The sequence below is a fragment of the Flavobacterium sp. CYK-55 genome, assembly GCF_018413465.1.
Classification (GTDB): Bacteria; Bacteroidota; Bacteroidia; order Flavobacteriales; family Flavobacteriaceae; genus Flavobacterium.
Window position 1 is genome coordinate 1 of record NZ_JAHCDK010000012.1, and the last position, 57,671, is coordinate 57,671.

Here is a 57,671-nt window from a genome sequence, read left to right on the forward strand (position 1 = left end):
ACAGCGCAGCGGTCTGTAGGCGCAGCCGTGTCTATAGCGAAGCGTGTCTCAAAGCGCAGCGGTCTAAAAAAGTTTAAGAAGTTGAGCTGAAACAGCCGTGAAACAGAGAACCCACTACAGGTTTAAAAAGTGTAAAAGGTTTAAGAAGTTTAGTCTGAAACCTAATTCTTAATTCGTAATTCGTAATTCATAATTCATACAGCGCAGCGGTCTGTAGGCGCAGCCGTGTCTATAGCGAAGCGTGTCTCAAAGCGCAGCGGTCTAAAAAAGTTTAAGAAGTTGAGCTGAAACAGCCGTGAAACAGAGAACCCACTACAGGTTTAAATAGTGTAAAAGGTTTAAGAAGTTTAGTCTGAAACCTAATTCTTAATTCTTAATTCGTAATTCATAATTCATACAGCGCAGCGGTCTGTAGGCGCAGCCGTGTCTATAGCGAAGCGTGTCTCAAAGCGCAGCGGTCTAAAAAAGTTTAAGAAGTTGAGTCTGAAACCTAATTCGTAATTCATAATTCTTAATTCTTAATTCTTAATTCTTAATTCTTAATTCTTAATTCGTAATTCGTAATTCGTAATTCATAATTCATAATTCGTAATTCATACAGCGCAGCCGCCCTACAGTCAGTTTAGTTGCCCGCAATTATATTTAACCCAACAGCCGAATAGAAAATTTTTTTTCTAAATTTGAAGCATGATGCTAATTGACCATAATATTGAAGCCCTAAAAACGCTTTGTAACAATTACAATGTAGAGAAAATGTATCTTTTTGGTTCGGCATTAACCTCAAACTTTACAGAGAAAAGTGATTTAGATTTTTTAGTAAAATTCAAACCCATTGAACGATCTCAATACTTTGAGAATTATATTGGTTTTAAAGAAAACTTACAAGCTTTATTCGGGCGCGAAGTAGATTTACTTGAAGAACAAACTTTACGAAATCCAATCCTAATTCGATCCATTAATAAATCTAAAGAATTGATTTATGGATGAACGAATTTTAAAATGGTTATTTGACATCAAATTGTCTATAGAAGAAATTGACAGTTATGCAGAAAACCATGAAAACGATTTCTTTAAATATCGTCAAAACTTGATGATGAAACGAGCAGTCGAGAGAAATCTTGAGATCATCGGCGAAGCCATGAATAGAATTATTATTCGTGATGCAAGTTTTGAAGAAAAAATAACCAACGCCAAAGCAATTATTGGTTTAAGAAATCATGTTATTCACTCCTACGACAATGTTTCTGATGAAAACATTTGGGCCATTCTAACCAATCATCTTCCTAAACTAAAACTTGAAATTGATCATTTGACTCAAGAATAGCACCCGAGTACCTGAGACGCTGAGTACCTGAGCTGCTGCGCTCCACGAAAGTAGCGTATACCTTTGATGGTTGCGTTTTTCTGAATGATTAGCAAAACATGGTGTTACCACAGGTTTAAATAGTGTAAAAGGTTTAAGAAGTTGAGCTGAAACCTAATTCTTAATTCGTAATTCGTAATTCCTAATTCCTAATTCCTAATTCCTAATTCGTAATTCGTAATTAGCTGAGATACTGACTGCCTAAGCCCGATAGCACCAAATAGTATTAACACAGTTGGCAAATCCACGCTATCGGGTATGAGAGAACAGAAAGCTTGACGATTACACAATTCAAAAAATCAACAATCAAAAATCAACAATCGTTAATCGTTAATCTCTAAACGCTTCCGTAAAATCCCCTCCCGAATTAGGGAAAACCCTAATGTTTTTTGTACAAAAATTTGCTACTCTTGCTTTTTGCATCAAACGCAACTATGCCACATACCACAAAACTCTATATTGTTCAGGCGCACTGCTGGCGGTGTAGGCAACCCGCTGCGCTGGCCATGATCAAAAGCCCCAACACTTTTTATGGGCCCGAGGGCTTTAACCCACAGCAAACCTTGTTGGCCACCCGGCAAGGCGCGGTCATCCTACCGCAATACTCGCGCTATGCACAAACCACCTACCCCGCCAACAGCTGCGGGCACTGCAAAGCCTTTTTGGGCGAACACTATTTGTTTACCGAGTATTTTATAAGCGCTTTAGATGGGCACTACCCCTACCAAACCGTGGTGGTAGATGTGGTGAAAGCGCCCGAAAAATAAGGGTGCGAGTACTTGGGGGTGTGGGAGAAATTTGGTAGGTTTGAAGTGAAAATTAAATTTGAATGAGAAACGAAGCACATGCCCGAATAAAAATCAATCAACTTCTTTTAGAAGCAGGTTGGCGTTTCTTTGATGATGAAATTGGACAAGCAAATATTTTTCTAGAGAATCATGTAAAAATATCACAAAACGATATTGATGAATGGGGCAATGATTATGAGAAAGTTAAAAGCGGCTCTCTAGATTTTTTGTTAGTTGACGACCATAAAAAACCCATCTGTGTACTTGAAGCTAAAAAAGAAAGTATTCATCCTTTATCGGCTAAAGAGCAGGCAAGAAAGTACGCCAATTCAGTTGGAGCGCAATACATTATATTATCAAATGGTATTGTGCATTATTTGTGGGATTTAAAAAAAGGCAATCCCAAACCAATTTATAAATTTCCATCGCCCAATGAAATTGGAGCTATAAAACAATGGAATCCAGATAGAGATTCGCTGGCAAATGAAATAGTATCGAATGATTACATCGCCAAAATCCAAATGCCTGATTACAGCGAAAGAGCTGGCTGGAAAGGGACGATTGAAAATAGTGAAGACTTCATAAAGGACAACAAATTAAGGTTTCTGAGGTATTATCAATTAGATGCTGTAAAATCTATTCAAAAAGCTGTTCAACAAGGCAAAGACCGCTTTTTATTTGAAATGGCAACAGGAACCGGAAAAACACTTACCGCTGCTGCTGTTATTAAGTTATTTCTGAGAACCAGAAATGCTAGACGTGTTTTATTTTTGGTGGATAGACTTGAGCTAGAAGATCAAGCTGAAAAAGACTTTGTAGCCTATCTAAAACCAGACTACAAAACGCTCATTTATAAACAGAGTAAATCAGATTGGCAAAAAGCTGACATAGTGGTAACTACCATACAATCATTATTATTCAATAACAAATACCGAGATTTATTTTCACCGACAGATTTTGATTTAATTATTTCTGACGAATCACATCGTTCAGTGTCAGGGAATTCAAGAGCCGTTTTTGAATATTTCAATGGTTATAAATTAGGTTTAACAGCAACCCCAAAAGATTACTTGAAAGGGGTTGACATGAACCAAATTAAAACAAGTGACCCAAGAGAAGTTGAAAGGCGAATGCTCCGCGATACTTATACGACTTTCGGCTGTGAAAGTGGAGAACCCACTTTTAGATATACGTTATTGCAAGGAGTTGCTGATAATTTTTTACGAAACCCAGTTGTGGCTGATGCCAGAACCGAGATAACAACGCAACTACTTTCTGACGAAGGCTATTCTGTGGTTACTGCTTCGATTGAAGGTGAAGAACAAGAAGTGTTTGTGTCTCGTGACTTTGAAAAGAGATTTTTTTCAGAACCTACAAATTATGCTTTCTGCAAAACATTTATCGAAAACGCCAAATTAGACCCCATTACTCATGAAATAGGTAAAACCATCGTTTTTGCAGTAAGCCAAAACCATGCGGTAAAAATTACGCAAATCCTAAATGAACTCGTAGAAGAAAAGTACCCAAATAAATATAACTCAGACTTTGCGGTACAAGTGACCTCAAATGTTGCCGATGCGCAACAAATGACCATCAACTTCTCAAACAATAATTTAAACGGAAAAACCAATTTCCTTGAGGGTTATAAATCATCTAAAACACGCGTTTGTGTAACGGTCGGAATGATGACAACAGGTTATGATTGTCCGGACTTACTCAACATATGCTTAATGAGACCAATATTTAGCCCCTCAGACTTTATACAAATAAAAGGGCGTGGAACCAGAAAGCATTTTTTTAATTACAAGTATAAAAACGAACTCAACGAAGAAGAAGTCATCAACTTTGACAAAGATAACTTCAAACTATTTGACTTTTTTGCAAACTGCGAATACTTTGAAGAAAAATTTGATTACGATGAAGTACTAGAGCTTCCGAAAGAAAAAGAATCTGTTGTAAGCGGTAATGAACCTATAAAAATAAAAGAATACAAAAGTGAAATAGCCGACCCTCTGGCAAAATTAGAAGAGAAAGCAATAGGTCTTGAAGGGATGAAAATAGACCGCATGCTGTTTCAAAAATTTGAAGACCGAATTGTCATGGATGACATCATCAAGAAAAATGTTGAACTAGGCAATTGGGAAGTGGTTATTAGTCATATTCAAAATGAAATTCTAGATAAGCCTGAAGAATATTTCAACATTGAAAACCTTAGAAAAGCCGCCAAAATTGACCGTAAAATTTCTATCCGTGAAATTGTAGAAAAGATATTCGGAATCATTCCGAAATTTAAATCAAAAGATGAGTTACTCGATGAAGAATTTGATAAGTTCATTTCTATATATCCACCAGAAGAAGATGTTAACATCAGAGCTTTAAGATATTTCTTTAAAGCCTATATTGTGGATCAAGGCATCAGAAAAATAATTGAAGCTAAAGATTTTCAAGCTTTACAAACCCACCCAACTTTAACAATTGCGCAATTCAAAGAAGTAGCGAGTAAATACAGAGAAGTTATTCCTGTGTATATTAATGACTACATCAAACTTGACAATTTCGCAGCCTAACAAATTACTAAGTATAATAAATGCTTGACATTACCACCAAAAAAAGAATCGATGATTGCCGAGATATTCTCGTAGGCAAACTACCCGACCCAAAATCGCAAATAGAACAAATCACCATAGCGCTGATTTATAAATTCATGGACGACATGGATAAAGAAGCTATTGATTTAGGTGGCCGCGCCAAGTTCTTTGCAGACTATGAAATCCAAGACCCGAACGACCCTCACAAAAAAATAACCGTTCCCTTTGAAAAATACAGCTGGAACAATTTATTTGATCCTAAAATCAGTGCCTCTGAAATGCTTAAACTCTATTCAGAAGCCATTGAAGGAATGGTCAAAAACCCCAACATCCCCGAGTTATTCTCGAACATCTTCAAAAATGCCTACCTGCCCTATCGTGACCCCGAAACGCTTAAACTGTTTTTAAAAACCATCAGTGAATTTGAATATACCCACAGCGAAAAATTAGGCGATGCCTTTGAATATTTGCTCTCGGTGATGGGCTCTCAAGGCGATGCCGGACAATTCAGAACCCCACGTCATATTATTGATTTTTTGGTTAAAGCGGTAAACCCGAACAAAACCGATTCTATTTTGGACCCTGCATGTGGTACAGCGGGTTTTTTGATTTCTGCGTTTAAACACATTAAAGAGCAAAACAAAAATGTGTTAACGCCCGACGAACAAAAAAAGATCATTAAAAACTTTGTAGGCTATGACATCTCGCCCGATATGGTGCGTTTGAGTTTGGTAAACCTCTACTTACATGGTTTTTCTGACCCGCATATTTTTGAATATGACTCGCTAAGCAGCGAAGACCGTTGGAACGAAACTTTTGATGTCATATTGGCCAACCCACCGTTTATGAGCCCGAAAGGTGGCATCAGACCGCACAAAAAATTCTCGATTAGCAGTAACCGGAGCGAAGTATTGTTTGTTGATTACATAGCCGAGCATCTCAACCCCAAAGGGAAAGCCGGTATCATTGTACCCGAAGGTATTATTTTTCAAAGTGGCACAGCCTATAAAGACCTGCGCAAAATGTTGGTGGATAATTATTTGTATGCTGTGGTGAGTTTACCCGCTGGTGTTTTTAACCCGTACAGTGGTGTAAAAACCTCTATTTTATTAATGGATAAAACTGTTGCCCAAAAAACCAACGATATTTTATTTATAAAAATTGACAACGACGGTTACAACCTAGGTGCACAACGCAACCCTATCAAAGGCGGGCAATTAGAAGATGCGGTGCAATTGATACACGAGTTTGTTGCCTCGCCATTTAAAGAGATAACCAACCCAATGGCGCACTCAGTACCCAAAACCGAAATAAGTAAAAGCGGCGATTATAATTTGAGTGGTGAGCGGTATAAAACTAATACGACACTTCACCATACAAAATATAAAATAGAAAGTTTAGGGAATTTAGTTGAAATTTTAGATAGCTTAAGAGTACCTATAACCAAATCTGAAAGAATAAATGGCGATTATCCTTATTATGGTGCAACTGGAATTTTAGATTATGTATCTGAGTTTATTTTCAATGAAAAATTAGTTTTAATAGGCGAAGATGGTGCTAAGTGGTTACCAGGTGACAAAACCGCTTTTATTGCAGAAGGTAAATACTGGGTTAATAACCATGCTCATGTTCTTAGGCCGAAAAGAGAACTTCTATTAGATTTATTTTTAGTAGAAATGATTAATTACATGGATTTAACTCCATATATAACTGGAGTAACTGTACCAAAATTAAATCAGGGTAAGCTAAAAGAAATTAAAATCCCACTTCCACCACTTTCAGTTCAAGAAGAAATTGTAGCTGAAATAGCAAGCTATCAAAAAATAATTGATGGCGCTAAAATGGTGGTGGATCATTATAAACCCAGAATTGAAATTGACCCAAGTTGGGAAATGGTTGAGTTAAAAGAATTGACAACTAAAATTACAGATGGAACTCATAAAACTCCAAAATATACTGAATCTGGAATTCCTTTTTTAAGAGTAACAGATTTAACTCTATCAAATGATAGTAAAAAGTTTATTTCAGTTGAAGAACATCATGAACTAATAAAAAGATGTAATCCAGAAATTGGTGATATTTTATATACAAAAAATGGAACAGTAGGTGTTGCAAAAATGATTGATTGGGAATATGAATTTAGCATATTTGTTAGTTTGGCACTAATCAAACCCAAAAGAGAGCTCATAGAGTCCAAATATCTTGAAATAATGATGAATACAGATTTGGTATTTAATCAATCAACTGCACACTCTAAGTCAGGCACAATCACAAATTTACACTTAATTGAAATTAAGCAATTTAAAATTCCTTTACCAAACAAAGAAACCCAACAGCAAATCATTTCTCAAATAGAAAATGAGCAAAAGTTGGTGAATGCTAATAAGGAGTTGATTGCTATTTATGAGCAAAAGATAAAGGATAGAATTGGTAAGGTTTGGGGTGAAAAAGAACAAAAAGTTGTCTCTAAAAAAGTTAGCAACGATTTGTATTTAGCTATGATGCTCAAACAAATGGAAAAGAAAATCCAGCTCAATTATGGAGAGGTTGCTACCCAAAAAACGGTTTTTCATTTAAATACATTTACCAGTCAAAAATTAGATTATCAATTCATTAACTCGAATTACGGCACTTATTCATATCACCTCAAAGATGATTTATTAAAGAATCCGTATTTGTCAAAAATCAAAAAAGGCAATGGTGAAGTGTTTGTTGTAACTAATTCGAAAGAAAAAGAAATTGAACAAGCGCTGACCGATTCTGAAAACAAAGCCTTTGTTGACGCAATCAATGAGGTATTAAGAATTTATCAAACTCCACTAATCAATAAAGAAACTGAAAACATTGAATTACTCAATACCGTTTCAAAAGTAATTTTAGACAAACAATCTATAGATTTAGATGTTGTTTACAAAGCCATGCAAGAATGGGAAATCAACCAAAATGGCTTCAAAACCAAAGCAGATAAATTTAGTCTGCCAAAGACCAAGAGAATGATTGATTTGATTGAGAAGTTGGACTTAAAAAGTACGTTAATCAAAAAGCAATGACTTATTGAAAGTTAGGTTGGAGATGAGAAAAAAAACCTTTATTTTTTAATTTCATTAGAGATAATGAAATGTGATAGCTTGGAGCAAAGCATGAAAAAAGTCAAGGGTATAATGAAATGTTGTTGCAGCAGGTTTTGAGAGAGGCGTTGCAGGCAAAGGAGCAGGTTTAATTTAAAAATTAGAATTATGGATTTATCACAATTATATTCCTTAAGAACCGATTTCACAATCTTAGGACTTACTGGTAGAACTGGTTCAGGTTGCAGTATGATTGCAAATATGCTAAGTAATGATTTTGAAGATCTTAAAAAAAACGGTCTAAGAAATCCCTCTGATAATAGTAGTTTTGATGATCCAATTTTTCAAAATAAATACCGGATTAGTTATAATTTCCTTTATCATAAAAACAATTGGACAAAATTTGATTGTATTAATTATAAAGATGTCCTATTATTTATCATTCTAAAAAAAATAGGGAAAAATGCAGATAAACTAAAACCTGTATTGATTAAGCACTATAAAGAAAAGAAAGATGATAATAATCAGAATGTTGTCAATAAATTGATAGTTGTTTTACAAGAAATATTAGACGATAGCAAAAACAAACCTCTCATTAATAAATTTCTGTCTATTAACAAAACTAATATTGGTCGATTAAAATCTAAAAAAAGCTTATTATATCTGAATGATTTATTTTTTAGTGATGATTTTAGAAATTTAAGCGTTGCGTTTTTTCAAGCTCTAGAGAAATTTGGTTACTGTAGACGAACTAATTTTTTGCACCAAATTGCATGTAATTTAAGAGGGAATGGTCAGTTAAATGCTGGTAGCAAGTATGATATTAAAAACATTTACACCATTGCTGAAATAATCAATCGATTAATTAAGGCCAGGAAAATATACAACACTGAGAGAAAAATAAAAACAAAAATTGTCATTGACTCCTTAAGAAATTCGCTAGAAATTATGTTTTTTAAAGAGCGATATTCTGGTTTTTATCTAATAGCAACTAAAGACGTTTTAGGAAATTCTAAAGCAAGAGTTGCAGATAGATTGAAAGTAAAATATCATGAAGATGAAATAAATAAAATTATTAAATATCTCTTTAATCTAGATGCAATAGAGTATAAAACAAATGATTTTAATGATGGTGAATTTTCATCGCCAGATGTAGATAATTGTATTCAAAAGAGTGATTATCATATTATAAATTTAAAACTAGAAGATTTAAATAATCAAAGTTTTCAAAAGAATACATTCTTTTCGCGTGAGGAGCAATTAATGAAGTTATTATCCTTAATTATGCAGCCAGGAATCATTACTCCAAGTGCTGTTGAAAGGTGTATGCAAATTGCAAATACCGCTAAATTAAATTCTGGCTGTATATCGCGAAAAGTTGGAGCGGTAATTACAGATTCAAATTATGTAGTAAGGTCAATAGGTTGGAATGATGTTGCTAAAGGTCAAACCCCATGCAATTTAAGAAATGTACAAGATTTCCTTCCAGAAACAGAAAATCTTAATAACGAACATTATAGCAATTTTGAACGTAGTGAAGATCTATCTGAGATAATTGAATATAGTTATAAAGATAAAGAACCATTCACATTTAAGAATGCAATGTTAGACATGTATAAAGATTACGATGCTACAAAATTAAAAGGTAAAAACTGTTCATTTTGCTTCAAGACTGTTCATAATAAATATGAGAAACAAAAAAATCAAGTTCATACAAGATCTTTACATGCTGAAGAAAATGCAATGCTTCAAATTACAAAAAATGGAGGCATAGGTGTCAAAGACGGTATCCTTTTCACGACAGCTAGTCCATGTGAATTATGCTCAAAAAAAGCATATCAATTAGGCATTAGTAAAATCTATTACATTGATCCATATCCTGGTATTGCGGAAGATCAAATATTAAAAAGTGGAACTGGAAGCCCATCAGTATATATTTTCTCAGGTGCTGTTGGTTCAGTTTATAATCGACTTTATGAAACATTTTTATCTTACAAAGATGAGATGTCATTGATATTGAATAAATAATAATGAACAGACTCATCCTCATCGGCAACGGCTTTGATTTAGCACATGGGTTAAAAACCAGTTATAAAGATTTTATTGCATCTTATTTTTCTAATGCAATTAATCGTATTTATTTGAATAGACCGTATGAAGATGAGCTTATTCAAATAACCCTCAAAAGAGGTCAATATTATCAACCACTCCCCAATGATAGAATTTCAACTGAGAATTCATTAGAAAAATTCAGAGAAATACTTAATGGAACGGATATTTTTGACTTAATGTTTAAATCACTTGTTCTTAAAAATTCATTTCAACAAATTGAGTCCATGAATTGGGTTGATTTAGAAATTGAATATTTTAAAGTATTGCTGGCCACCAAATATGGGTATAAAAACAATGATCAATTAGAAGCCATACAGAAAGTAAACACCCAATTTGATTTTCTCAAAGAAAAACTCAAAGAGTACCTCCTCGAACAAGAAGCAAGTTTGAGCACTAGCTTTGATTTAAAACCATTGGTAGATTGTTTTACCGAACCCATCCAAGCGCAAGAAGTAGTAACTACGAATTTATCTGAGAACCAAAAGCCTGAAAATCTTTTCTTTCTGAACTTTAACTATACCCATACATTTGAGCCTTATTTTGATGCTTGCAGAGCAGAAATCCCCTCTGAGTTTGATTACATCCACGGTGATTTACAAGAACAGCACGGAAGCATGATTTTTGGTTTCGGAGACGAATTGGATAAAAACTACCTAGAATTTGAAGACGAAAAAAACAACGAACTGTTCAAACACATCAAATCATTTGAATACCTCAAAAACAAAAACTACTACCGCTTAATTCGATTCATCGAATCAGGTGATTTTCAAGTACAAATATACGGGCACTCGTGCGGGCTTTCAGACCGAACCATGCTCAACCAAATCTTTGAACACCAAAATTGTAAATCCATCAAAATGTTTTACCACCAAAAACCCGATGGAACCAATGACTACACCGAGAAAACCTATGAAATCTCTCGCCACTTTAAAGACAAAGGCATGATGCGCAAAAAAATCGTTCCGTTTGATTATTGTAGGCCGATGCCGCAACCGAAAATTGAATAGAAAGCCTCTTTATGAGGCTTTTTTTATACCCTTACATTCTCAACCCAACTCAAAACACACAATTAGGGAAAATCCCCTCATGTCCTTAGGGGAAACCCTAATATAAAAACTCCCAAAAATGCTTAACATTGAATCTATCTAAGATTCAATACAATAAACGTTTATAAAAGATTTCTATTTTATTTCTGTCATCAGTAGCATCACAACACCAAATACATACTTCAGATTTCAAAAAAGTAAATGCACCACTACATTGATTTTACTTTTCCCTTTATGAATTGGGCTAAGTACATCAACAAAAAAAATGAATAGAGCAAATTAATAACACAATTCTAAACAACAATGACTATGAAAAAAATCTATGTTGCTGTATTTACAGCCTTTTCAGCAGTTGGTTTTGCACAATGGCACCCATCCAATGATAGTAATTGGGCCCAAGTTTTTGCAGACGATTTTAACTACAACGTAACGCAACCGGTTATTCCCAACACCGATGTGGTCAACTATCTAAACACCAAATGGGTCATCCAACATGGCGAAAAAAGATACGGATGTGAAAATGCATTTGTCAAAGATCAACTAGCTCTTCAAGACGGGTCGCTCTTTCTATGTGCCGATGATTGCCCGTCAGGCGGATGCATGTATAATTATCAAGGGTCAAATTATGTGCTTAAAAACGGTAACGGAGTGACGGCTAATTTCAGAGCAAGTGAATTATACACCAAAAAGAAATTCATGTTTGGCTATTTTGAAGCACGGGTTAAACTACCTTCAGGTCGCGGAACATTTCCGGGATTTTGGTTGATGCCTATATTTATGGAGCGCAAAGATGAGTTTCTGACCACGCCTTTCAAATACGGTTATCCCGAAGAAATGGATATCATTGAGCAACGTTCGGTTTATGATGCAGATGATGTGGACCATAGGGTCAGACACGTCCAAGATTTTTGTTCGTTTTGGAACGGAAATTACCAATATGACGGAATCAATAGCAACCAACACTACATGCAAAACAAACTGGTTCCGTTTGAAGCATACGGCGGATCATGTAATAAAAGCCTAGCCGGTGAATGGCATACCTTGGCCCTTGAATGGGACATCTTTGGACAGAAATATTATATAGATGGACAACTCATTGATGAAAACAACCTTTGGAACCGCATTGTAAACACAGAATCTATGAATCTTGTTTTTACCAATGCCATACAAACGCATTTTACCGGTAGCTATGACAATACCTATTTTAATACCCCGTCGGGGGGCAATTATAAAGTGTATTATCCAGCACCCGGCGATCCGTATTTAAAAGAAGAAAAAGTAAAAGTTGATTGGGTAAAGGTTTTTCAGAAAAAGAAATTCAACAACCAGATTGTTTGGGCTTCAGGCAAAACTGATAAAATAGGAAACGAAAAACTCAACAACAATCATTCACTTCCGATGACCAATGTAGTATTGGTGGGCGATTTTGTTCCTGAGTCAACCAATCAGTCTGATGAAGTTTTCGTGATGAATGACAACGGACAACACAGCACTTTGCAGCGTTTTGTTGATAATATGTCATTTGATACTTATCATCCTGTTGATGGTTGGATGGACGGGCCGTACCACAACGAAACCGAAGTATGGCAATCAAAAGAACTTTGGGAAGAAGAATCCAATTCAGAATATGGCTTTAACCGTTGGAATGACCCAACTTTAACGCAAAAAACCAAATGGGTGGTCGGTAATTTTGACGGAGCCACCGGTGACGAAATTTTTACCTGCAATACCCAAAGTCAGTGGTCGGCCATTCGCAAATTTAATATTACAGCCACTTTACCTACCGAAATCGGGGGCTGGGGCGGTCCGTCGGCACCCAATATTTTGCCGTTTTACTACTACAACACCACCACAAGCTCTTGGGCGGGTTCGTCAAGAACCAACGCGCCCGAAGACAGATTCATAGCCGGAAATTTTGATTTAGAAAATAGCACCAACACCGACGAATTATTGTGCTTCAACACCAGCACCAACAATGCTACCGTGTTGGCTCCTAACGCCAATACAGTATCGGGCGTCAGTTACTTCTGGAAAAAATTAAATGCTTCAGGCGTAACCACCATCGGAACCGGTGGAACACTCTGGACCCCTGATGCAAGTGATGTTTATATAGTAGGAAATTTTGATACGACCAATGATGTTGGCGGGCAAGAAAAAGAAGAATTATTGTGCATCAGGAAATCTACGGGATTTGCCGCAATGTACAAATATGTTAAAACTTCTAACACCACAGGGTCTTGGAGTAGAATCTGGGTTTCCCCATTGTACAATCCTGCTCTAGCATATTCTATCACGAATCCGTATTGCATTAATCTAGCTTCAAATGCTTCTACAACCACGGGCAGTTGGTGGCTCAATCCGGGTGAGCAAGCCCAGTTTACCTCCGGAAAATACCTCAATGATGGTCGTGTACTGTTGTTGTGTATGTCTGAAAAACAAAAATATACTAATCTATATCAATTTAACCCTATCACCGGCTATTGGATCATAGCCCAAGGCAACGAAACAACCAATAATACTGCCTTAACCAATGGTTTTGTGAGCTTCCCGTACAAATTCAGTACAAGTACCTATGCCAATCAAGACAGCACTACCGCACCGGTCTACAACACCCAGACAAGAGTACTTACCATTGAAAAATATTACAACGCAAATTGCGCTAGTCTAACCCCTCCGCAATACCCCAATAGCGTTGACAATGCGCCTTATACACCTGATCTGAATGATTGTGTAAAATATTTCACTTCTTTGGTCTCATTCAACAATCCTACTTACAGACAAACCCTAGAGCCCTCAGAATCAGAAAGCCCAAAGAGTCTTGAAAAACCAGCCATCCAACCTGAATCAGAATTAACCATTACTCCTAACCCATCACAAGAAAGAATTAATCTATCCATTCTTGGGGCAGTCTCTATCTTTGACATGAATGGCAGATTAATCAGTACAGATTTAGAAAACGCCGGAACCGTTTCTATCCATCATTTACCCGATGGTGTTTACATCGTTAAAGTCAGTAACCCCGATGGTGAATATTCGGCACAATTAATCAAAAAATAATACAGTTAATTTCCGTAAAACCATTATGACCACTGCCGTTTATCGAGTGTAAATCATCTTTGGCTTTATACATAGAAAAAAGCGAAGGTGATAGCCTTCGCTTTTTTTATAAACTCTATACAATGTATTTCCCCCCCCGCTCCCGCGCGAATCTTTCGCGTGGTTTAGGTCGAGCAGCATGAACAATAACATAGTTACTTTATATAAAATTTAGATAAACATAAACCACCCACGCGAAAGATTCGCGCGGGAGCAATGGGACAACGGCATTGAATCAGTCAAAAGCAACGCACCAAGCGCCACCGTATCTGATGAAAGCTAAACCATTAGTTCTATTCAAATAAAAAGCGAAGATTTAACCCTTCGCTTTTTTTATGCACCCGCTGGCGCAACCGTCCCACTCTACCCAACCAAAACATACGCAATCAATAATAACCAGATGGACACAAAGAGGATCAAAAAAATCTACTTTTTTATAAACCAATTTAAAGCAAGGCACGAGCGAGAAGATTCCTCCTACGTCGGAATGACAAAAACGAAGCATAAAAGAAAACAACCACTTCACTATAGAATAGAAGGGATTGGTGCATAAATGAATGTTCTGCTACACGCCCCAAAAAACATTCAGCAACTCAATAACCCCAATAGTTACACGCCTTACTCATCAAGCGCAGCCGCTCAGGCACTCTCCTTCTCAGGCACTCAGGCACTCAACAAAAAAACTCCCAACAGCCTTAACCGTCAGGAGTTTTCAACACAAACTTAATTAAAACCTATACCAGCACTGTAGCCCCCAAATAAACGCTACTGGCGCATTTCTTGCCTTCGGCATCAGCCACACTTATCCAAGTGTGCACCGTATCGCCTACCCAAGTGTCGGGCAAGTCATACACATAAGCGTTTTCAGAACGCAGGGCTGCCTGGGTTTGGTAGGCAAACAACTCACGCGTTGGGTTATACACCACCACAAGCAGCGCATCATTAGGCTTGGCCTCGCCCTCGCCCGAGTTGTCAACCCAACCCAATCTGAGCACCGCACCGGCCTGCGCTTCAAGCAAGGGTTGTTGTAGCCCGAGTAAATCACCTTTGGCAATGATCACTTTTTGAAAATCAATTTCATAATCCGGATACGTGCCAACAACAGCTTCGCGGTTGTGGTAGGCAAAAGCCAAATTATACCGCGACTTATCGCCCGAGGGTTGCCCAAAAAAATCAGAAATTAAGGGTTTAATGGGTGATAAAAAATGCGCGGTGAGCGTAAAAATAGCTTGCACCTCAAGTTGTCTAGCACTAGCTATACGATTTGTTTTTTTCGGAAGGCTGCGCATCACGTCTAAGCCTCTCCAGCTGGCACCTACTACGGTACCCACTTTCCCTGAGAATCCGCCTAGGATTCCTTTGTTGAATGTTGCCATAACTTTAATTTTTAAATGGTTAAAAAATATTGGTCTGCAGCCCAATCTGAAAACGAAGGTATCAGGGTCATTTGACAACAACAAAAAAACGACCGAAAATGACCGAAAATGACTGAAAATGACCGAAAACGACCGAAAACGACCGAAAATGACCGAAAATGACCGAAAATGACTGAAAATGACCGAAAATGACTGCTTTTGACCCCAACCCTAAAAAAGCATTTAAGGCACTCTTAAGGCACCTTGGTAGCAGAAAACCGTTGCGAAAGCCCATTTTTAGGCATCAGACTGCCTTGAAACTGCCTTGAAACTGCCTTAAAAAAGTTGCGGTTGGGCACACGCGATGCTGTGCGTAAAAGAATGCTGTTTTTGTAAGAATTACGAATTACGAATTACGAATGATGAATTATGAATTATGAATTGAGCGTCGTGCTTGAAAAGCAACAATCGTTCATCGAAAAAGAGCTGCTGAGTGCTTGAGAAGCTGAAAACGGTCTGCGTATAGGCAAACGTCGCTAAATAGCGAATCACGTTCGCTTGGCTAAGATATTTTTTTTCGTAAAAACCAAATATAAAGCTGATAAAATCAAGCGATGGCGTTTAACCGCTGTTATGCTTTATCATTTAGTTCAAGATTTAATTGACCATGGAGTAAACCCACAAAAGATCATATTCATAACAATAGAGAATCCAATCTACAACAACATACTATTAGAACAGCTTTTCTCTTATGCTAAAGAAGCTACAGGGTTAAAAGATCGAGATGGTTGGTATATAATTTTTGATGAAATTCAATATTACAAAAACTGGGAAGTTGATTTAAAGTCGTTAGTTGATGGCTACAGGAATGACAAATTCATTGTATCTGGTTCTGCTGCTGCTGCTTTAAAGTTCGCTAGTAATGAAAGTGGCGCAGGGCGTTTTACGGATTTTCTTTTACCTCCATTGACTTTTCATGAGTATGTTTCTATGAAAAAATTAGATCATATTATTAAGCCCACAGAAATCACCTGGCGTGATGAGAAGATCGTATTTTATACTTCAATCAATATTGTAGAATTAAATCGTCACTTTATAAAGTACATTAATTTTGGAGGTTATCCCGAGGTAATCTTTTCTGAAAAAATTCAAGAAAACCCGGGTAGATATATTAGTCAAGATATTGTTGATAAGGTTCTTTTGAGGGATTTACCGAGCTTATATGGAATTAGTGATACTAGAGAGTTGAATTCTTTATTTACGACGATTGCCTACAATACTGGAGAAGAGTTTTCTCTCGAAACATTGAGTAGAGAATCCCAAGTAAATAAAAATACACTTAAAAAATATATTGAGTATTTAGAAGCGGCATTCCTGATTAAAAAAGTTCAAAGAATCGACCAAGCAGGAAAGCAATTTAAACGAGACCATTTTTTTAAAATATATCTTACCAATCCATCACTTCGTAGCGCCTTATTCTCGCCAATCACACCTGACGATGATGTAATGGGACGAATGGTAGAAACTGCAATTTTTGCTCAGTGGATTCACAGAGATTGGTTTAATTTCTGGTATTCTCGATGGAATGGTGGCGAGGTGGATATGGTTGGGCTTAACGACAAACTTAAGCCTAATTGGGCTTTAGAAATAAAGTGGTCAAATCGGTATTTTAATAGCCCTTTAGAATTAAAAAGTTTACTGAAGTTTTGTTCTGAAAATAATATTGATCATCCTATAGTTACAACTATAGATAAAGAAGGAAGTCAGTTGTGCAGAGATTTAACGCTTCAATATTTTCCGGCAGCTGCTTATGCCTATACTGTCGGAAAAAAAACGCTCGAAATGAAGAAAAACAGATAAGATTTATTCTTTCACGCCAATGTGCTTAATCTATGTCTGGTCACATGAGAACCTGAGTGCTTGAGATTGCTCCTGCAGCGGAAGAATATGATACGGTGATTACCTATAGACACGCTGCGCTTGAGACACGGCTGCACCTATTGACCGCTTCGCTGTAGAACAGTAGGCATGGCTATATTTAGCATCATTTGAAACTTTAGGTAGGCAAATACCGCAAGCAAAAAAATATGAAAGTATGAGTTGGTTGAATAATTTAGCTAAAATCTTTTTATTTTAGCTTGGGCTTCATTGAGTCATAGATTTTAAAACAAAACATAGCATTTAAACCAACCTGAATTATGAAAAAACTTTTATTACCTAAGCTCTCTCTAGCACTACTTGGATTTTTGGTGTTATCTATGAGCAGCTGTACCTCAAGCGAATCATCTTCATCGCAAAGCGGACCGGTAGCCAAAACCTACAAAGCTGTGGCTGCCGGAGATAAGCATATGTTGGCCATTACAAGTTCTGGTGAACTATACACCTGGGGCAATAGTGATGCAGGACAAACCGGGCTCAACCTTATGGGAACCGATTATAATTTACCTCAAAAACTAGGAGCCGATACCGATTGGAAATCTGTATACGCCAACGCAAATCAATCATTTGCCATCAAAAATGACGGAACCCTATGGGCTTGGGGCGATAACCAAAGTAAACAATTGGGCATCAACGGAGTAAACCATTTAATGATTCCTACCAAAATCAACAACGATACGGATTGGATCTTAGTAGCACCGGGGGTTGATTTTACATTGGCCATCAAACAAAACGGAACCCTTTGGGCCTGGGGAAACAATGCCAATGGTCAATTGGGTATTGGGAACTTTACCGCACAAGATACGCCAACACAAGTAGGTACCGATACTGATTGGAAATTCGTATCGGCAGGAACCACCCATACCATGGCCATCAAAAACAACAATACCCTCTGGGCTTGGGGCGATAATAGTGTTAATGCATTTGGCAACGGAAATGCTTTTAGTTCTGAAGTACCCGGACAGGTCGGAACCGATACCTGGAAAACCGTGGCGGCGGGTAATTCGTTTTCAATGGGAATCAAAACCGATGGCACCCTATGGGGAACCGGTAAAAATAATTATGGTCAATGCGGCAATCAAAATGCGTTAGTCTTGTATACTTTTTTTCAAATTGGTACCGATACATGGAAAGACGTACGTTCGTGTGACTTTCACTCAATGGGTATTTCCGCAGCAGGCTTTTGCTATACTTGGGGAAACAATACTTTTGGATGCTTGGGCAACAACACTACCAACGTAACCTATAGACCAACGGCCATTTACACTGGTTTTCCGGCAGACCAAGCTTGGTTTGCAGGAGTCTCAAAAAACAGCTCTTTTTATGTTACTTTAAACAGCGGGCATTATTTACTGGTGGCCGGCTCAAATGACAAAGGGCAACTTGGAACCGGAAACAACAACGATACAAGCAAATTTGTCAGAACAGCAAATTAGTGAAGTGGTGGGCGCAATAAGCCACCAACATGAATCAAAAAAGCCGATCTGATTAGATGGGCTTTTTTGTTGTCAAATAGTTAATGGTTCATTAAAAGAATAGCTGCTGAGCACCTGAGATTCCTCCTGCTTCGGAATGACAAGGCACGGCTGCGCCTACAGACACGCTGCGCTAGAGACACGGCTGCGCCTTTAGACACGCTACGCTACTGACCGCTGCGCTTTAAGACTGAAGGGATGTTTATTCAATTACTTCAAAAATCAAAATTTATTCCCCGCTCCCGCGCGAATCTTTCGCGTGGTTTAAGTCGAGCAGCATGAACAATAACATAGTTACTTTATATAAAATTTAGATAAACATAAACCAACCACGCGAAAGATTCGCGCGGGAGCAATGGACAGCTGCTCAGTTTCTCACGCGCTCAGAGAGTAGCCCCTCGACTGCGCTCGGGGTGACAAACATTGAGTAACACGAATGCTTCAATAAAACTTTTTTCAATATTTTATTTCAAAATATACCAAACGGTACATTTATTTATATATTTGTAAACTCATTGCGCCCAAAAATGCAAAAATGAGCCTTAAAGTATGTCTAAAGCAGAACGCACCAAACAGTTCATCATCGAGAAAACGGCACCCATTTTCAATGCAAAAGGTTATGCCGGAACTTCGCTGTCTGACCTTACCGAGGCTACGGGCTTGACCAAAGGGAGCATTTACGGCAACTTTGAGAATAAAGACCAGGTGGCGCTGGCTGCTTTTGACCACAACTACAGTTTGATTGTGGCCTATCTGCGCAAGCAAATTGAAGCGCGCCCCAACATGATTGACCGCTTGTTGGTGTATCCGGAAACCTACCGCAATTTTTTGAATTTACCGATACTCAAAGCCGGTTGCCCTATTTTGAATACCGCTACTGAAGCTGATGATACACATCCGTTGCTCAGAAAAAAAGCCATCGCAGCCTTAGGTTTTTGGAAAAAAACCATTGAAAAATCAATCACAATAGGCATAGAACGAAATGAAATTAAAGCAACCACCCAAGCAGAAGAATTTGCCACCATCATGATGTCATTAATTGAAGGCGCTGTCATGCAAGCCAAACTAACGGGTAGTTCACAGGCCTTGCATATCACCATGGATCATTTAGAGTACATGATTAAAAATTTAAGAAACTAAAAAATTTTATTCTTTAATATACCGATTGGTATTATTTAAAACAACACATCATGGAAATCAAAACAATACAAAGATTTTTGTCGTATTACGAAAACATCCGCTCGGGCACTAAAGTCATTATTCAGACTATTCCACGCGATAAAATCAATTGGACCTACAAACCCGGAAAGTTTACCATGGCCGATATCATCAGACATATTGCTGCCATTGAACGATATCTATTTGCTGAAATAGTCTTAGGAAAACCGCCGGCCTACATGGGTTGTGGCCCAGATCTCGCCGATGGTTATGAACAAATCTTGACTTATTTTGATCAAATGCATGCAGAGTCTGTGGACATTTTTAAGGCCTTAAATGACCAAGACCTAAGCCGTAAAATCAACACCGTAAATGGAACACAAACCAGCCTGTCCAACTTTTTAAGGGCTTTGGTAGTGCACGAAATACACCACCGAGCTGCTTTGTGTATTTATTTGAATTTGCTCGATATTCAAACGCCACCCCTATTGGGGCTCACTGCCGAACAAATCATTCAAAAATCAACACACCTCAAAAATCAAAGTCATGAATAATGTATACATCATCGAGGCCAAAAGAACACCCATTGGTAGCTTTTTAGGAAACCTCTCAGGGCTGTCAGCCACACAATTAGGGGCCACTGCCATTGGCGAAATAATACATACGGTAGGCATTGAACCGGCTCAAATTGACTCGGTCTATATGGGCAATGTGCTTTCGGCCAACTTGGGGCAAGCACCCGCCAGGCAAGCCTCTATTGGGGCCGGTATTCCCAACCAAACAGATTGCACCACCATCAACAAAGTATGTGCATCAGGACTCAAAGCAACCATCATAGGCGCACAACAAATTCAATTGGGGTTCGAAGATTTGGTGATTACCGGCGGTATGGAAAGCATGAGCCATGTACCGCATTATCAGCCCTTAAGGCAACCCTTTAAATTGGGAGACCGTTCTGTAGTAGACGGTTTGCTCAAAGATGGTTTGACCGATGCTTTTGATCATTTTCATATGGGCCATGCGGCCGAATTCTGTGCCAGCCAATACCAAATTAGCCGAGAGCAACAAGACCAATACGCCTTGTCTTCATATGCCAAAGCAGCAAAAGCAACACAAGAACAAAAATTCAAACGAGAAATTATTCCCATCACCATAAAAAACAAAAACACCGAGTTGTGTATTGACACTGATGAGGATATTGATAAATTGATTCCTGAAAAGGTTTCAAAGCTACCCCCTGCCTTTATTGAAAACGGAACCATTACTGCCGCCAATGCCAGCAATCTCAATGATGGTGCAGCAGCTATTTTATTAGCCTCTGACCAGGCCGTAGCAAGACACAACTTAAAACCGCTGGCCAGAATCATCTCGTATGCCGATGCTGCCCAAGACCCAAAATGGTTTACCACGGCTCCGTCGGTAGCCATTCAAAAAGCACTACAAAAAGCAAAATTATCCATTGATGAAATTGATTTTTTTGAAATCAACGAAGCCTATGCCGTAGTGGTTATGGCCCATCAAAAAATCCTCAACATTCCCGCCTCTAAAATAAACCCATACGGGGGCGCTGTGGCCATGGGGCATCCATTGGGGGCTTCGGGTGCCAGAATACTTTGCACCTTGATTTCGGTTTTAAAACAAGAAAATCAAAAATATGGTCTTGCCGCTATTTGCAATGGCGGCGGCGGTGCAACAGCCATGATTATAGAAAACATTAAATCCGTAAAATAATGACCAAACCTGAAATCAACCACCAACTCATCGCTGCCCATCAGGGCTTATACAGCAGTGCAGCCGCCTCTTTACAACCGCATTACGCAAAGCCCGAAAAATGGTCAGTGGCGCAAAACCTGGTGCATATCAATATTTCATTAGAGCGACTAAACCACTATTTGATGCTGCCTAAATCAGTCATAGAATCGCGTTTTGGTCGGTCAGAAAAAGCGGCAATCAGCTATAATGAAATGGCTGATATAATCAGAGCAATCTATGAAAAAGGAGTCAAAACCACTACTCCGTTTGAACCACCTCAAGAGCTAAAAACGCCTATTTCTGTATTTATTGATCAGGGGCATCAGCTTTTAGAAACCTACACCCATCATCTTAAAAACTGGTCTGAAGAAGAACTAAATCAATACCATTGCCCACATCCGCTTTTGGGAACTGTCTCGGCTAGAGAAATACTTTATTTCACCATTTATCACGTACGACATCACCAACAAACCATTGAAAATTTAAACAGAGATGAAGTTAACTAAATCATCAACATACACCATTCAAAACACTGAAAAACAAGACTTAGACTTGATTTATTTGCTTTTTGAAAAAGCCATTGAATACATGCAAAAAAAACAGTTTGTGGGTTGGACAACTTATGACAAAACTTTCATTAATCGCGACCAAGAAAATAAACTGCAATTTAAAATTGTGCAAAATCATCGATTGGTCTGTGTGTTTAGTATTTGCTTTTCAGACGCATTAATTTGGCGAGAAAAAGAGCAAGGCGATGCCATTTATCTACACCGAATTGTAGTAAACCCTCTGTTTAAAGGGCAACAGCAATTGGCCAAAATACTCAACTGGGTACGTGAATGGGCCATCAAGCATGAGTTAAAATACATCCGTATGGATACCTGGGCCGAGAATCAAAACATCATTGATTACTACAAAAGTTTCGGGTTCAAGCATATTGAAGATTACACAACCCCCAACACGCCTCTATTACCCGAACAACACCGTGATTTAAAAGTGGCTTTATTAGAAATGAAAATAGAATTATAAAATGTTCAGGCTATGAAATTAGAAAATTGGTTTGACCGAAAATTCAATTTTGAAAACCCTCAATGTATCTTTCCTGCCATCATAGAGCGGCTTGAGGGCACTTCGGCTCGGTTAGAAGAAAAACTAAACAACAGGACAGACCGGATTTTAAAATACAAACCCAACAACACTTGGTCTATTCAAGAAAACTTAGGGCATCTGATAGATTTAGAGCTCCTTTGGCAAGAACGATTAGACGATATTTTGAATCATAAACCTGAAATGCGTCCGGCCGATTTGCGCAACCAAGCCACCCATTTGGCCAACCACAATCAAAGAACCATTGAAACGCTGCTGAGCGAGTTTAGAGCACTCAGAAAACAAACCGTTTCAAGGTTGGTATTGTTGCGTGATGACGAGGTCTTAAAATCTGCGTTACATCCGAGGTTAAAAACCCCGATGCGCACCACCGATTTATTTTGGTTTGTAGCAGAGCATGATGATCATCATTTGGCGTGCATGACCAAACTGCTTCAAGAAGCCCATCAGTTATTTTCGGCTGATACCTTTTCAACCCCTAAAAACCAAAAACGCGTCAAGTTTGATTTTGAAATATCCTTCAGCAACAGCGGAAGTTTAATTGGTCATGATTTTAGACTTGACTTGCACCAAGAGGACATTTCAGAAGATGCATTGGCCAGCCATCTCATTCATGAATTGAGGTTATTGATGGTTCAAAACATTACAATATCAAACAAGGAAATCATCAACGAAGCACACAAACGAATTTAAAAAACAAAATCATGTTCCAAAACAAAAAAACTAAAATCGCCATAGCCGGAATGGGTGGAATTGGCGGTTACATCGGGGGCAAACTGGCTCATTATTATGCCGACCAAGACCTAATTGACATTATTTTTATCACCCGAGGCGAAACACTCAAACAGATTGAGCAAAGCGGATTAGAACTCACCTCAAAGGAGGTCCATTACCGTACAATCCCTACCATGGTCTCTAACGATCCTGATGAAATCGGAACCATTGACCTGCTTATTATCTGTACCAAAACATTTTCAACCAACGAGCTGCTCGTAGAATATCAAAAATGCTTGTCGTCAAAAACAACGGTGATTACCTTGCAGAACACCATCAACGGCAAAGAGCGCATCACACCGATTTTGCCCGAGGGCGCTAGCTTAATGGAAGGTTGTATTTACATTGCTTCGAACAAAACTGCACCCAATAAAGTGTTGCACAGCAGCGGGCCGGCAACGGTATTTTTTGGTACTGACAAAGTACTCAACCCACAAGGTGCTGCCATAGCCAAACTCCTGAATTATGCCGGTATAGAAGCCCATTACACCCGTGATATTACTACGCTGTTGTGGAAAAAATTCTTGTTTGTATCACCGGCAGCCATTGTAACCGCCTTGCACCAAATAACTTTCACCGAAATACTGGAAAGCCGAGAAACAGAATATTTATACATTCATTTAATGTCTGAATTAATGGAACTAGGCAAAGCACAAAAAATATTTATTGACCCGCTCACCGTTCTAAACAATATTCAGTTATTAAGCAAGTTCAAAGGCAGCGTAAAATCGTCTTTTCAGATTGACCTCGAACAACATCGACCCACAGAAATATACTCATTGGTGGCATACCCCATAGAGCAAGGCCAAGAATTTGATTTGGTCATGCCTTACTATCAAAAAGCATGGGTTGACCTTCAATCAAAATACAACCTTTAAAAACAACACTTATCAATCAAAATATCAAAACATGAAAAATATATTTAAAATCATCGTTCTCATTACTTTTTGTAGCAGCATCAATATTCAGGCACAAAAAATAAAAACCATTACCGGGTTCAACCACATCGAAAGCGTGGCTACCGATGGCAAATTTTTATATGCAGCCGACATTGGTAAAGCACTCAATCCAAGCGCCAAAGATGGCGACGGAAGCATTATAAAACTGGATAAAAAAGGGAATGTAATAGCTCTTTCATGGGCACTAGACCAACTCAATGCGCCCAAAGGATTGACCATTGACAAGGGAATTCTTTTTGCCAATGACATTGATCGACTAGTGGCTTTTGACCTTAAATCAGGAGCTAAACTTTATGAAATCAACTTTGAAAAAGAAACCTCTTTTTTAAATGACATCGCAGTATGGGATCATCAAACCTTGTACGTTTCTGCCACCGATAAAAACAAGTTATTTCAAGTGAATCTAATTGATAAATCATATACCGAAGTCAAAACAGAAAAGCCTATATGGGGCATCAACGGCCTGTTTTGTTACAAAAAAGCAAATCGCCTATATGTGAATGGCCTAGGCGAAAACAATCAGTCAAACGGAGTGGTGGGCTACATCAATTTAAAAGACAAAACATTTACACAGCTCACAACCTTACAAGGTCTTTATGACGGTATTTTTATCAGCGATGACGTTTTATATGTGAGCAATTGGGTTGCTTTTGAAAAAAAGGGAATCATACAAGGAATCGGCATTTACGGAGCCAGAAAAATAGAAACCGTCAATACAACGCAACCCATTGCCGGTCCGGCCGATTTTATCATTCTGAACAATACGCTCATCATTCCGGCCATGATCAGTGGAGAAATTCTTTTGATAGAATTAGACCGAGATTTGAAACTCAGGTTGTAAACGGTTTCTCAGAACTATTGTGCCTGAGTTGCTAAGTACCTGAGATTCCTCCTGCGTCGGAATGACAAGACACGCTAGAGACACGCTGTGCTAGAGACACGGCTGCGCCTACGGACACGCTGCACTAGAGACACGGCTGTGTCTTTAGACACGCTACGCTACTGACCGCTACGCTGTGAGAATTACGAATTAGGAATTACGAATTAAGAATTAGGTTTCAGACTAAACTTCTTAAACCTTTTACACTTTTTTAAACCTGTAGTGGGTTGTTGGTTACACTAATGCTTCAAAAATCATTTAGGAAAACATTACATCAAATTGACATGCATCATTCATCAAGCGCAGCTGCTCAGGCACTCAGGTTCTCAGGTTCTCAGACACTCAACTTCTTAAACCTTTTACACTTTTTTAAACCTGTAGTGGGTTGTTGGAATTTGTAGCTGTCTGATGGTGAGCAACAAGCCAAAAAAAAGCAACGGTAAACGATTGCTAAAAATTCATACCTTAGCAAAATGAATTTGAAAGATTCTATACAAGCCAACTCAAACGAGTTTTTATCATTGTGCAAAAGTCACGATGTAAAAACGCTATATGCTTTTGGTTCATCAACAAATGATCAATTTAAAGAAGAATCTAGTGATATTGATTTACTTGTTGAACTAGACACAAAAGATCCGATCAAGCGCGGTGAAAATCTACTTGACCTATGGGATAAATTTGAAAAATTCTTTCAAAGAAAAGTTGACTTATTGACCAATGGTTCAATAAGAAATCCAATACTTAGAAAAAGTATCGATTCATCAAAAGTATTAATATATGACGCAAAAGAGCAAAAAGTATCTTTCTGATATTTTGATGGCGATAGAATTAATCGAAGAATTTACACTCGATTACAAGGATTTCAATTTATACGATCAAGATCGCAAAACGCAAAGTGCTGTTGAGCGTCAATTAGCCATTATTGGTGAGGCATTAAATCAATTCAAAAAACTAGAACCGAAAATCATAATCAAAAACGACAAACAAATTATCAGTTTTAGAAATAGATTGGTTCATGCATACGACAGCTTGGATAATTCAATGATTTGGGTAATAATCAATAGGCATTTAAACCCGTTAAAAATTGAAATTCAAAACCTGATGACCGCTACGCTGTGAGAATTACGAATTAGGAATTACGAATTAAGAATTAGGTTTCAGACTAAACTTCTTAAACCTTTTACACTTTTTTAAACCTGTAGTGGGTTGTTGGTTACACCAAAGCTTCAAAAATCATTTAGGAAAACATTACATCAAATTGACATACATCATTCATCAAGCGCAGCTGCTCAGGCACTCAGGTTCTCAGGTTCTCAGACACTCAACTTCTTAAACCTTTTACACTTTTTTAAACCTATAGTGGATTCTCTGTTTCACGGCTGTTTCAGCTCAACTTCTTAAACCTTCTACACTTTTTTAAACCTGTAGTGGATTCTCAATTACACCAATGCTTCAAAAATCATTTAGGAAAACATTACATCAAATTGACATGCATCATTCATCAAGCGCAGCTGCTCAGGCACTCAGGTTCTCAGGCTCTCAGACACTCAGCATCACCAACAAAAAAAGCCAGTCTTTTCAGACCGGCTTTTGGGTTGTCGTAAAAATATATCTTAGATAACGTTTACATTTACTGCCATGAGACCTTTTTTTCCGTTTTCAACAGAATAAGTCACTGTGTCATTTTCACGTACAGGCCCGTTTAAACCACTAGCGTGTACAAACACATCACTTTCGCCATTGTTTGGAGTGATGAATCCGAAGCCTTTTGCTTCATTGAAAAACTTAATTGTTCCTTCGTTCATAATAAAATATTGTATTAATAAAGGCGTAAAGATATACTTTATTCCTTATAAAGTTATTAAATATCAAATATTTAAATGAGTTGCTGAGCAACTGAGTGTCTGAGATGCTGAGATTCCTCCTGCCCCGCTCCCGCGCGAATCTTTCGCGTGGTTTAAGTCTAGCAGCATGAACAATAATATAGTTACCGCTGCTCAGTTTCTCAGGCACTCAGAGAGGCATTTACCAATCCGCTAGCCCGAAGCCTTACTTTTTAGTGGTATGCTCTTTTTTATATGCGTTGAACTCTTCTTGGGTCATAAAGTTGGTGCCTTGCCCCAAAACATAATACCATTTACCATGGTCTTTGATGTAGGTTTCGGCTCTGATTACTTTAAAGTGTAAATCGCCCTCGGGGGTATCAAACACCACATCGGCCACCTTGGTTTTGATGGCGGTCTGGCCGTTGAATATGCGTACGAGTTCGGTGCCCGGTACTGATTCAACTGATTTGAAAGTCATGCCGTTGCGGGCAAACTTCTGAAATTCTTCTTCAAGTCCGTAGGCAATAGAACCATCGGCCCCTATACTGATGGAATTGTCATTGAGTGAAAGCGCCGGGTCAAAAATATTCGAAATCGCATTGATGATTTTTCGGTCTTCAGGGTAATCGGTTGTATTGTATTTACCCGGTGGTGGTGCCTGCCCCAGTAGCGCTAGAGTGTGTAGTGTTATCAAAGCTAAAGTCAGGAGGTTTGTTGTGGTTTTGTTGGTTGATTTCATGGTTGGTTTTGTTGTTTTTATTAAGAGGTTTATATACCCATATCTAAAGCCATTATTCTAATCCGGGTTACTGTAAAAGTGACCGATACATTGATTTGTTTAAACAATGTGATTTATTTAAGAATAGCATATTAAATTCAATCTTCTTGACTACTACCTACTTTAATTTCAAAATCATAATAGCCCGAATTATTGACATAATCAATATCGTTAACAGCAATAGTTATGTAACCATCAAAAGGTACTTTAACTGTATTTTGACTACCAATCATAAACCAACCCGAATCAGCAATTCTAATCAAAAAAGCACCATGAGGATAATCGGTTTCAATATTGTAGCTTTTGAAATTGTCAGAATATTTACTTATATCATTAAACAAGCCTGTTTTAGCCAAACCTTCAGGCAAACCATCTGGCGTTCTGTTTCCGGCCATCATTCCAAAATTCATCAATCCTTGGGCTTTAAATTCTAATATCTGATCTTCTTTGACATGCAGATTGGTTTGGGCAGATGAAGAAACCGTGCCGGCATAAATATCTTGGTTATCAACTCTATCAATAAATTCTATTCCATTAATAAACTCTTGCTTTTGAATTCTACTTTGTGCATAAGTTTGCATGATAGAGTCAAAACCTAATTCAAGCGGTGATGGTCCTTCTGTGTAACGTTCAACTTCAGCACCATACTGATTGGTAACAACGATTTCTCTTCGAGGGCTGAAATCAAGGTTAGAAAAGAAATTATTTATACTAAAAGAATTGATTAACTTTCCGCTTTTATCAACCTTTTCACCAAGGTTACCGGCTTTAGTCAACCAATAACGATATTTGATTAGGCTTTTTTCACCAGCTAATCCCGAATAATACATTTTGGCTAATTGAATCATAGCTTTAGAATGGTCTTTTTTTGCCGCTCTTTTTAAGTAAACATTTGCAGTAACTATGTCTGCCCATTTTGGTCCGAGATAACTACCATCGATTAATATCGAACCTAACTGATACATAGATTCACGAATTCCGTGATCAGCAGCAATTTTTAAAAGTGCTAATCCTTTTTTTACTGAAGCTTCTTTGTAATGGTCGGTTAAGAGCAACTTACCCGCAACATAATTGTATGCATTGTATTTGCCCAATTCAGAAGCTTTGTTCAAATTTAACTCTGCCATGGTAACATCTGTATCGGTTTGTTTAAAATCAATATAATATCTAGCCAAACCTTCATAATATTCAGCACCCGCTTCAACACCAACTTTTTGATACCATTCTAAAGCTTTTTGTTTATCTGGCTGTGTTGATTTTCCGTTAGAGAAATAATCCCCTAAAACTAGTGCTGCTCTCTTATATCCTTGGCTAAATAACTGGCTAAGTTTAGTTACAGCTGACTTTTTTTGATTTTCATCCACTAACTGTAATTGTAAAGTTAAATAATCAAAAAATGCAGGAGTGTATTGAGCCTCAGCACAAGCTCGCAAAATCGATTGTCCTTGAAAGATTTGCTCATCATCTCCAGACAGCAATTTGGCCATAGCGAGTACATAAGCAATTTCAGCATTGCCCTCTCTGGCCAATTGGTTGTACTTTTTTATGGTCCAAGTATTTATTTTTAGTCCTTGTTGATCGTTTTTATCATAACCTCCACGACCGGTAGCCATCAAAACTCCTCTCCAAGCATATGCTAAACTATCCTTGTTTTTAACTTGACCTTCAATGATATCTTTTACTGATTGTCCTTTTTTAAACATGAATAAATGATTGATAAAAGTATCATGACCAGAAGGTTTGATTAAAATTGGGCCTTCAAAAAACTGCTCGATAGGCAATTTCCTATTTATTTTTTCTACAATCTCATTGCCCATTTCAATATCTATAATAGAAACTTCAACATTGATTGAATCAGCATAAACGTTAAACGGAAACTGATAATTAAATCCAATATATTCCTTTTGACCCGGCCTAAGCGTTAGCGGGTAAATTCCCTCATATGAAAAAGTCTTGAAATTGCTTTTGTCAGTTGGTAATGAAAATTCATACCTCGCATTGAGTCTTTTTTCAATTGTGTTTATATTCTCTATCTGAAAACGAACCAAGTTTTCTTGATCAAACTTTAGCTTTTTAAACTCATTTACATTGTTTTTAGATGAGATATAAAAATCTCCATAATTAAACTTTGCATCTTTATACCCCGCAAACATCTGTGATGATTCAACCGATATATTTGCCGATTCTTTGCTGAGTTCAATGCGACCACCTTGTAAGATTACATGAGTTCCAAAAGCAAAATTGCAGCCTTGATATGTTCCAACCATTTCATTGGCTCCTTCATCAATCTTGAAATTCGGTTTGATTTCGCACCATGTAATTTGTGAATCATTATTAGAAAGTGTTTTAGTGATTGAAAGATTTAATTGATTTTTATCAACAAATCCTTGAACCAAAAAAGTTCCAATAAAATTGTGTTTAGGCATTTTGGGATTGCCTAAGTTGCCTTGAACTTTTAATAAAGGTGATAATTTACGTTCAATTTTTAAAAAACCAATATAATTGTTGTTTCCAAATTTTTCCAACTCTAAATCAACATCATACTTGATTGTAAAATTGATGGTATTGTCGTGTATTTTTCCGGTCCAAGTGCCAGATAAATCAAATTCAACTTGACTGAAGCAAGCAAAAGAACTAAGCAAAAAACCAATCCGTAAAACACTAAAAAAAAATTGACGCATAAATTAATTTTTAATAATTTTTTGGTGAGACTTAAAACCATTACCTTCTAATTGAATCAAATAAACTCCTGAGGCTAGACTTTCAACGTTGATTTGTCCATTTACCGGTGTGGTTTGAATGAGGATTTTGCCGGTGAGGTCGGTGATGGTGATTTGATTCAACTGAGTATTATCGGGTATTTGTAAATTTAAAAAATGGGACACGGGATTTGGGCTTAGAATCGGTATATCACTTGAAAAGTTATTAAGAGCTAAAGCACAATTCAAACCTAATTGACCATTGGCACATATATTCTGAGCAAAAATGTTTACGCTATTTGTAGTGGTTGAAAAAAAGGCAATTCCACCTCCGATATTATTACTCACTAAACTAATTGAAGCTTGATTACTGGTTGCTGTTGATAATGCTATACCATTATTTTGCCATGCAAAACTACCATCTGAATTGACTCTTTGAATATAAATATCGCCATTGCCTGCGCGATCGTCTTCCCATGCAACCAGAAAACCATTTTGCATACTATGAACTATTCTAGGTATTAGTTGACCTGAACTTCCTGTGGCGACTCCTATTCCATCAACTGGCCATTGAATATTACCTTGGGGGTTTATTTTTTGCAAGTAGACATCTCCTTCCGTTCCATTACGCTCATCTTCCCAAAGAACCAGTAAATTATTTTGTGAATCAACTACTGATTGTACTGCATATACATCGCCAATACTTGAACAAACAGGTATGCCATTTTCTGCCCATTGAACCAATCCGTTCTGATTAATTCTTTGAGCATAAATATTAAAATCATTTCCGTTGCGATTATCAACCCAAGTTATAAAAGCCCCACTATCTTGGTCAGCTGATAATACAACATTTTCAGGATTAGTTGTTACGTTTCTTATTAATACATCGTTTATGTCCCATATTATTAAGCCATTTGAATTCATTCTCTGCGCGTACAAATTAAAATTAGATAGATTCCTGTAGTCAATCCAAGTAGCTATAATTCCTCCTTGATTGTCATCAACTATTCTTGCGCCTCCTTGAAAAATGGAATTTGATAAAACATTGCCTCCGGATGTCCACATTATTGAACCATTTGAATTAACTTTTTGGACATAGTTTTTATAATTTCCTAAATTATTCCATGTAATAATGTACTCGTTGTTGGTATTTTTAATTAGTTCAATATCTCGATCATCATCCATTGAATTTGAAATTTGAATCCCTGCAGATGACCATACTAAATTTCCATTTAGGTCAATTTTTTGCATAAATACATCCCAATTTGCATTTCTTTTATCAGTCCAAGCAACAACAGCACCACCTGAACCATCTGAGGTTACAACACATGAATAAACATCAAAATCGTTTGAATTGTCAAAATCATATATCAAAACTCCATCACCCCATAATCGGTAACCATTTACATCTAACTTCTGTGCATATAATTTCCATGGATTTGTATTGGTTCGAGATTTAAAAAAAACAATAGAGTTTCCTTGATCGTCAGTTACAGCAGTTGGAAAGAAATCATTTGTTGTTAAAAAAGAAACTACTGTATTTACTGACGCATCACTAGTCCATTGAGCATAAGTGGTTAGTGTACACATCAAAGCGAGTATAATTTTAGATAAGTTTTTCATAGTTTAATCTTAAAATATTATTTTTTTGATGAAAAGTAAGGTAGCGACTTTTCGTTTAATTGGTTTGATTAATTTAAGTTAGGAATAACACCAAAAAACAGTGAGTAGTAAAAAGCAAAATCGAAAATATTGATAGATAAGGATTTACAAATAAATGCATAAATTTTCAATAATTATACAGGCCTTTGGTTACATTTTAAAAAATGGCTGAGCCATTCTGTGAAAACTTAAAACCAAATTTCTTTACCTACTTTGTAGCTTACAGCATAGATTCAGATATTATAAATTCAAATGCTACTTTGTATAAGGGCCAATATGCATTCAACCCGAATGTGGGGCAATACGGAGGCTATATCCTAAAAATTAAAATCACCAAATAAACTCTAAAAGGTGGAATTTATATATATTCTACCTTTTTTTGTAACAACACAAACCGCAAAACATGAAGTTCTGTTTATTATTATTAGCCTTAACCCTAAATTCATGCGCCATCAAAGGAAATTTTGCCGGGCTCTACAGCTACTACCATAAAATGCAAGTACAAAAGCCTGATTTATACGTAGCCTACAGCCCCAATACATCTGTTTGTGATTTAACCCCTACCAACCAAGCCAAAGTATATCTCACGCGTGGACTTGATTTAAAAAAGTGTTTGAATAGCGCTCAAAAAGCAGTAGTCTATATTTGGGGGGCAAAATGCAAAAGCAAAATGTGTATTCCCCTTGAACTACTGCAACAAAAATGCCGTGCCCAAAACATTGATTTATATGTGGTAGCCGAGTATTATGACAATCAAGAGATGGATTACAACTACCCACTCACCCACCCTGTTTTTGGCATAGATACAGAGTACTATCAATCTGATCGCACCGCAAAATACCTTTCAGGCTTTATCTTTGACCTAACCGGGTCTGTAACCCCCCAAATGAGGTATCTTTACTTTAAAAACGGTGAATTTGTAGGAGCTTATGCCTTTATTGATGACATAAAGAGTGACTGAGCTAAGGTTCGTTTTGCGTCGGAAGTAGACGGTAAAGACACGCTGTGCTAGAGACACGCTGCGCTGTATGAATTATGAATTACGAATTACGAATTATGAATTAATAAATTTTGAGTAATGCCTCAAAATCAACTTCTTAAACCTTTTAAACAGACCGCTGCGCTGTATGAATTACGAATTAGGAATTACGAATTATGAGTAGTGCTTCAAACTCAACTTCTTAAACCTTTTAAACAGACCACTGCGCTGTATGAATTACCCCCGCTCCCGCGCGAATCTTTCGCGTGGTTTAAGTCTAGCAGCATAACAATAATATAGTTACTTTATATAAAATTTAGATAAACATAAACCAACCACGCGAAAGATTCGCGCGGGAACAATGGGCTTAGGTACTCAGCCTCTCAGGCACTCATACACTCATCAACTCATTAAAAATAAATATTTTATACTAAATAAGTAATCTATACCTTACATGCGTTAGGGAAAATCCCCTGACGAATTAGGGTTTTCCCTAATGTTATTTTATACAAGAATACCCATCTTCGCATTACCGATTTGAACGTCGGTTGAACGTCTCTTTCATATTAAAAAATTACACGCCTTTAAGAAAGAATCACGGCTCTGGGGAGGCCTACTCCCCGGTCGAGGTTCTGAAGATGGTCAGAAAACCTAATTTTTTAGGATTTAAATTTTGGTTTAATACTTCTGACAGGTTTTCGGTTAACAAGTTATGATGCAGTGACTGTGGTGGGTTCACATATTAAACTCTGAAGAACGCCTGTCAAGAATTTAAAAATCCCTAGCTGATGTTATGCACTAGGGATTTTTTATTGAGGGTTATTAAGATGCATTTTCAAATACCTCTGCAGCATCGGGAAAAACAAAATCGTTATCAGAAAAATCTAAAACCTCGGCCGTTGGAATACTTTTGAATACTTCATCAACTCCTTTGCCCATGAGCAATTCTGTAGTGTATTTTCGGCTGTTGGCCAAAACAAATCCGTCTTTGCTGAGTCTAAAAAAGTATTTACCCGAAGCATTTTTGACCTTGGTAAAAGCAAACATATCAATTTGTGCTTTGAGTGCATCAATCATTTGCTCACAATCTTGCTTGTGTTTGCAAACAATACTGGTAAAAATAGTTTTGCCTTTTCGGGATGAGAAGGTAAACTTATAATCGCGCTGCTCGTGCTTTTTGATAACGAAGGTTCCCAAGGGTGATATGATTTTGAGCAAAAATAGCCATTTGACCAGACCGAAAAAGGGCAACTTTTATAGCTTTTCAAGAAATTGTCAACAAATCAAAGCAGTAATGACTTGGGTAAAATCCCCTCGCTTTTGAGGAAAAACCCTAATGTGTTTCATTAAAGTTTTTCAGACCTTTAATCAACTCATTTAAAACACAATAAGATGCCGATTACAACAACTCAAAAAAAGAAAATCCTACAAGTGGTTAATGTTTTTGAAACCGGAACCCCAGCGGGCAAATACGACAACATTTCAGTTTATGCCGACGGGCCGGTAGTCAATGGGGCAAAAATCAAACAAATCACCTATGGCCGAAGCCAGACTACCGAGTTTGGCGTGCTCAAAATTCTGGTGCAACAATACATAGCCAACCACGGAAAATATGCAGCGGCTTTACAACCTTATGCCCAACGCATTGGCAAAATGCCTAGCCTGCATACTGATGCCGTATTAAAAAGCACACTCAAAAAAGCAGGGGCTGACCCCATGATGAAAACCACACAAGACCGCTTTTTTGACCAACTTTATTATCAACCGGCTTATGCTTGGTATGCAGCCATGAAGTTTACTTTGCCTTTGAGTATGCTGGTTATTTATGACAGTTTTATCCACAGCGGAAGTATCCTGCCTTTTTTAAGAAACAGCTTTCCGGAATCGGTGCCTAAAAATGGTGGAGATGAAAAAACCTGGATCAAACAATATGTTGCCGCTCGTGACAATTGGTTGCGTCACCACAGCAATGCCGTATTGCGCAACACTGTTTATCGCACCGAATGCTTTCAAGATGCAATCAATAAAAACAATTGGGATTTAGCCAAAAGCATCAATGCCAACGGAACGCTGGTTTAAATACAACAGCAAACAAACTAAAAAGCCTCCGAGTTGGAGGCTTTCTTTATTTGATCATCAATTTCTGCAATATGCTCTGACCATCCACCTGCAACTTGACCAGATACATACCGGTAGGTAATGAAAGCGGTAAGGCTTCTTGAAGTTGTAGGTTGGTTTGCAACAAACGGGCTCCTGCTAGGTTGTAGATTTCGACCTCAGCTTTGCTAAATGAACCTGAAAAAGTAATTTGGTCTTGGGCCGGATTCGGGTGCATCACAATCTGTGTTTGGTGAAATGTAGGGTTGGATAAGGCCGCAAACCAAGCTTCACCGGCATGGGTTCCCCAGATGTAATCGGCCAAAGCCGGCATATCAATAAACGGGTTGCGGTTCATTTGCCAAGTGTAGATGTAGTTATTGCGGTTCATCTCAAAATCATCCGACGGATCGGTATGATTCCATTGCAAGAGCGTGGCTAAATCGCCAATTTGACCTACAATGTTTTCATTCGGATTGCCGTCAACTACATTGAGACCATTGTAACGAACGGCCATATAAAATACGGCACGCGATACATCGCCTTTCCAGCTGCTGGTGGGGTTGGCCAACGGCCCGTTGTAATCAACCCCGTAATTGCGGTTGTTGCGCGAGGTGTTCTCTTGACCATCTACCGCGCGCAAATGATGCGCATCTGAAAGCCCTGCTCCGATATCATCCGGGCCACTGGCTAACCAATTGTTGATTCCGTCAGGCGGTAAGTTGTATAAATCGCCAAAGTTTCCGCGTGATTGGCAGTAAATATGCTCGCGGTTCCATTTGCCGATGATGCTGCTTCCGGTTTGATAATCTATTTTTGAACGCGGTTGCTCGGTATAAATAAGCCAAACTTGGTTGTTGTTGAGCGGGTTTTGATCGGCTGTTTTCAGGATGTTGATCACATCGCCATAGGTATGCGCTCGTACCACCGCCGGATTAGCAATAATGTCTTGTAGGGCTTGTTTGAGCGCTGCTCCTGATTTGCCTTCAAGCGAATCGTAATAACCCGTGGGTTTGTTGTTAGATACTTGCCCATAGGTTGGACTGGCCGGTGTTCCGAAATTCAGGGTGGTAAAGTTGACGTCATTGACCCGAACTATTGTATTGTTGTTTAGGATAATGTAATCAGACGGTACGCTGCCAATGGCCACCTCCATTTCTTCATCGCCGTCGTTGATTCCATCATTGCGCAAAACTACATTGACCGTAGCCGAGCTCATTCCGGTAGGAATCACCACATTCAAGGTTCCGGTATAATCTGATGAATTAAAAGAGCCATTGTTGAGCGTAAAGCTAAAACTCAAAGCCGAGGTTACCGGCGTATCTGTGGTAAACGTAAAAGCCACTGCCTGCCCTTCGGTTAAAACACCACTTGGGCTAATGGTCGTGGTAATGCCATTGTATATAATTCCTGAACCATCATTGTTAGTGCGTGGTGTTGGGGTTTTGACCTCATAGGTTCCGTCGTTCTTGCGCTGAATTGATTCATTGGCCGCTTGTCCGTTGGCATTTTCATTATAACTCACCGTTAACCCCCATGCCGTCATGAGCGCTGTAGCTGATGTAGTGGCACTGTTGCTGTACACCAAAGCATCAATAAGGTTGGTGTTGGTTCCGACTGTATTGATCGGAAAATCAGTAGCATCGCCTTGATAAATAGCTACGCCATCAGGGCCATTTTGAATGCTGCCGGCTGCTATAGTATAAGAGGCTGCCGGGTTCACGAGCGGGTTACCCAGCAAGATGATTCCGTTGCCATCGGTGACCAAGCCATCTAGGTCAATGGCCAAATAGCTGACATTGGTGGTCCCTGACGAACTGGCATTAAAAAACACCAACACATAACCATCAAGGAGCATAAAAGGTGTTGCGGTTTTGAGTTCGATAAATTCTTTGACATCGGTTGAGGGTGTATCGGCATCAATTTCATTAATGACCACTTGGGCCTGTACCGATAAAGCAGCTAAGAAAACAAACGCCGCAATGATTCTTCTAAACATACTAACTGGTTTAACCGAGCAAAGATAGCGGTTTATATGAGATTTGATAGGGCATGCAATATAATTAACACCAGAGCATGTAACATTCAGAACATTTAGATACTTTCTAGTAAACTAAAAATCAAATCATGAACAAAAAAACAAAATTCACGCTCACAGCCCTTTGGATTTTACTTACCCGAAGTTATGATGCTTACTGTACTTATCAATTTACGCCAAATCTGGACAAAGAAGCCAATCCGTTGGTGACTGTTTTGGGTATGAGCTGGACGCCTTTATTGTTGACTGTCTTTTCATTGACACTCTATGGCATTTGGTGTTTGTATCAATCTACTTTTAAGCCCATAAATTTGCTTCCGACAGAATCAGGCTATAGTTTGAGTGAAGTAAGCGGTTACATATACTTGGGTAAACGCGCACCATGGTATGCTATTTTTTATGCTTTTCCTAAAAGCCTGCGCAGATTCAATCAGTACCTCGGGCATACTTTAAGTCGTTGTTTGGTGTATGCCGGATTTATATCAACCCTCATGTGGTTATTCATTCAAAATTGTGAATGGTACCGAAGCATCCACAGCGGAGCATTGATTTATAGCTTATTGCTTTTAGGTTGCAGTTTGATACTATATCAATGGCATAGCCAACAAAACTTTGAATACCTAAAAAATACAGCACATAAATGAATAAAAAAGTCCCGATTATTATACTCGGGACTTTTTTATAAACGGCTATACCCCATTAAGCTTGAATGTTACAAAACAATAATTGTCTCAATCAAAGCAAAGGTCGTTGCGTTATTCTTTTACTATTTTTTGTAAAAAAACACCTTGACTTGTATGCAATTCAACTAAGTACAAACCTTTGGCTAAAGCTGATAAATTGAGTGATTGTGCTACTTCTTGACCTAAAATATCTAGCACACGTACTGAGTTGAGCTGGTTGTTGACCGGGAGCTCTATATGTAATACACCTTTAGTTGGATTAGGATATAAACGCGGTTGCGAAAACTCATGATGACTCGTGCTTAAAGTTGGAAAATCATAGCAATCAGATACTGAGCTACAATTGCCTGTAGTTAGTGCTACAGCATATTGACCCGGCCCGGCAGGAACATAGATTTGCCCGACTGCTCCGGCTATTGGTGCATTGTTCATATTACAATCAAGCCATTGATATGTTGTACCGGGATTAGTTCTTTCAGCTGTTAATTCGGTATTGGTTACTACTACCGCATTGCTCAAAACATTTTGCGAATCAGTCACCACCACATTTAAACTCATTTGCTCGGTGACCGACGGCACACAAAAAGTATTGATGGCTGATAGCGTTACGGTGTAAACGCCCGGACATTGATAAGTGTGTGTTGGATTTTGACTCGTAGAAGTTCCGCCATCGCCAAAGTTCCATTGCAAGAGCGTGGCTAAATCGTCAATTTGACCTACAATGTTTTCATTCGGATTACCGTCAACTACAGTGAGACCATTATAACGAACGGCCATATAAAATGCGGCACGTGATACATCGCCTTTCCTACTGTTGGCGGGGTTGCCAACGGACCATTGTAATCAACGTCGTAATTGCGGTTGTTGCGCGAGGTTGTATAATTAAAAGCAATAGCATTATTTTAATATCCATTTTTACATAAATATTTAAACTATACGACTAATTTTCAAGTTTATTTTAGATACAAATAAATACTTAGTTTTAATAAAAAAACCTTCCTGAATTATGGGTTCAAGAAGGTTTAGTATCAGACTTAAATGAGTTTATTTTATTCGTAGTAAAAATAGTATTTAACAAGTAACGATCCGAAAAAGTAGTGATTTGCAGCAACAGGATAGTTGTCAGAATTATACGTATATTCATATTCCGCATTATTTACAAAATTATGTGAAATACCTCCTAAAATAGAATCAACCAATGTTTTACTACCTTGTTTACCAATAATATGCGTAAACATTAATTTATCATATCCCAATACATTTTTAAACAAACTATTTTTGGTATCATAAGTATAATTATCGGTATATGAATCAAATTCTTTAACCACTTGTAATCTAACAATTTCACCATTTTGTAAGGTAATAGTTCCTGATTTTAGCAGTTCTGGAGTATTCCCTGGGTAATATTCATATTGCTGAAAAGTAACAATGTTGTTGTTGTAAGTATAAGTGGTTTCTCTTTCAATACTTGAATTCGGTTTAGTTGTTTTAAATTTAATTAATTGATTATTAGTATTATACTCGAAAATATCTGTTGATCGAAGTTCTGCATCCTCTGTTGGAGTTGCGGTGTAGGGACCGCTATAATGTTGAATTTTTGTAATTAAATTCCCCGTGTAAGTGTATATATCATATTCTTCACCGTTACGATTAATACCTGTGAGCTTGTTGCCGTTATAATAATAATAAGTGGTTGTTGAGCCTAAACCGAGATTATCTTCAACGGTTCTTTGGAGTAAGAGATTTTGAGAAGGTGGATTGTCAGACGATGAGCTACTATCACTTGAACAAGAAGAAAGAAACAGTACAGAAACGCTCAATAGGCATAGGATTTTTTTCATTTTTTATGGATTTTAGTGAAAGTTATTATGTAAACATAAAACAAATTAAATTATAATCGTATTAACCAACAACATTATTCCTTAAGTACTTTTAAAGTAAAAGTTCCTTGGTTGGTATGCAATTCAACTAAGTACAAACCTTTGGCTAAAGCTGATAAATTGAGTGATTGTGCTACTTCTTGACCTAAAATATCTAGCACACGTACTGAGTTGAGCTGGTTGTTGACCGGGAGCTCTATATGTAATACACCTTTAGTTGGATTAGGATATAAACGCGGTTGCGAAAACTCATGATGACTCGTGCTTAAAGTTGGAAAATCATAGCAATCAGATACTGAGCTACAATTGCCTGTAGTTAGTGCTACAGCATATTGACCCGGCCCGGCAGGAACATAGATTTGCCCGACTGCTCCGGCTATTGGTGCATTGTTCATATTACAATCAAGCCATTGATATGTTGTACCGGGATTAGTTCTTTCAGCTGTTAATTCGGTATTGGTTACTACTACCGCATTGCTCAAAACATTTTGCGAATCAGTCACCACCACATTTAAACTCATTTGCTCGGTGACCGACGGCACACAAAAAGTATTGATGGCTGATAGCGTTACGGTGTAAACGCCCGGACATTGATAAGTGTGTGTTGGATTTTGACTCGTAGAAGTTCCGCCATCGCCAAAGTTCCATTGCAATTGCTGATAATTCTGAGCGCTGGTGATAAACGATACCGGAGCCGAAAGCGTTGCCGGGTCATAATCAGGCAATACCGGAACATAACCAAACATAGCTGTGGGCTGCAAACATCTTTGTATATCAACATAAGTAATTTGTGCAGGCACCCAAAGACCGTTGATCTCATTGCCCGTAACTTCGAGCACCGGAACGCGGTATTGCTGGTCAAACCATTTGTAACTAATGGTGGTCTGCACCGAACTCGTAGGTCCGGCATCACCGGTAATGGTCACATTTGACACAATAGTGGTTTTCATTTTCAAGGTATTGGCAAAAGTTCCGTAGGGCGTAACCAAACTCCCCCAGCCTTCTACCACATTGGTTCTTTGATTGTCGGTTTGATAAATAACCGGAATACCCAAGCTGTTCAAATCAATCGTAAACGAACTCGGGTTGGTATAATTGTCATTGTATTGAATCGGAAAGTTGTATTCTTGGTCAGGCACAGTGTAGCTCACGGTAACAGGAATGATATTTCCGCCGGCTGTCATTTGAGCGCCAAACATTTTGTTGGTGAGTGCAGCGTTGGTTTTTTGGTAATGACTAACGATATTGGTCAATCCGTATCCGCCCAAAATAGCTCCGTCGCGCTGAGCCAAGGCCAGATTAAATTGGCTGTTGAAGTTTGAATTACAGTTAAAGATATAACCGTTGGTAAAACACCACGAAGTTTTGTAACCCGAATTGTTGGGGTCTGACCAAACTTGCGTGTCTTGCGAAGTGACATCAAGCAGCGGATAATTCCAGGCATAATTGGTTCCTGTTTGTGTAAAATCATAAGCAGCGGTATTGAGTTGGGTTGAACTCAAAATAGTCGTAGCCCCGATGCCCGCAAAATTACTGCTGGTATAGGTGATTTGCCCAAAAACTGAAGTTAGCCCCAAACAAGCCAAAAAAAGGTATAAGTGTTTCATCTTGTTGCATTTTGAAGCGTAAAGATAGAAAGTTTGCGCAAGAAAGCAAATGAGTGTCTGAGACTGTGAGTGCCTGAGCAACTGAGCATCAGAACTTCTCATATCTAAAGTCCGAAGGGCGCGTCCTAAAGCGCAGCGGTCTATAGCGCAGCGTGTCTAAAAATCACTATATTTACCCCACTAACGCACATCTTATGGATTCAACTGTACAGGCACTTTTTCCGGGATTTTCAAAAGATTTACTCGAAGAAATGAATCATCAGGCGGTTTTTCAAACCGTTGAAAGCGGCACGACCATTATGCGTACCGGACAATACATCAAAAGCACGGTTTTGGTTTTGGCCGGACAGATCAAAATATACCGACAAGACGACGACGGCGGTGAGTTTTTTATGTACTATTTACAACCCGGACAAGCTTGCGCTATTTCAATGATTTGTGCTACCCGCAACCAAAAAAGTCAAATCATGGCCAAGGTAACTGAAGATGCCGAACTCATGATGATTCCATTACCACTCATGGACCAATGGATGATGAAGCACCGCAGTTGGTATGAATTTGTAATTGAAACCTACCGCAGCCGTTTTGAAGAAGTTTTAGAAGTGATTGACAGCATTGCCTTTCGCGCCATGGATGAACGCTTGGAGTTTTACCTCAACCGTCACCGCGAAGCCTGCGGATGCAACGAGCTCAAACTTTCGCATCAAGAAATTGCCAATGATTTGAGCACTTCGCGCGAAGTAATTTCAAGATTGCTCAAAAAAATGGAACAACGCGGACTAGTTAAACTGCACCGCAACCAAATTGAACTCATTAAATAAACTGGTGATAAAAGTTACAGTACACATCTGGCCAACCCTGCATATTTGCCAACAAAAAACCTTATGGAAATTCTAGGTTATTTAGCATCGGTACTCATTGGCATCAGCCTTGGGCTCATTGGCGGCGGCGGAAGCATTTTGACTGTGCCTATTTTGGTGTATTTGTTTGGTATCGGAGCTGAACATGCCACAAGCTATTCATTGTTTATTGTAGGCATTACAGCTATGACCGGTGCGTATCGTCATTACAAACTGGGCAATTTAGAGATCAAATCAGGTTTGGCCTTTGCACTGCCTTCTGTGATTAGTTTGCTGTTGGTGCGCAAAATTTTACTCCCGGCTTTACCTGATGTTTTATGTACGGTTGGCTCAACAAACGTGACTAAAAACGCACTGATTATGGTAGTTTTTGCGTTGCTGATGTTGGCCGCTTCTATCGCCATGATCAGACCTTCGGCGGAACCAACACAAGACAGCAGCCCTCAATATAAATCACTGGCCATCATGGGTTTTTTGATTGGATTAATCATCGGATTTTTAGGAGCCGGCGGCGGATTTTTAATCATTCCTGCCCTACTCTTTTTTGCCGGTATCCCGATGAAACAAGCCGTGGGAACCTCATTGCTGATCATCAGCATCAACTCGGCCATTGGCTTTGCGGGTGATGCCCTAGGCGGAGCACCGATCAACTATACCCTCTTACTCACCATCAGCGGCATTGCGATTGTCGGGATGCTCATCGGCACCCAACTTTCAAAAAAAATCAACGGAGCGCAACTCAAACCTGCCTTTGGGTGGTTTGTTTTATTGATGGGCGTTTATATTCTGTTGAAGGAAGTGGTTTTCTGAGTGCTTGAGATGCTGAGCTTTTTAATAGCAATTTAATATTGTACGACAATTTTTTTGCGCGCAAGCAACTGTTGACCACTTGTTATTTGTACAAGATAAACCCCAGCCTGCCATTGATTATTGTTGATGACTATTTCACGGCCTTGAAGTTGATTCATCTCTTGGATTAATTGTCCGATTGAATTAAATATTTCAATCGTAACATCTTGAAAATCAAAATCCGTAGTCAAAGTACATGAACGGCTAAACGGATTCGGCACAAAACTAAGTTCAGTATAGTTAAAATCGCCTGTGCTCAACATAGAACAATCGGTGGCAGTTGGCTGCCCATTGGCTAGTGCAAAATTATAAACATTGATGCCATTTTGAGCGCTACAAGTCAAATAAACATAAGGATCAGACGGTAATTCATAAGTAGGCTTAAGTGGATGACGACTGTTACCAACCCCTTCCACCCAAGTCTCACTAGGCGCTATATCATTATAGAGATAGATAGACTTTCGGGTTCCGCCATTCACAGGAATTGTATTCACAGTTACTGAATAGGTAAATCCGTTGACCAAAGTTATAGATGAACCATTGGTTAGGCTAAAATCATACAGCAATTGATCTGTATTGTTCACGCGTCTGTATACTTTTTTAGCCGATACATCTTCGCGCAAATACACATCGGTATTGCTGTATGTATCAGTTATTTTTTTGTACGTAAATGATCCAATGGTAACATCAACACCGGAGTTGATCACTCTGTTTTGCTGTCCGCCAAAAGTAGCAATAGCAATGTTCCATGACGGGTTGTTGTTGAGCATCGAAACATACGGTTGCCCCATAAGACTTTGCGCAAATAAACACAGCACAATGGCTTGTTTGAATAGATTGGTTTTCATAGTAATTTGTTTAGTTGTTTATCGTAAATATAATTATTGTTTTTTGAGCAGCAAACAATTGTACCACAATACTCAGTCTCCATGCACTCAACCACTCCCCAATGTGACAAAAGTCATAGTTTACCCAAAATCAAGGTTTTAGTTTTGGCCTATAATTCAAAAAACACCAACCATGAAAATAGAACAAATTTATACCGGCTGTATCGCACATGCGGCTTATTATATTGAATGCAACGGCGAGGCTGCGATTGTAGATCCGCTCAGAGAAGTGGAACCTTATCTCAACAGAGCGCAAAAAGACAAGGCCCAAATTAAGTATGTTTTTGAAACACATTTTCATGCTGATTTTGTGTCGGGTCATTTAGATTTAGCCAAAAAAACAGGGGCACAAATTGTTTATGGCCCAACGGCCCAACCGGGTTTTGATGCTTTGGTAGCAACCGATGGTCAAGAATTTAAAGTGGGTAATTGCACCATTAAAGCCATACACACTCCGGGTCATACTTTAGAAAGCACTTGCTATTTGGTAACCGATGCACAGGGAACGCCGCAAGGATTAATCACCGGAGACACTTTGTTTATTGGTGATGTGGGCCGACCTGATTTGGCGCAACACGTCATTGCCGATCTAACCCAAGACAAACTCGCGCGCATGTTGTACCATTCATTGAGAGATAAAATTATGCCGCTTTCAGATGACATCATCGTTTATCCGAACCACGGAGCCGGCAGTGCTTGCGGCAAAATGATGAGCAAAGAAACCACCGATACTTTGGGCAATCAAAAGAAAACCAATTATGCTTTGAATCCAGAACTAACTGAAGATGACTTTGTCAAAGCTTTACTCACAGGGCTTACCACACCTCCGGGTTATTTTCCGAAAAACGTTTTGATGAATCTTCAAGGTTACGAATCATTAGATGTGATATTAGACCGTGCACAACAACCGCTTTCAGCCGATGAATTTGGCCATAAAGCTTTGCACGAACACGCCATTATGCTCGATGTGCGCGCTGCGGGTGATTTTGCCAACGGATTTATTCCGGGCAGCATCAATATTGGTATGGATGGTAATTTTGCGATGTGGGTGGGCGAAATGATTGCCGATATCAAACAACCCATTTTACTCATTGCCGATCCGGGCAAAGAAGTTGAAGCGCTCATTAGGTTATCACGTGTGGGCTATGACCAAACCATTGGTTATTTAGACGGTGGTTTTGAAAGTTGGAAAAAATCAGGAAAACCTATTGAAACCATTGAGCGCATAACCGCTGAAGAACTTAAAAGTCAATTGTCAACCCACGCCATGCCCGTGATTGATGTGCGCAAAAAATCAGAATTTGATTCTGAACATATGGTGGGCGCGGTGAATATCCCGATGAATGAGCTGTACAAGCGTTTGGATGAAATCCCGAAAGACCAGCCATTTATCTTGCATTGTGCCGGTGGATACCGCAGTATGATAGCCGCATCCATCCTCAAACAACTGGGCTGGAATAACTTTACTGATGTAGTCGGAGGTTTTTCTGAAATAAAAAGAACGCAACTTCCGGTAACTGAATATGTTTGCCCGAGCACTTTGTTGTAACGCAAGAATTATTTTGATTAAATTCAACTTTTTAAAGTCAACACTTTGGAAAAACTCAGAATCTTATATGCTGGCAACAGTACCGATAAAATTACCCAAGCCATTGATGGTGGCGCTTGCTTGCTCGATGTGCGCGCTAAATCTGAATACAACAACGGCCATGTGCGCGGATCGGTTAACATTCCGCTGGATGATTTAACCTCGAGCTTGCCTGAATTAAACCCCGAGCAACCCATTGTTGTATATTGCCGCAGCGGAATGCGCAGTGCTCAAGCCAAACGAACATTAGAGAAAAATGGCTTTGAACTGGTTATCAACGGAGGAAATTGGGAACACATCAACAGAATTGTACAATCACTAAAATAACATAATTATGAAACCAAACATGGGAAAAACCGACCGCGCTTTGCGCTTTATTGTTGCCGTTGTTATTGGCATTTTGTATATGAACCACACCATCAGCGGAATGCTAGCGGGCATTTTGGGCTTATTGGCTGTGGTATTTGTATTGACCGGTTTGATTAAGTTTTGTCCGTTGTATTTGCCTTTTGGTATCGATACGCGTGAAGACAAAAAGTAATTTTACAATACATTCAAATCAATACGGCCATGAATGCATCTTTTCAGTCACTTATCGAAAGTGAAAAGCCTGTTTTGGTTGATTTTTTTGCCACGTGGTGCGGACCGTGTCAGATGCTCTCGCCTACACTCAAACAAGTCAAAGATCAATTGGGTGAACGCGTTTCGATTATTAAAATTGATGTCGATAAAAATCCTGAAATTGCCGAATCGTACCGTGTGCGTGGCGTGCCTACGATGATGCTTTTTCAAGAAGGTGTTCAGCTCTGGCGACAATCAGGCGTTTTATCTAAAGACGAAATTGTCAATATAATCTTAGAAAAATCTAAATAATGTTAAACAAAGCTGATTGTTTGACAAAAAGTAATATTTTTGGAATCATTATCAACTAAAATTAATCCCATGAAAAAATCAATTGCTTTGCTCGTAATGAGCGCATTTTTCTTCGGAAATACTGTAAACGCTCAAGAAGTTGCCAAACAAGAGCAAAAAGCTAAAACCGAAAAATCTTGTTCAAAAGAAGAAAAAAAATCTTGCCACGGTGAGAAAAAAGGCGGATGTTGTGCAGCAAAAAAAGCAGCAGCTACAAAGTCATAAATAAAGAACAGTAGAGTGTCTGAATCAGGCACTCTATTTTTTATCTGATGAAATCTCCTATAGCTACAATATTTCTGATGGCCTATTTGTTTACTTCGGTACACTTAGGCGAATTGCTCAAGTTGCCCATGTTGGCAGAACACTTCATTGAGCATCAACAAGCCAAACCTCAGATTAGTTTGTGGGATTTTTTGTGTCAACATTACGCTCATGGCGAAGTTATAGATAGCGATTTTGACAAAGACATGAAGTTGCCTTTTAAATCGCACGGAGGTTGCAGCTGTTCGGTGTTATCGTATTTTGAGCCGATTCCTCATTTTAATTTGTTTCGATTAGACTCGTTCCCAACCGGGCAAAACGAGAAAAACTTTGGCTATCAAAGCCATTTTATTCCTAAATTTTCACATTCTATCTGGCAACCGCCTAAAATAGCTTAATTGTTTCTTTGTTTTTAGTAACCAAACTGTCCCTTTTTTAAGCGGTAAACAGTGGGTTTATATTTTATTCTATCCACAAAAAATACAATTATGCTCAATAAAATCATCGAGTTTTCCGTACGGAATAAACTCATCATTGGTCTGATGCTCCTAGCTTTAATTGGCTACGGAAGCTACCAGGCCACCCAACTGCCTATTGATGCCGTTCCGGACATCACCAACAATCAGGTTCAGGTCATTACTATTGCACCTTCATTTGGGGCAACCGATATTGAACGTTTGGTGACTTTTCCGATCGAACAAGCCAACAGCAATATTCCCGGAACGATAGAAATCAGAAGCTTTTCGCGATTTGGATTGTCTCTAGTGACCATCGTCTTTGACGATGATACTGATGTATACTGGGCGCGTCAGCAAGTAGCCGAACGTTTGCAAAAAGTACAAACCGAAATTCCTGCCGGCATCGGAACACCTGAATTAGGCCCAGTATCGAGTGGTTTGGGCGAGATTTATCAGTATGTGGTTCGCCCGCAAAAAGGCTTTGAAAGTCAATACGATGCTACGGAATTGCGCACCCTACAAGACTGGGTGGTGCGTCGTCAATTATTGGGTGTTCAAGGCGTGGCTGAAGTCAGCAGTTTTGGCGGTAAACTCAAACAATACGAAATTGCCTTAAACCCGAACAAACTCAACGCTATGGGGCTCACTATCGCCGATGTATTCAGCGCTGTTGAAGCCAACAACCAAAACACCGGAGGGGCTTATATTGAAAAAGGCGGAACTTCTTTATTTATTCGCAGTGAAGGGCTCTTGGGCTCAATGGATGACATCAACAACATCCGCATCACGCCTGGTTCGGGTAAAAGCCCCGTCTTTTTGCGCGATGTAGCCGAAGTGCGCATCGGTCATGCCACGCGTTACGGAGCCATGACCTATAACGATCAAGGCGAAGTATCGGGGGCTGTGGTGATGATGCTCAAAGGCGCCAACAGCAGTCAGGTAATTAAAAACGTCAAAGAACGCATTGCGCAAATTCAGAAAACCTTACCCAAAGGCGTCGTAATTGAACCTTTCTTAGATAGAACCAAAATGGTTAACAACGCCATTGGCACCGTTGAGAAAAACTTGCTCGAAGGCGCGCTGATTGTAGTATTTGTACTGGTTATGTTTTTGGGGAATTTCAGAGCCGGTTTATTGGTAGCCTCGGTGATTCCGCTCGCGATGTTGTTTGCCATCATCATGATGAACCTTTTTGGCGTGAGTGGCAACCTCATGAGTTTGGGCGCGCTTGATTTTGGTTTGATTGTAGACGGAGCCGTGATTATTGTTGAGGCCGTAATGCATCAACTCACCCACAGTAAAAAGTTTACACACATCAACCAACTCAGTCAAGACCAAATGGATGCTGAGGTAAAAACTTCAGCCGGCAAAATGATGAACAGCGCCGTGTTTGGGCAAATCATTATTCTCATTGTGTACTTACCCATCTTTACCTTGGAAGGCATTGAAGGAAAAATGTTTATTCCGATGGCACAAACCGTTGCCTTTGCTTTATTGGGCGCTTTTATTTTGTCGTTGACCTATATTCCGATGATGAGTTCGGTGTTTTTGAGCAAGAAAATTCAGCACGAGCCCAACAAATCTGACTTGGTAATGGCCAAAATTGAAAGACGTTACCAACATTATTTGCAAAAAGCCTTGAATCATCCCAAAGCTATTTTGGCTACCGTCATCGGGATGTTTGTTATGGCTGTGGCTATTTTGAGTATGCTGGGCGGAGAATTTATTCCGGCACTTGAAGAAGGTGATTTTGCGGTTGATACACGTGTGCTCACGGGCAGTAATTTGACCACTACGGTTGAGAGTACACAAAAGGCAGCGCATATTTTAAAATCGCGATTTCCTGAAGTTGAAAAAGTCGTGACCAAAATTGGCAGCGGTGAAGTTCCCACCGATCCGATGCCTATGGAAGCCAGTGATATGATGGTGATTCTCAAAGACAAATCTGAATGGACCTCAGCCAAAACATTTAATGAACTCAGCGAAAAAATGGGGCAAGCGCTCACCGAAGTTCCGGGCATTACGGCTGGGTTTCAGTATCCGGTGCAAATGCGTTTTAACGAACTCATGACCGGCGCTCGACAAGATGTGGTGTGCAAAATCTTTGGCGAAAACCTCGACACTCTTGCGGTTTATGCACAAAAACTCGGCAAAATTGTCGGTACGGTTGAAGGTGCACAAAACCTATATGTTGAACCCGTAACGGGAATGCCGCAGATTATTATTGAATATAACCGCAGCACCATCGCGCAGTACGGTTTATCGGTAGAAGAAATCAACCGCGCAGTTCATACCGCTTTTGCCGGACAAAGCACCGGACTGGTCTTTGAAGGCGAAAAACGATTTGATCTGGTGGTACGATTGGGCGACGAACAACGTCAAAACCTTGAAGATGTTCAGAATTTACTCATTGCTACGGCTTCAGGCACGCAGATTCCGCTGTCGCAGTTGGCACAAGTAAGCATCAAAAACGGACCGAATCAGATTCAGCGTGAAGATGCCAAACGACGCATTATTGTGGGTTTTAATGTGCGCGGTCGCGATGTTCAAAGTATAGTAAATGAATTGCAAACCAAAGTCGAAAAGAAACTGGCGCTCCCTGCGGGTTATTACGTTACCTATGGCGGTGCATTTGAAAACCTCAACAAAGCCAAAGCCCGATTGATGATAGCCGTTCCGGTATCGCTCATATTGATTTTCTTGTTGTTGTTTTTTGCATTTAAATCAGTGCGTCAAGGTTTGCTGATTTATTCGGCCATTCCGCTTTCGGCCATAGGCGGTATCTTCTTTTTGGCCCTGCGCGGCATGCCGTTTAGCATCAGTGCCGGCGTTGGCTTTATTGCACTTTTTGGCGTAGCAGTACTCAACGGAATTGTACTGATTGCAGAGTTTAATCAACTAAAATCTGAAGGAATGAAGGACTTACACCGCATTGTTTTAATGGGCACCAAAGTGCGATTGCGCCCGGTGTTGATGACTGCTTTTGTAGCCTCGTTGGGCTTTTTGCCGATGGCGCTCAGCAACGGAGCCGGAGCCGAAGTACAACGTCCGCTGGCCACCGTGGTTATTGGCGGACTCATGATTGCCACCTTTTTAACCCTATTTGTTTTGCCGATTTTGTATGTGTTGTTTGAAGGCAAAACCACTAAAAACACTTCGACAAAAGGAATAGCAACTGTCGTATTGTGGATGCTTTTAATTCCGAACCTCAGCATGGCACAAACAAAAACTTTAAACTGGGAACAAGCCCTGCAAACCGCGCTCAAAAAAAATAAAAACCTACAGCAAGACCGACTGCGGGTGCAATATCATGAAAAACTGAGTAAATCGGCCACCAATCTGTCACCTACCAACATCAATGCTGAATACGGACAAATCAACAGTTACTACAACGACAATCGTTTGAGCATAGCGCAGTCGTTGAGTTTTCCTACGGTGTATCATCGTCAGAAAAAGTACTTTAAAGAAGTGACCAAATCAGCTGCTATTAAAGTAAAAGCGCGCGAGTCGCAACTTAAAAAAGAGGTTACCGATACTTATTACGGTTGGCTTTTTTGGCTAGAAAAAGAAAAGTTGCTCATGAAAAGCGATACTATTTTTGCCGAATTCCAGCGCAAATCAGAGCTGCGCTTTAAAAAAGGCGAAAGCAATATACTCGAGCAAGCCACCGCACAAACCCAACGCGGTGCTATACAGATGCAATTGGCCGAAGTTCGTCGCGAAAAAAATCGAATGCTTCAAGAGTTTTCTTGGCTTATGGGCAACGATACGCTCTACAGTCCGAAGCCTATTGCGGTAAAATTACCGGCACCGATGGCCCAAGATAGTTTGGGTTGGCAACAACACACCGAGGTGCAATGGGCTGCACAACAAAAAGCCATTGAGCAAGCAGCTACCCGACTTGAAAAATCAAAACTTTTGCCAGAGCTTACCGTAGGCTACAACAGCATGACCATGCAAGGAACAGGCTCAAACAATGTGCTGTACAACAGCAGCACACGCTTTCAGTCAGGGCAAATCGGTTTGGGCATTCCGCTGTTGGGTGGCGCACAACGGGCCCGAATATCGGCTTCAAAAGTGCAACAACAACTTGCCGAGAACCAATATGAAAATGAAAAATTACTTTGGCGCAAACAATGGAAAAACGCACAAACAGATTTTTCAACCGCACAAGCACAAATAAGTTATTACGAAAATACCGCGCTTAAAAGTGCCGCGCAAATGACCCAAACGGCCGACCTGCAATTTTTGGGTGGTGAGATTAACTACCTGCAATGGGTACAAATCATGCATCAGAGCATTGCCATTCAGAGTGATTACCTTGATGCCGTGATGCAATTTAACTTAGCAATTAGCCAACTCAATTACCTCAATTCTAAATAAATTCAACATGAAAAAAATAACCTTATATACAACGCTCGTTTTTGTTTTGGCGGCTTGTCAAAAAAAAGAAAGCACCCCAACAACTCAGGCCACTGCCGAAAACTTAATAACACTCACCCAGGCACAATACCTAAATGCTGGCTTGCAAACAACCAGCGCTGAGTACCGCAACATGACCTCTACCCTACGCGTCAACGGAATCATTGATGTACCACCGCAAAACATGGTTTCGGTGAGTATGCCTTTGGGCGGTTACCTCAAAAGCACAAGATTGTTGCCGGGCATGCACATTGTTAAAGGCGAAGTCATTGCTACCTTAGAAGACCAGCAATACATCAACTTGCAGCAAGATTATCTGGCTACACGTGCCAAATTGGTTTATGCACAAAAAGAATACGAACGCCAACGTGATTTAAACAAAAGTCAAGCGAGCAGTGATAAAGTGTTTCAAATGGCCGAAGCCGAATATCAAAACCTGCGCATCGCTTTGAGCGCTTTGACTGAAAAACTCAAACTCATCTCAATTAACCCCAGTAAACTCAGCGAAGGCAACATCTCAAAAAGCATTAACATTTATGCGCCCATTTCTGGCTTTGTCTCAAAAGTTAATGTCAATATCGGCAAGTATGTCAACCCGACCGATGTGTTGTTTGAACTCGTGAATCCGGATGATATTCACTTAAACTTAAAGATTTTTGAAAAAGATGTGATGCGTTTATCGGTAGGGCAAAAACTGTTTGCGTTTACCAACAGTCAGCCCGATCAAAAACATCCGTGTGAGATTATCTTAATCAGCAAAGATTTATCTACCGAAGACCATACCGTTGAAGTGCATTGTCATTTTAACGATTATGACAAAACCTTGTTACCGGGCATGTATATGAATGCCGAAATTGAACTCAAGAACAACAAAGCGCTGGCCTTACCCGAAGAAGCTGTGGTGAATTTTGAAGGCAAAGATTACCTGGTTATGGTTCAAGATCAGCTGCATTATATATTGCAACCCGTTACCATTTCCATTCAGTCTGAAGGATTTGTAAGCATAGCCCAACCCGAACTCATTGAAAACAAAAAAATCGTGACCAAAGGCGCTTATACCCTACTGATGCAACTCAAGAACAAAGCTGAAGAAGAATAAAATCTAGCACTAAACTAAAGACAAGCGCGCTCAAAAGGCGTGCTTTTTTTGTGTTGTGACTTTAGTTACTGACCGACTGCTCACGCGAAAATATCTTTGCCTTGTTATTTTTTAATTCATCTATATGAACCATTATACAAGGTTATTTTCTTTGGTGCTTATGAGCATCAGTTCAGCTTGGGCTCAAGACACTTTGCGCATTTCTAAAAATGAACTACAGCAAAAAGTCATCGAGCAAAATTGGCAACTCAAAATAACAAACCAAGCAGTTGCATCGGCTCGTGCTGATTATCGTCAAACCAATGCGGTTTTTTTGCCATCGGTATCGGCTTCGTATACCGGAATTTCAACGACAAATCCGCTGATGGCTTTTGGCTCAAAACTCAATCAAGAAATTTTAACCGCGGCTGACTTTAATCCGGCTTTGCTCAACGACCCGAAAAAAACCAAAAACTTCGCTACGAAATTTGAAGTATTGCAACCACTCATCAATGCCGATGGATGGATCGCTCGCGGGGCCGCCAAAACCAAAATGCAAGCCTATCAATTACAATCTGAGCGTACCGCCGAATATCTGAAACTTGAAGTGAACAAAGCTTATATGCAATTGCAATTGGCCTACAAAGCTTTAGCGGTAATCAAAAAAGCACAAGCTACGGCACAAGCCAATTTAAAACTCATCGAAAATTACTTCAAGCAAGGCATGGTGCAAAAAACCGATGTGTTGTTGGTTCAGGTGCGTGTGGGCGAAATTCAGAATCAAGCGCAATACGCTTTGAGCAACGTGCAAAATGCTTCAGACTATTTGCATTTTTTACTCGGTGAAACCCAAGACAAAAAAGTGTATCAACCTACAGAAAATTTGGTCTATGAGCCGCAAATGAATACGGTTTCAGGCACGATATCTGAACAGCGAAAAGACATTCAAGCCATGATGAAAACCTCAGAAGCCTACCAAAAAATGTCGGTATCTGACCAAATGGGATATTTGCCTCGATTGAATGCTTTTGGCAGCTACGAATTATACGACACTGCATTTTTAGGAACCGCAGCCAAAGGCTATACGGTGGGCGCGCAACTTTCGTGGAATGTTTTTGACGGCTATAAAACCATTGGTAAAGCGCAAAAATCAAAGGCTGAATACCAAAAAGCCAACACCGAACTCGAACAATACAAAGCCCAAAGCCAATTGGAACTCAACAAAACACTGCGCCAATTAACCGACGCGCAAAACAAAGTCAACCTATCGCGTTTGGCACTCGAACAATCACAAGAAGCCTACAGAATCAGACAAAACCGATTTGCCCAAGGCTTAGAGAAAACCACAGATTTATTGGCCTCAGAAACCCAACAACTGCAAAAAGAACTCGAGTTGGATCAAGCCGTATTTGAATATCAATTAACACAAACCTATCTTCAATTTTTAACAAACTAATCATGAAAAAAATCACCTCGATGATAACCCTTGCCACTTTGATTTTGTTGGTGGCTTGCTCAGGAAAAACCGAAAAAACTGCATCATCTGCTGCTGCGGTTTCTGTACAAACGGCCATCGTTGGCCAAGATCAAAACGCTGCTGTGGTTTCGGTAAGCGGAAAAATTGAAGCCGCCAACAGTGCCAACATCAGCACACGCATGATGGGCTATGTAACGCAACTGGCAGTAAAAATGGGTCAAAAAGTGCAACAAGGACAATTGTTGGTCAGCATTAACAACACCGACATTCAAGCCAAAAAAGCCCAAACCGATGCCGGTATACTACAAGCAAAGGCCGCGTATAACAACGCCAAAAAAGACTATGACCGATTTAAAAATCTGTTTGAACAACAGAGTGCTACCCAAAAAGAACTCGACGATATGACCGCGCGCCTATCCATTGCACAAGCAGCTTTAGAAGGCGCCCAACAAATGCGCAATGAAGTAATGGCACAATTGGCCTATGCCAACGTGAGAGCTCCGTTTTCGGGGGTGATTACCGGAACTTTTGTCAAAGAAGGCGATATGGCCAATCCGGGTATGCCGCTCGTGAGTTTGGAAGGCGGAACGCAATGGCAAGCGGTTGCAATGGTTCCGGAGAGTCAAATTTCTGGTATTAAGTCAGGAATGAAAGCCAGCATATTGGTCAAATCAATCGGGAAAACCTTAGCCGGAACCGTCACCGAAGTAAGTGCCTCAGCACAAAACACCGGCGGGCAATATTTGGTTAAAGTAAGCTTAGAGCATCCGGACCCAAAAGTGCTTTCGGGTATGTTTGTGCGCGTTGACTTGGCTACCGGCAACCAAACGCCAAAACAAAACAACACCAACGGCATCAGTATATTGAGCCAAGCTTTGGTTCATTCGGGCCAATTGAGTGGTGTTTATGTAGTAAGCCCAGAACATAAAGCCTTGTTGCGCTGGCTGCGCTTAGGTAAAACCACAGGCAACCAAACCGAAGTTTTATCGGGTTTGACCAGCGGTGAAACCTATGTGGTTTCGGCCAGTGGAAAGCTCTATAACGGGGTTTTGGTACAACCTTAATTTTTAATCACAACCATACTGATTCATGGATAACGGTTGCGTGAAGGATGGCAGCGAAAAGCCCGCAGAGTAACGAGGACTTGTAGCGTACAGCCTGACCCGTAGGGGCACGCCCAAAAAAAAGATATAATTATGCAAGAAGGTATTTCAGGTAAAATAGCCCACTTTTTTATTCACTCAAAACTCACGGTTTTGCTCATGGTGGCGCTGATGATCATTGGGGTGTATAGTTCGTTTTTGATTCCGCGCGAAGAAGAGCCGCAGATTAACGTGCCTATGGCCGATGTGCTCATTGGTTATCCGGGCGCTGCCCCAAGTGAAGTAGAAAGCCGCGTGGTAAAACCGCTCGAGAAAGTGATTTCAAACATCAAAGGTGTTGAACACGTGCACAGTATGGCCATGAATGGTCAGGCGATGTTGGTGGTGCAGTTTTTTGTAGGACAAGATGTAGAGCGTTCGTATGTAAAACTATACGACGAACTCAGCAAACATCAAGATATGTTTCCGGCCGGGGTGATGAAACCCATGGTCAAAACCCGAACCATTGACGATGTGCCGATGCTCGGGATTACGCTTTGGAGCGAAAAATACGATGGGTACCAACTCAGACAATTGGCTGAAGAAGTAACCTCAGAGATTGAGAAAGTAAAAGATGTAGCCATTACCAAAGAAATTGGCGGACAAACTCGCGCGCTCAAGGTGGTTTTAGACAAAGACAAAATGGCCGAGAACGGTGTGGATGCACTGGGTATTCTGCAAATGATTCAGGCCAACAACACCCAAGCACAATCGGGTAGTTTTGTACACAACGATCGCGAGTATTTAATGACCACAGGTTCGTTTTTGGAATCTGCCGAAGACGTTGAAAACTTGGTGGTGGGCGTGTATAAAAATAGACCGGTGTATTTAAAACAAGTGGCTCAAGTAGTAGATGGTCCGGCCACTGCAAGCCAATATGTATCGTTTGGTTATGGCCAAGCGAATGCAAAATACGCACAGCACAAATCAGAATATCCGGCGGTAACTATATCGGTCGGTAAAGTCAAAGGTGCCGATGCGATGAAAATTTCTGAAAAAATCATACATCATTTAGACGCGCTCAAAAAGAATTTGATTCCGGCGGATGTGCATGTTGAAGTAACGCGCAACTACGGTGAAACAGCCTCTGACAAAGTAGGTGAACTGCTCATGCACTTGGGTATTGCCATTATAGCCGTCACGGTTTTGGTGATGCTGGCCATGGGCTGGCGCGGTGGTTTGGTGGTGTTTTTCTCAGTGCCGCTGACCTTTGCTTTGACTTTGTTTGCTTATTATTTGTTGGGTTACACCCTAAACAGAATCACTCTTTTTGCCCTGGTATTTGTGGTGGGTATTGTGGTAGACGACAGTATTATTATTGCCGAAAACATGCACCGCCATTTTAAAATGAAGCGACTGCCATTTGGCCAAGCGGCGATTTACGCCATCAATGAAGTTGGCAACCCAACCATTTTGGCCACCTTTACGGTAATTGCCGCTATTTTGCCGATGGCTTTTGTGTCGGGGATGATGGGGCCTTATATGAGTCCGATGCCCATTGGCGCTTCAATTGCCATGATGCTCTCACTGTTTGTGGCCTTGACTGTAACACCTTATTTGGGCTATCATTTACTGCAAGAAAAAGACGAGCAAGAACACAAAGAACATGAGGGTTTAGAAACGAGTTTTATTTATAAAATATACCGCAAGCTCGAGCAACCTTTGCTGGATAATTCTAAAAAAAGACGATGGATGTTGGGCGCAACGGTGTTGTTGTTATTCGGCTCAATAGCCATGTTCTTCGGGAAACAAGTGGTGGTAAAAATGCTACCGTTTGACAACAAAAATGAGTTTCAAGTGGTGATTGATATGCCCGAAGGAACCACGCTCGAACGAACCGCAGCGGTCACCCAAGAAATTGCTCAGTATTTATCAGAACAGCCCGAAGTGGTCAACTATCAGAACTATGTGGGCACTTCGGCACCGATTACTTTTAACGGCTTGGTGCGGCATTATGACTTGCGAGGCGGCAGCAATATGGCCGATATTCAGGTAAACTTATTGCACAAAGAAGACCGCAACTTGC

General features: G+C 39.5%; 49 protein-coding genes (1 of these 49 running past the window's edge). 38 read left to right on the forward strand and 11 right to left on the reverse strand.

Going from position 1 to position 57,671, the window contains the following annotated elements:
* The first annotated feature begins 687 nt into the window (after window positions 1-687).
* The 9 genes from KIH23_RS11720 to KIH23_RS13900 all read left to right on the forward strand — a co-directional run bounded on the left by KIH23_RS11720 (window position 688) and on the right by KIH23_RS13900 (window position 14,344).
* Entirely contained in the window at window positions 688-987 is a 300-nt protein-coding gene (locus KIH23_RS11720) for a nucleotidyltransferase family protein (RefSeq protein WP_213213684.1), read from the forward strand.
* Window positions 980-1,324: a DUF86 domain-containing protein gene (locus KIH23_RS11725; protein ID WP_213213685.1), complete on the forward strand. Its 345-nt coding sequence runs from the start codon at window positions 980-982 to the stop codon at window positions 1,322-1,324. Before KIH23_RS11720 ends, KIH23_RS11725 begins: the two co-directional genes overlap by 8 nt.
* A gap of 473 nt (window positions 1,325-1,797) precedes the next feature.
* Window positions 1,798-2,130 (forward strand): hypothetical protein, encoded by a 333-nt coding sequence (locus KIH23_RS11730; protein ID WP_213213686.1) that lies wholly within the window; start codon window positions 1,798-1,800, stop codon window positions 2,128-2,130.
* Window positions 2,131-2,192: 62 nt separating this feature from the next.
* Entirely contained in the window at window positions 2,193-4,718 is a 2,526-nt protein-coding gene (locus KIH23_RS11735; RefSeq protein ID WP_213213687.1) for a DEAD/DEAH box helicase family protein, read from the forward strand.
* Window positions 4,719-4,738: 20 nt separating this feature from the next.
* Entirely contained in the window at window positions 4,739-7,789 is a 3,051-nt protein-coding gene (locus KIH23_RS11740) for an N-6 DNA methylase (RefSeq protein ID WP_213213688.1), read from the forward strand.
* Window positions 7,790-7,975: 186 nt separating this feature from the next.
* Entirely contained in the window at window positions 7,976-9,835 is a 1,860-nt protein-coding gene (locus KIH23_RS13770; protein WP_249684907.1) for a hypothetical protein, read from the forward strand.
* 2 nt (window positions 9,836-9,837) lie between these two features.
* Window positions 9,838-10,926, forward strand: coding sequence for an AbiH family protein (locus tag KIH23_RS11750; protein ID WP_213213689.1), 1,089 nt, complete (start codon window positions 9,838-9,840; stop codon window positions 10,924-10,926).
* A gap of 348 nt (window positions 10,927-11,274) precedes the next feature.
* Entirely contained in the window at window positions 11,275-14,022 is a 2,748-nt protein-coding gene (locus KIH23_RS11755; RefSeq protein WP_213213690.1) for a T9SS type A sorting domain-containing protein, read from the forward strand.
* A 220-nt stretch (window positions 14,023-14,242) separates the two neighbouring features.
* Window positions 14,243-14,344, forward strand: a complete 102-nt coding sequence (locus KIH23_RS13900) for a DUF1508 domain-containing protein (RefSeq protein WP_410505149.1) — start codon at window positions 14,243-14,245, stop codon at window positions 14,342-14,344.
* Window positions 14,345-14,795: 451 nt separating this feature from the next.
* On the opposite strand, the gene KIH23_RS11765 is transcribed toward KIH23_RS13900, so the two are convergent.
* Window positions 14,796-15,437: a DUF6266 family protein gene (locus tag KIH23_RS11765; protein WP_213213691.1), complete on the reverse strand. Its 642-nt coding sequence runs from the start codon at window positions 15,435-15,437 to the stop codon at window positions 14,796-14,798.
* A 537-nt stretch (window positions 15,438-15,974) separates the two neighbouring features.
* Here KIH23_RS11765 and KIH23_RS11770 point away from each other — a divergent pair.
* From KIH23_RS11770 to KIH23_RS11825, 12 genes are all read left to right on the forward strand, one after another.
* Window positions 15,975-17,276, forward strand: a complete 1,302-nt coding sequence (locus KIH23_RS11770; RefSeq protein WP_213213692.1) for an ATP-binding protein — start codon at window positions 15,975-15,977, stop codon at window positions 17,274-17,276.
* A 338-nt stretch (window positions 17,277-17,614) separates the two neighbouring features.
* Window positions 17,615-18,790 (forward strand): RCC1 domain-containing protein, encoded by a 1,176-nt coding sequence (locus KIH23_RS11775; protein WP_213213693.1) that lies wholly within the window; start codon window positions 17,615-17,617, stop codon window positions 18,788-18,790.
* Between the two features lie 588 nt (window positions 18,791-19,378).
* Window positions 19,379-19,969 carry a TetR/AcrR family transcriptional regulator gene (locus KIH23_RS11780; protein WP_213213694.1) on the forward strand — a complete coding sequence of 197 codons (591 nt, stop codon included), beginning with the start codon at window positions 19,379-19,381 and terminating at the stop codon, window positions 19,967-19,969.
* A gap of 50 nt (window positions 19,970-20,019) precedes the next feature.
* A complete protein-coding gene (locus KIH23_RS11785) occupies window positions 20,020-20,541 on the forward strand; it encodes a DinB family protein (protein WP_213213695.1) in 522 nt (173 codons plus the stop codon).
* Window positions 20,534-21,718, forward strand: a complete 1,185-nt coding sequence (locus KIH23_RS11790) for a thiolase family protein (protein WP_213213696.1) — start codon at window positions 20,534-20,536, stop codon at window positions 21,716-21,718. Before KIH23_RS11785 ends, KIH23_RS11790 begins: the two co-directional genes overlap by 8 nt.
* On the forward strand, window positions 21,718-22,245 hold the full coding sequence (locus tag KIH23_RS11795) for a DinB family protein (RefSeq protein WP_213213697.1): 528 nt from the start codon (window positions 21,718-21,720) through the stop codon (window positions 22,243-22,245). Before KIH23_RS11790 ends, KIH23_RS11795 begins: the two co-directional genes overlap by 1 nt.
* The gene (locus KIH23_RS11800) at window positions 22,232-22,768 is read left to right on the forward strand and encodes a GNAT family N-acetyltransferase (RefSeq protein WP_213213698.1); all 537 of its coding nucleotides are present in this window, start codon (window positions 22,232-22,234) and stop codon (window positions 22,766-22,768) included. The genes KIH23_RS11795 and KIH23_RS11800 overlap by 14 nt, the downstream gene beginning before the upstream one ends.
* Window positions 22,769-22,780: 12 nt before the next feature.
* Window positions 22,781-23,539 (forward strand): DinB family protein, encoded by a 759-nt coding sequence (locus KIH23_RS11805; protein WP_213213699.1) that lies wholly within the window; start codon window positions 22,781-22,783, stop codon window positions 23,537-23,539.
* An 11-nt stretch (window positions 23,540-23,550) separates the two neighbouring features.
* Complete coding sequence (locus tag KIH23_RS11810; protein ID WP_213213700.1) at window positions 23,551-24,498, forward strand: ketopantoate reductase family protein; 948 nt, start codon at window positions 23,551-23,553, stop codon at window positions 24,496-24,498.
* Window positions 24,499-24,529: 31 nt separating this feature from the next.
* A complete protein-coding gene (locus KIH23_RS11815; RefSeq protein ID WP_213213701.1) occupies window positions 24,530-25,420 on the forward strand; it encodes a hypothetical protein in 891 nt (296 codons plus the stop codon).
* 512 nt (window positions 25,421-25,932) lie between these two features.
* The gene (locus KIH23_RS11820) at window positions 25,933-26,268 is read left to right on the forward strand and encodes a nucleotidyltransferase family protein (protein ID WP_213213702.1); all 336 of its coding nucleotides are present in this window, start codon (window positions 25,933-25,935) and stop codon (window positions 26,266-26,268) included.
* Window positions 26,237-26,578, forward strand: coding sequence for a DUF86 domain-containing protein (locus KIH23_RS11825; protein ID WP_213213703.1), 342 nt, complete (start codon window positions 26,237-26,239; stop codon window positions 26,576-26,578). The genes KIH23_RS11820 and KIH23_RS11825 overlap by 32 nt, the downstream gene beginning before the upstream one ends.
* Window positions 26,579-27,072: 494 nt before the next feature.
* Here KIH23_RS11825 and KIH23_RS11830 read toward each other — a convergent pair whose 3' ends face one another.
* The 4 genes from KIH23_RS11830 to KIH23_RS11845 all read right to left on the reverse strand — a co-directional run bounded on the left by KIH23_RS11830 (window position 27,073) and on the right by KIH23_RS11845 (window position 32,385).
* Entirely contained in the window at window positions 27,073-27,264 is a 192-nt protein-coding gene (locus KIH23_RS11830; protein WP_213213704.1) for a cold-shock protein, read from the reverse strand.
* 244 nt (window positions 27,265-27,508) lie between these two features.
* Complete coding sequence (locus KIH23_RS11835; protein ID WP_213213705.1) at window positions 27,509-28,024, reverse strand: hypothetical protein; 516 nt, start codon at window positions 28,022-28,024, stop codon at window positions 27,509-27,511.
* A gap of 137 nt (window positions 28,025-28,161) precedes the next feature.
* The gene (locus tag KIH23_RS11840; RefSeq protein WP_213213706.1) at window positions 28,162-30,744 is read right to left on the reverse strand and encodes a tetratricopeptide repeat protein; all 2,583 of its coding nucleotides are present in this window, start codon (window positions 30,742-30,744) and stop codon (window positions 28,162-28,164) included.
* A 3-nt stretch (window positions 30,745-30,747) separates the two neighbouring features.
* Window positions 30,748-32,385 (reverse strand): T9SS type A sorting domain-containing protein, encoded by a 1,638-nt coding sequence (locus KIH23_RS11845; protein ID WP_213213707.1) that lies wholly within the window; start codon window positions 32,383-32,385, stop codon window positions 30,748-30,750.
* A gap of 203 nt (window positions 32,386-32,588) precedes the next feature.
* Here KIH23_RS11845 and KIH23_RS11850 point away from each other — a divergent pair, with 203 nt between their 5' ends.
* Window positions 32,589-32,765, forward strand: a complete 177-nt coding sequence (locus KIH23_RS11850) for a hypothetical protein (RefSeq protein ID WP_213213708.1) — start codon at window positions 32,589-32,591, stop codon at window positions 32,763-32,765.
* A 62-nt stretch (window positions 32,766-32,827) separates the two neighbouring features.
* Complete coding sequence (locus tag KIH23_RS11855) at window positions 32,828-33,385, forward strand: hypothetical protein (RefSeq protein ID WP_213213709.1); 558 nt, start codon at window positions 32,828-32,830, stop codon at window positions 33,383-33,385.
* An 840-nt stretch (window positions 33,386-34,225) separates the two neighbouring features.
* On the opposite strand, the gene KIH23_RS11860 is transcribed toward KIH23_RS11855, so the two are convergent.
* A complete protein-coding gene (locus tag KIH23_RS11860; protein WP_249684908.1) occupies window positions 34,226-34,621 on the reverse strand; it encodes a YegP family protein in 396 nt (131 codons plus the stop codon).
* 174 nt (window positions 34,622-34,795) lie between these two features.
* On the opposite strand from KIH23_RS11860, the gene KIH23_RS11865 reads away from it, so the two are divergent.
* Window positions 34,796-35,482 (forward strand): chitosanase, encoded by a 687-nt coding sequence (locus KIH23_RS11865; protein WP_213213710.1) that lies wholly within the window; start codon window positions 34,796-34,798, stop codon window positions 35,480-35,482.
* Between the two features lie 46 nt (window positions 35,483-35,528).
* Here KIH23_RS11865 and KIH23_RS11870 read toward each other — a convergent pair whose 3' ends face one another.
* Entirely contained in the window at window positions 35,529-37,499 is a 1,971-nt protein-coding gene (locus KIH23_RS11870; protein WP_213213711.1) for an endonuclease, read from the reverse strand.
* Window positions 37,500-37,627: 128 nt separating this feature from the next.
* On the opposite strand from KIH23_RS11870, the gene KIH23_RS11875 reads away from it, so the two are divergent.
* Window positions 37,628-38,182 carry a hypothetical protein gene (locus KIH23_RS11875; protein ID WP_213213712.1) on the forward strand — a complete coding sequence of 185 codons (555 nt, stop codon included), beginning with the start codon at window positions 37,628-37,630 and terminating at the stop codon, window positions 38,180-38,182.
* A 111-nt stretch (window positions 38,183-38,293) separates the two neighbouring features.
* Here the strand turns inward: KIH23_RS11875 and KIH23_RS11880 are convergent, their stop codons facing one another.
* The 3 genes from KIH23_RS11880 to KIH23_RS11890 form a co-directional block, all read right to left on the reverse strand.
* Window positions 38,294-38,998, reverse strand: coding sequence for a PKD domain-containing protein (locus KIH23_RS11880; protein WP_213213713.1), 705 nt, complete (start codon window positions 38,996-38,998; stop codon window positions 38,294-38,296).
* 272 nt (window positions 38,999-39,270) lie between these two features.
* The gene (locus KIH23_RS11885; protein ID WP_213213714.1) at window positions 39,271-40,062 is read right to left on the reverse strand and encodes a hypothetical protein; all 792 of its coding nucleotides are present in this window, start codon (window positions 40,060-40,062) and stop codon (window positions 39,271-39,273) included.
* Between the two features lie 74 nt (window positions 40,063-40,136).
* The gene (locus KIH23_RS11890; protein ID WP_213213715.1) at window positions 40,137-41,708 is read right to left on the reverse strand and encodes a PKD domain-containing protein; all 1,572 of its coding nucleotides are present in this window, start codon (window positions 41,706-41,708) and stop codon (window positions 40,137-40,139) included.
* Window positions 41,709-41,902: 194 nt separating this feature from the next.
* Between KIH23_RS11890 and KIH23_RS11895 the strand changes: the two genes are divergently transcribed.
* Together KIH23_RS11895 and KIH23_RS11900 are read left to right on the forward strand one after the other, a co-directional pair.
* Entirely contained in the window at window positions 41,903-42,529 is a 627-nt protein-coding gene (locus KIH23_RS11895) for a Crp/Fnr family transcriptional regulator (protein WP_213213716.1), read from the forward strand.
* Window positions 42,530-42,592: 63 nt separating this feature from the next.
* Window positions 42,593-43,378, forward strand: coding sequence for a sulfite exporter TauE/SafE family protein (locus tag KIH23_RS11900; protein WP_213213717.1), 786 nt, complete (start codon window positions 42,593-42,595; stop codon window positions 43,376-43,378).
* A gap of 32 nt (window positions 43,379-43,410) precedes the next feature.
* Here KIH23_RS11900 and KIH23_RS11905 read toward each other — a convergent pair whose 3' ends face one another.
* Window positions 43,411-44,265: a T9SS type A sorting domain-containing protein gene (locus KIH23_RS11905; RefSeq protein ID WP_213213718.1), complete on the reverse strand. Its 855-nt coding sequence runs from the start codon at window positions 44,263-44,265 to the stop codon at window positions 43,411-43,413.
* Window positions 44,266-44,437: 172 nt separating this feature from the next.
* On the opposite strand from KIH23_RS11905, the gene KIH23_RS11910 reads away from it, so the two are divergent.
* From KIH23_RS11910 to KIH23_RS11960, 11 genes are all read left to right on the forward strand, one after another.
* A complete protein-coding gene (locus KIH23_RS11910; RefSeq protein WP_213213719.1) occupies window positions 44,438-45,853 on the forward strand; it encodes an MBL fold metallo-hydrolase in 1,416 nt (471 codons plus the stop codon).
* A gap of 45 nt (window positions 45,854-45,898) precedes the next feature.
* A complete protein-coding gene (locus KIH23_RS11915) occupies window positions 45,899-46,219 on the forward strand; it encodes a rhodanese-like domain-containing protein (RefSeq protein WP_213213720.1) in 321 nt (106 codons plus the stop codon).
* Window positions 46,220-46,226: 7 nt separating this feature from the next.
* Window positions 46,227-46,433: a DUF2892 domain-containing protein gene (locus tag KIH23_RS11920; protein WP_213213721.1), complete on the forward strand. Its 207-nt coding sequence runs from the start codon at window positions 46,227-46,229 to the stop codon at window positions 46,431-46,433.
* Between the two features lie 29 nt (window positions 46,434-46,462).
* Entirely contained in the window at window positions 46,463-46,765 is a 303-nt protein-coding gene (gene trxA / locus KIH23_RS11925) for a thioredoxin (RefSeq protein ID WP_213213722.1), read from the forward strand.
* Window positions 46,766-46,834: 69 nt separating this feature from the next.
* Window positions 46,835-47,029, forward strand: coding sequence for a hypothetical protein (locus KIH23_RS11930; RefSeq protein WP_213213723.1), 195 nt, complete (start codon window positions 46,835-46,837; stop codon window positions 47,027-47,029).
* Between the two features lie 47 nt (window positions 47,030-47,076).
* Window positions 47,077-47,466: a hypothetical protein gene (locus KIH23_RS11935; RefSeq protein WP_213213724.1), complete on the forward strand. Its 390-nt coding sequence runs from the start codon at window positions 47,077-47,079 to the stop codon at window positions 47,464-47,466.
* 90 nt (window positions 47,467-47,556) lie between these two features.
* Window positions 47,557-51,909 carry a CusA/CzcA family heavy metal efflux RND transporter gene (locus KIH23_RS11940; protein ID WP_213213725.1) on the forward strand — a complete coding sequence of 1,451 codons (4,353 nt, stop codon included), beginning with the start codon at window positions 47,557-47,559 and terminating at the stop codon, window positions 51,907-51,909.
* Between the two features lie 7 nt (window positions 51,910-51,916).
* Window positions 51,917-53,047 (forward strand): efflux RND transporter periplasmic adaptor subunit, encoded by a 1,131-nt coding sequence (locus tag KIH23_RS11945; RefSeq protein WP_213213726.1) that lies wholly within the window; start codon window positions 51,917-51,919, stop codon window positions 53,045-53,047.
* Between the two features lie 124 nt (window positions 53,048-53,171).
* Window positions 53,172-54,482: a TolC family protein gene (locus KIH23_RS11950; protein ID WP_213213727.1), complete on the forward strand. Its 1,311-nt coding sequence runs from the start codon at window positions 53,172-53,174 to the stop codon at window positions 54,480-54,482.
* Window positions 54,483-54,484: 2 nt separating this feature from the next.
* A complete protein-coding gene (locus KIH23_RS11955; protein WP_213213728.1) occupies window positions 54,485-55,567 on the forward strand; it encodes an efflux RND transporter periplasmic adaptor subunit in 1,083 nt (360 codons plus the stop codon).
* A gap of 132 nt (window positions 55,568-55,699) precedes the next feature.
* Window positions 55,700-57,671 carry the 5' portion of an efflux RND transporter permease subunit gene (locus tag KIH23_RS11960; RefSeq protein WP_213213729.1) on the forward strand. The gene runs 1,223 nt beyond the window's last position, so 1,972 of the gene's 3,195 nt are visible here — the first part of the coding sequence; the start codon lies at window positions 55,700-55,702; its stop codon lies off the right edge, out of view.

What these genes read in the sequence shown, in the direction of transcription:
- KIH23_RS11720 (WP_213213684.1), top strand. Translation starts at nt 688, where the DNA reads ATGATGCTAATTGACCATAATATTGAAGCCCTAAAAACGCTTTGTAAC.
- KIH23_RS11725 (WP_213213685.1), top strand. Translation starts at nt 980, where the DNA reads ATGGATGAACGAATTTTAAAATGGTTATTTGACATCAAATTGTCTATA.
- KIH23_RS11730 (WP_213213686.1), top strand. Translation starts at nt 1,798, where the DNA reads ATGCCACATACCACAAAACTCTATATTGTTCAGGCGCACTGCTGGCGG.
- KIH23_RS11735 (WP_213213687.1), top strand. Translation starts at nt 2,193, where the DNA reads ATGAGAAACGAAGCACATGCCCGAATAAAAATCAATCAACTTCTTTTA.
- KIH23_RS11740 (WP_213213688.1), top strand. Translation starts at nt 4,739, where the DNA reads ATGCTTGACATTACCACCAAAAAAAGAATCGATGATTGCCGAGATATT.
- KIH23_RS13770 (WP_249684907.1), top strand. Translation starts at nt 7,976, where the DNA reads ATGGATTTATCACAATTATATTCCTTAAGAACCGATTTCACAATCTTA.
- KIH23_RS11750 (WP_213213689.1), top strand. Translation starts at nt 9,838, where the DNA reads ATGAACAGACTCATCCTCATCGGCAACGGCTTTGATTTAGCACATGGG.
- KIH23_RS11755 (WP_213213690.1), top strand. Translation starts at nt 11,275, where the DNA reads ATGAAAAAAATCTATGTTGCTGTATTTACAGCCTTTTCAGCAGTTGGT.
- KIH23_RS11765 (WP_213213691.1), bottom strand. Translation starts at nt 15,437, where the DNA reads ATGGCAACATTCAACAAAGGAATCCTAGGCGGATTCTCAGGGAAAGTG.
- KIH23_RS11775 (WP_213213693.1), top strand. Translation starts at nt 17,615, where the DNA reads ATGAAAAAACTTTTATTACCTAAGCTCTCTCTAGCACTACTTGGATTT.
- KIH23_RS11780 (WP_213213694.1), top strand. Translation starts at nt 19,379, where the DNA reads ATGTCTAAAGCAGAACGCACCAAACAGTTCATCATCGAGAAAACGGCA.
- KIH23_RS11785 (WP_213213695.1), top strand. Translation starts at nt 20,020, where the DNA reads ATGGAAATCAAAACAATACAAAGATTTTTGTCGTATTACGAAAACATC.
- KIH23_RS11790 (WP_213213696.1), top strand. Translation starts at nt 20,534, where the DNA reads ATGAATAATGTATACATCATCGAGGCCAAAAGAACACCCATTGGTAGC.
- KIH23_RS11795 (WP_213213697.1), top strand. Translation starts at nt 21,718, where the DNA reads ATGACCAAACCTGAAATCAACCACCAACTCATCGCTGCCCATCAGGGC.
- KIH23_RS11800 (WP_213213698.1), top strand. Translation starts at nt 22,232, where the DNA reads ATGAAGTTAACTAAATCATCAACATACACCATTCAAAACACTGAAAAA.
- KIH23_RS11805 (WP_213213699.1), top strand. Translation starts at nt 22,781, where the DNA reads ATGAAATTAGAAAATTGGTTTGACCGAAAATTCAATTTTGAAAACCCT.
- KIH23_RS11810 (WP_213213700.1), top strand. Translation starts at nt 23,551, where the DNA reads ATGTTCCAAAACAAAAAAACTAAAATCGCCATAGCCGGAATGGGTGGA.
- KIH23_RS11815 (WP_213213701.1), top strand. Translation starts at nt 24,530, where the DNA reads ATGAAAAATATATTTAAAATCATCGTTCTCATTACTTTTTGTAGCAGC.
- KIH23_RS11820 (WP_213213702.1), top strand. Translation starts at nt 25,933, where the DNA reads ATGAATTTGAAAGATTCTATACAAGCCAACTCAAACGAGTTTTTATCA.
- KIH23_RS11825 (WP_213213703.1), top strand. Translation starts at nt 26,237, where the DNA reads ATGACGCAAAAGAGCAAAAAGTATCTTTCTGATATTTTGATGGCGATA.
- KIH23_RS11830 (WP_213213704.1), bottom strand. Translation starts at nt 27,264, where the DNA reads ATGAACGAAGGAACAATTAAGTTTTTCAATGAAGCAAAAGGCTTCGGA.
- KIH23_RS11835 (WP_213213705.1), bottom strand. Translation starts at nt 28,024, where the DNA reads ATGAAATCAACCAACAAAACCACAACAAACCTCCTGACTTTAGCTTTG.
- KIH23_RS11840 (WP_213213706.1), bottom strand. Translation starts at nt 30,744, where the DNA reads ATGCGTCAATTTTTTTTTAGTGTTTTACGGATTGGTTTTTTGCTTAGT.
- KIH23_RS11845 (WP_213213707.1), bottom strand. Translation starts at nt 32,385, where the DNA reads ATGAAAAACTTATCTAAAATTATACTCGCTTTGATGTGTACACTAACC.
- KIH23_RS11850 (WP_213213708.1), top strand. Translation starts at nt 32,589, where the DNA reads ATGGCTGAGCCATTCTGTGAAAACTTAAAACCAAATTTCTTTACCTAC.
- KIH23_RS11855 (WP_213213709.1), top strand. Translation starts at nt 32,828, where the DNA reads ATGAAGTTCTGTTTATTATTATTAGCCTTAACCCTAAATTCATGCGCC.
- KIH23_RS11865 (WP_213213710.1), top strand. Translation starts at nt 34,796, where the DNA reads ATGCCGATTACAACAACTCAAAAAAAGAAAATCCTACAAGTGGTTAAT.
- KIH23_RS11870 (WP_213213711.1), bottom strand. Translation starts at nt 37,499, where the DNA reads ATGTTTAGAAGAATCATTGCGGCGTTTGTTTTCTTAGCTGCTTTATCG.
- KIH23_RS11875 (WP_213213712.1), top strand. Translation starts at nt 37,628, where the DNA reads ATGAACAAAAAAACAAAATTCACGCTCACAGCCCTTTGGATTTTACTT.
- KIH23_RS11880 (WP_213213713.1), bottom strand. Translation starts at nt 38,998, where the DNA reads ATGGCCGTTCGTTATAATGGTCTCACTGTAGTTGACGGTAATCCGAAT.
- KIH23_RS11885 (WP_213213714.1), bottom strand. Translation starts at nt 40,062, where the DNA reads ATGAAAAAAATCCTATGCCTATTGAGCGTTTCTGTACTGTTTCTTTCT.
- KIH23_RS11890 (WP_213213715.1), bottom strand. Translation starts at nt 41,708, where the DNA reads ATGAAACACTTATACCTTTTTTTGGCTTGTTTGGGGCTAACTTCAGTT.
- KIH23_RS11895 (WP_213213716.1), top strand. Translation starts at nt 41,903, where the DNA reads ATGGATTCAACTGTACAGGCACTTTTTCCGGGATTTTCAAAAGATTTA.
- KIH23_RS11900 (WP_213213717.1), top strand. Translation starts at nt 42,593, where the DNA reads ATGGAAATTCTAGGTTATTTAGCATCGGTACTCATTGGCATCAGCCTT.
- KIH23_RS11905 (WP_213213718.1), bottom strand. Translation starts at nt 44,265, where the DNA reads ATGAAAACCAATCTATTCAAACAAGCCATTGTGCTGTGTTTATTTGCG.
- KIH23_RS11910 (WP_213213719.1), top strand. Translation starts at nt 44,438, where the DNA reads ATGAAAATAGAACAAATTTATACCGGCTGTATCGCACATGCGGCTTAT.
- KIH23_RS11920 (WP_213213721.1), top strand. Translation starts at nt 46,227, where the DNA reads ATGAAACCAAACATGGGAAAAACCGACCGCGCTTTGCGCTTTATTGTT.
- trxA (WP_213213722.1), top strand. Translation starts at nt 46,463, where the DNA reads ATGAATGCATCTTTTCAGTCACTTATCGAAAGTGAAAAGCCTGTTTTG.
- KIH23_RS11930 (WP_213213723.1), top strand. Translation starts at nt 46,835, where the DNA reads ATGAAAAAATCAATTGCTTTGCTCGTAATGAGCGCATTTTTCTTCGGA.
- KIH23_RS11935 (WP_213213724.1), top strand. Translation starts at nt 47,077, where the DNA reads ATGAAATCTCCTATAGCTACAATATTTCTGATGGCCTATTTGTTTACT.
- KIH23_RS11940 (WP_213213725.1), top strand. Translation starts at nt 47,557, where the DNA reads ATGCTCAATAAAATCATCGAGTTTTCCGTACGGAATAAACTCATCATT.
- KIH23_RS11945 (WP_213213726.1), top strand. Translation starts at nt 51,917, where the DNA reads ATGAAAAAAATAACCTTATATACAACGCTCGTTTTTGTTTTGGCGGCT.
- KIH23_RS11950 (WP_213213727.1), top strand. Translation starts at nt 53,172, where the DNA reads ATGAACCATTATACAAGGTTATTTTCTTTGGTGCTTATGAGCATCAGT.
- KIH23_RS11955 (WP_213213728.1), top strand. Translation starts at nt 54,485, where the DNA reads ATGAAAAAAATCACCTCGATGATAACCCTTGCCACTTTGATTTTGTTG.